44 protein-coding genes, 1 tRNA gene, 1 rRNA gene and 1 other annotated feature are annotated in these 42,904 nt (G+C 45.8%); of the genes, 45 read left to right on the top strand and 1 reads right to left on the bottom strand.

Features of this window, described 5'->3' with window-relative positions; genetic code table 11:
* The 10 genes from rrf to rsmI all read left to right on the top strand — a co-directional run.
* Positions 1-111: ribosomal RNA gene (rrf, locus tag AC5W2J_RS16900) — 5S ribosomal RNA — on the top strand; the annotation flags it as partial.
* Between the two features lie 94 nt (positions 112-205).
* Complete coding sequence (locus AC5W2J_RS16905; protein ID WP_496060633.1) at positions 206-1,666, top strand: aminotransferase class I/II-fold pyridoxal phosphate-dependent enzyme; 1,461 nt, start codon at positions 206-208, stop codon at positions 1,664-1,666.
* Positions 1,656-2,297: a dTMP kinase gene (gene tmk, locus AC5W2J_RS16910; protein ID WP_496060634.1), complete on the top strand. Its 642-nt coding sequence runs from the start codon at positions 1,656-1,658 to the stop codon at positions 2,295-2,297. Before AC5W2J_RS16905 ends, tmk begins: the two co-directional genes overlap by 11 nt.
* Before the next feature lie 92 nt (positions 2,298-2,389).
* Entirely contained in the window at positions 2,390-2,719 is a 330-nt protein-coding gene (darA, locus tag AC5W2J_RS16915; RefSeq protein ID WP_496060635.1) for a cyclic di-AMP receptor DarA, read from the top strand.
* 15 nt (positions 2,720-2,734) lie between these two features.
* On the top strand, positions 2,735-3,721 hold the full coding sequence (holB, locus tag AC5W2J_RS16920) for a DNA polymerase III subunit delta' (protein ID WP_496060636.1): 987 nt from the start codon (positions 2,735-2,737) through the stop codon (positions 3,719-3,721).
* Between the two features lie 2 nt (positions 3,722-3,723).
* Positions 3,724-4,539, top strand: coding sequence for a PSP1 domain-containing protein (locus AC5W2J_RS16925; protein WP_496060637.1), 816 nt, complete (start codon positions 3,724-3,726; stop codon positions 4,537-4,539).
* A gap of 31 nt (positions 4,540-4,570) precedes the next feature.
* Positions 4,571-4,924, top strand: coding sequence for a DNA replication initiation control protein YabA (gene yabA / locus AC5W2J_RS16930; RefSeq protein WP_252313691.1), 354 nt, complete (start codon positions 4,571-4,573; stop codon positions 4,922-4,924).
* A 96-nt stretch (positions 4,925-5,020) separates the two neighbouring features.
* Positions 5,021-5,749, top strand: a complete 729-nt coding sequence (locus AC5W2J_RS16935; RefSeq protein ID WP_496060638.1) for a tRNA1(Val) (adenine(37)-N6)-methyltransferase — start codon at positions 5,021-5,023, stop codon at positions 5,747-5,749.
* On the top strand, positions 5,733-6,020 hold the full coding sequence (locus AC5W2J_RS16940) for a GIY-YIG nuclease family protein (RefSeq protein WP_496060639.1): 288 nt from the start codon (positions 5,733-5,735) through the stop codon (positions 6,018-6,020). The genes AC5W2J_RS16935 and AC5W2J_RS16940 overlap by 17 nt, the downstream gene beginning before the upstream one ends.
* Complete coding sequence (gene rsmI, locus AC5W2J_RS16945; protein ID WP_496060640.1) at positions 6,004-6,876, top strand: 16S rRNA (cytidine(1402)-2'-O)-methyltransferase; 873 nt, start codon at positions 6,004-6,006, stop codon at positions 6,874-6,876. The genes AC5W2J_RS16940 and rsmI overlap by 17 nt, the downstream gene beginning before the upstream one ends.
* Before the next feature lie 56 nt (positions 6,877-6,932).
* Here the strand turns inward: rsmI and abrB are convergent, their stop codons facing one another.
* Positions 6,933-7,226 (bottom strand): transition state genes transcriptional regulator AbrB, encoded by a 294-nt coding sequence (gene abrB / locus AC5W2J_RS16950; protein WP_496060641.1) that lies wholly within the window; start codon positions 7,224-7,226, stop codon positions 6,933-6,935.
* 367 nt (positions 7,227-7,593) lie between these two features.
* Positions 7,594-7,855, top strand: a binding site (T-box leader).
* Between the two features lie 59 nt (positions 7,856-7,914).
* On the opposite strand from abrB, the gene metG reads away from it, so the two are divergent.
* The 35 genes from metG (at position 7,915) to lysS (ending at position 42,799) form a co-directional block, all read left to right on the top strand.
* The gene (metG, locus tag AC5W2J_RS16955) at positions 7,915-9,912 is read left to right on the top strand and encodes a methionine--tRNA ligase (protein ID WP_496060642.1); all 1,998 of its coding nucleotides are present in this window, start codon (positions 7,915-7,917) and stop codon (positions 9,910-9,912) included.
* 54 nt (positions 9,913-9,966) lie between these two features.
* Entirely contained in the window at positions 9,967-10,740 is a 774-nt protein-coding gene (locus AC5W2J_RS16960) for a TatD family hydrolase (protein ID WP_496060643.1), read from the top strand.
* A gap of 3 nt (positions 10,741-10,743) precedes the next feature.
* Positions 10,744-11,313 carry a ribonuclease M5 gene (gene rnmV, locus AC5W2J_RS16965; RefSeq protein ID WP_496060672.1) on the top strand — a complete coding sequence of 190 codons (570 nt, stop codon included), beginning with the start codon at positions 10,744-10,746 and terminating at the stop codon, positions 11,311-11,313.
* A complete protein-coding gene (gene rsmA / locus AC5W2J_RS16970) occupies positions 11,306-12,199 on the top strand; it encodes a 16S rRNA (adenine(1518)-N(6)/adenine(1519)-N(6))-dimethyltransferase RsmA (RefSeq protein ID WP_496060644.1) in 894 nt (297 codons plus the stop codon). The genes rnmV and rsmA overlap by 8 nt, the downstream gene beginning before the upstream one ends.
* A gap of 170 nt (positions 12,200-12,369) precedes the next feature.
* Positions 12,370-12,630, top strand: a complete 261-nt coding sequence (locus AC5W2J_RS16975; RefSeq protein WP_252313686.1) for a Veg family protein — start codon at positions 12,370-12,372, stop codon at positions 12,628-12,630.
* A 262-nt stretch (positions 12,631-12,892) separates the two neighbouring features.
* Positions 12,893-13,753 carry a 4-(cytidine 5'-diphospho)-2-C-methyl-D-erythritol kinase gene (gene ispE, locus AC5W2J_RS16980; RefSeq protein WP_496060645.1) on the top strand — a complete coding sequence of 287 codons (861 nt, stop codon included), beginning with the start codon at positions 12,893-12,895 and terminating at the stop codon, positions 13,751-13,753.
* Between the two features lie 68 nt (positions 13,754-13,821).
* The gene (gene purR, locus AC5W2J_RS16985) at positions 13,822-14,658 is read left to right on the top strand and encodes a pur operon repressor (protein WP_496060646.1); all 837 of its coding nucleotides are present in this window, start codon (positions 13,822-13,824) and stop codon (positions 14,656-14,658) included.
* A gap of 3 nt (positions 14,659-14,661) precedes the next feature.
* Entirely contained in the window at positions 14,662-15,039 is a 378-nt protein-coding gene (locus AC5W2J_RS16990) for a RidA family protein (protein WP_496060647.1), read from the top strand.
* Positions 15,040-15,193: 154 nt separating this feature from the next.
* Complete coding sequence (spoVG, locus tag AC5W2J_RS16995) at positions 15,194-15,493, top strand: septation regulator SpoVG (protein ID WP_496060648.1); 300 nt, start codon at positions 15,194-15,196, stop codon at positions 15,491-15,493.
* A gap of 185 nt (positions 15,494-15,678) precedes the next feature.
* The gene (gene glmU, locus AC5W2J_RS17000; protein ID WP_496060649.1) at positions 15,679-17,037 is read left to right on the top strand and encodes a bifunctional UDP-N-acetylglucosamine diphosphorylase/glucosamine-1-phosphate N-acetyltransferase GlmU; all 1,359 of its coding nucleotides are present in this window, start codon (positions 15,679-15,681) and stop codon (positions 17,035-17,037) included.
* Between the two features lie 54 nt (positions 17,038-17,091).
* On the top strand, positions 17,092-18,042 hold the full coding sequence (locus AC5W2J_RS17005) for a ribose-phosphate diphosphokinase (protein ID WP_496060650.1): 951 nt from the start codon (positions 17,092-17,094) through the stop codon (positions 18,040-18,042).
* 112 nt (positions 18,043-18,154) lie between these two features.
* Positions 18,155-18,808, top strand: coding sequence for a 50S ribosomal protein L25/general stress protein Ctc (locus AC5W2J_RS17010; protein ID WP_496060651.1), 654 nt, complete (start codon positions 18,155-18,157; stop codon positions 18,806-18,808).
* Positions 18,809-18,951: 143 nt separating this feature from the next.
* Positions 18,952-19,518: an aminoacyl-tRNA hydrolase gene (pth, locus tag AC5W2J_RS17015; protein WP_496060652.1), complete on the top strand. Its 567-nt coding sequence runs from the start codon at positions 18,952-18,954 to the stop codon at positions 19,516-19,518.
* Positions 19,519-19,626: 108 nt separating this feature from the next.
* On the top strand, positions 19,627-23,163 hold the full coding sequence (mfd, locus tag AC5W2J_RS17020; RefSeq protein ID WP_496060653.1) for a transcription-repair coupling factor: 3,537 nt from the start codon (positions 19,627-19,629) through the stop codon (positions 23,161-23,163).
* Between the two features lie 101 nt (positions 23,164-23,264).
* A complete protein-coding gene (locus tag AC5W2J_RS17025) occupies positions 23,265-24,872 on the top strand; it encodes a putative polysaccharide biosynthesis protein (RefSeq protein ID WP_496060654.1) in 1,608 nt (535 codons plus the stop codon).
* Between the two features lies 1 nt (position 24,873).
* Positions 24,874-26,247, top strand: a complete 1,374-nt coding sequence (gene yabN / locus AC5W2J_RS17030) for a bifunctional methyltransferase/pyrophosphohydrolase YabN (protein ID WP_496060655.1) — start codon at positions 24,874-24,876, stop codon at positions 26,245-26,247.
* A gap of 13 nt (positions 26,248-26,260) precedes the next feature.
* Positions 26,261-26,524, top strand: a complete 264-nt coding sequence (locus AC5W2J_RS17035; RefSeq protein ID WP_252313673.1) for an RNA-binding S4 domain-containing protein — start codon at positions 26,261-26,263, stop codon at positions 26,522-26,524.
* Positions 26,525-26,803: 279 nt separating this feature from the next.
* Entirely contained in the window at positions 26,804-27,193 is a 390-nt protein-coding gene (locus AC5W2J_RS17040) for an FtsB family cell division protein (protein ID WP_496060656.1), read from the top strand.
* Positions 27,194-27,309: 116 nt separating this feature from the next.
* Positions 27,310-27,753 (top strand): S1 RNA-binding domain-containing protein, encoded by a 444-nt coding sequence (locus AC5W2J_RS17045; RefSeq protein WP_496060657.1) that lies wholly within the window; start codon positions 27,310-27,312, stop codon positions 27,751-27,753.
* A 134-nt stretch (positions 27,754-27,887) separates the two neighbouring features.
* A tRNA-Met gene (locus AC5W2J_RS17050) sits at positions 27,888-27,964 on the top strand.
* A 170-nt stretch (positions 27,965-28,134) separates the two neighbouring features.
* Complete coding sequence (locus AC5W2J_RS17055) at positions 28,135-28,893, top strand: threonine/serine exporter family protein (RefSeq protein ID WP_496060658.1); 759 nt, start codon at positions 28,135-28,137, stop codon at positions 28,891-28,893.
* Positions 28,894-28,923: 30 nt separating this feature from the next.
* Complete coding sequence (locus tag AC5W2J_RS17060) at positions 28,924-29,370, top strand: threonine/serine exporter family protein (protein ID WP_496060659.1); 447 nt, start codon at positions 28,924-28,926, stop codon at positions 29,368-29,370.
* Positions 29,354-30,745, top strand: coding sequence for a tRNA lysidine(34) synthetase TilS (gene tilS, locus AC5W2J_RS17065; RefSeq protein ID WP_496060660.1), 1,392 nt, complete (start codon positions 29,354-29,356; stop codon positions 30,743-30,745). The genes AC5W2J_RS17060 and tilS overlap by 17 nt, the downstream gene beginning before the upstream one ends.
* A 164-nt stretch (positions 30,746-30,909) precedes the next feature.
* The gene (hpt, locus tag AC5W2J_RS17070; RefSeq protein WP_496060661.1) at positions 30,910-31,473 is read left to right on the top strand and encodes a hypoxanthine phosphoribosyltransferase; all 564 of its coding nucleotides are present in this window, start codon (positions 30,910-30,912) and stop codon (positions 31,471-31,473) included.
* Positions 31,474-31,506: 33 nt separating this feature from the next.
* On the top strand, positions 31,507-33,606 hold the full coding sequence (gene ftsH, locus AC5W2J_RS17075) for an ATP-dependent zinc metalloprotease FtsH (RefSeq protein WP_496060662.1): 2,100 nt from the start codon (positions 31,507-31,509) through the stop codon (positions 33,604-33,606).
* 75 nt (positions 33,607-33,681) lie between these two features.
* Positions 33,682-34,452, top strand: a complete 771-nt coding sequence (locus tag AC5W2J_RS17080) for a type III pantothenate kinase (RefSeq protein WP_496060663.1) — start codon at positions 33,682-33,684, stop codon at positions 34,450-34,452.
* Positions 34,453-34,473: 21 nt separating this feature from the next.
* Positions 34,474-35,370, top strand: coding sequence for an Hsp33 family molecular chaperone HslO (gene hslO / locus AC5W2J_RS17085; RefSeq protein ID WP_496060664.1), 897 nt, complete (start codon positions 34,474-34,476; stop codon positions 35,368-35,370).
* Between the two features lie 163 nt (positions 35,371-35,533).
* Complete coding sequence (gene cysK, locus AC5W2J_RS17090) at positions 35,534-36,463, top strand: cysteine synthase A (RefSeq protein WP_496060665.1); 930 nt, start codon at positions 35,534-35,536, stop codon at positions 36,461-36,463.
* A 66-nt stretch (positions 36,464-36,529) separates the two neighbouring features.
* Positions 36,530-37,990 (top strand): anthranilate synthase component I family protein, encoded by a 1,461-nt coding sequence (locus AC5W2J_RS17095; RefSeq protein WP_496060666.1) that lies wholly within the window; start codon positions 36,530-36,532, stop codon positions 37,988-37,990.
* A complete protein-coding gene (pabA, locus tag AC5W2J_RS17100) occupies positions 37,987-38,571 on the top strand; it encodes an aminodeoxychorismate/anthranilate synthase component II (RefSeq protein WP_496060667.1) in 585 nt (194 codons plus the stop codon). Before AC5W2J_RS17095 ends, pabA begins: the two co-directional genes overlap by 4 nt.
* 3 nt (positions 38,572-38,574) lie before the next feature.
* The gene (gene pabC / locus AC5W2J_RS17105; RefSeq protein WP_496060668.1) at positions 38,575-39,438 is read left to right on the top strand and encodes an aminodeoxychorismate lyase; all 864 of its coding nucleotides are present in this window, start codon (positions 38,575-38,577) and stop codon (positions 39,436-39,438) included.
* 17 nt (positions 39,439-39,455) lie between these two features.
* Entirely contained in the window at positions 39,456-40,301 is an 846-nt protein-coding gene (gene folP / locus AC5W2J_RS17110) for a dihydropteroate synthase (RefSeq protein ID WP_496060669.1), read from the top strand.
* Positions 40,294-40,653 (top strand): dihydroneopterin aldolase, encoded by a 360-nt coding sequence (folB, locus tag AC5W2J_RS17115; RefSeq protein ID WP_496060670.1) that lies wholly within the window; start codon positions 40,294-40,296, stop codon positions 40,651-40,653. The genes folP and folB overlap by 8 nt, the downstream gene beginning before the upstream one ends.
* Positions 40,654-41,157 carry a 2-amino-4-hydroxy-6-hydroxymethyldihydropteridine diphosphokinase gene (gene folK, locus AC5W2J_RS17120; RefSeq protein ID WP_496060671.1) on the top strand — a complete coding sequence of 168 codons (504 nt, stop codon included), beginning with the start codon at positions 40,654-40,656 and terminating at the stop codon, positions 41,155-41,157.
* 142 nt (positions 41,158-41,299) lie between these two features.
* A complete protein-coding gene (gene lysS / locus AC5W2J_RS17125; protein ID WP_496060673.1) occupies positions 41,300-42,799 on the top strand; it encodes a lysine--tRNA ligase in 1,500 nt (499 codons plus the stop codon).
* The last annotated feature ends 105 nt before the right edge of the window (positions 42,800-42,904 follow it).

Consider the following 42,904-nt stretch of genomic DNA (forward strand, 5'->3'; position numbering starts at 1 on the left):
GACGATAGCCAAGAGGTCCCACCCGTTCCCATGCCGAACACGGAAGTTAAGCTCTTGTGCGCTGATGATAATTGGGGGGCGACCCCCTGTGAAAGTAGGACGTTGCCGGGCCAATGCAAGCACCTTTTCCTCTATGGAAAAGGTGCTTTTTCTATTATTTTTCTGTTTCACGTGAAACATTTTAAAGGAAAAGAGGATGTTTACTATGGCTGCCTATACCCCTTTACTGGATGCGCTGCTCGCTCACCAGCACAAAGAGACTGTTTCGTTTCATGTGCCGGGTCATAAAAATGGTCGTATTGTTCCCTACGGGAAAGAAACGGTGTTTGCTTCGATACTGAGCTATGATTTCACGGAACTTCCCGGTCTGGATGATCTGCATGCACCGGAAGGAATAATCGAAGAAGCGCAGATTCTGGCCTCTTCCTTCTATCAATCCAGCCATACGTTTTTTTTAACCGGGGGATCGACTTCTGGAAATCATGCAATGATATTTGGGGCGTTTGAAAAAGGTGCTGTTGTTTTTGTGCAGCGGGATGCGCATGTGTCTGTTATAAATGCTATCCGTCTGGCCGGCCTAAAGCCTATTTTTTTAATGCCGGCTGTCGATGAACTAACAGGCCTTACTTTAGGTTTGGACGTGCAGACCGTGCAGTGGGCGTATGAGCAATATCCAGAAGCCGAGGGTGTCATTTTAACGTCCCCTTCCTACTTTGGTATTGTCTCTTCTCTTCGCGATATTATTTCTCTGGTTCATTATAAGGAGGGGGTAGTGTTAGTTGATGAAGCTCATGGTGCCCATTTTGCTGTGAGTGAATACTTTCCAACCTCGAGTCTTGCGCAAGGAGCAGATGCTGTAGTGCACTCTGCGCACAAAACGCTTCCTGCTATGACAATGGGTGCTTATTTACATATTGGTTCCAGCAGCCGTCTTTCCTTTGAGGCGGTTCAGACCGCTTGTGCTGTGTTTCAGTCCAGCAGCCCTTCTTATCCTATTATGGCATCTCTGGATGCAGCCAGGCAGTTTGCAGTGGATCAAAAGCGGGTTCCTGCAGAACTGTGGCATGAACATTTTACCGAAACAGAGCAGGTACTGCAGAATATTGGTTTTAACCTGTACGTTCCACCAGCGCCCTACCAGAAGGATCCATTAAAGTGTATTGTTAAAACGCCAACAGGCTATACCGGCTGGCAGCTTGCTTCTTTATTGGAAGAGGAAGGATTGTATCCCGAACTTTCCACTATGGACACGGTTCTTCTTATTCTTCCGTTAGAGCGGAAGGTATGGACGGAAAAAACGAAGGGCAGGGCTTCACGAGCTCTGCAAAAATTAAAGCAAATGAGTCCTGCGAAAGATCTTCATGTTAAAATGCCTTTGTCGCCTTTTGTAGATACGCCTATTATAGAAGGACGAGTGATCCCCGCTGTTTTTCATGGAGAGCGGAGGGAAAAACTATTGGCAGAAGCGAAATTATGTAAGACTGCAGCTGATATTATTCCTTATCCTCCAGGCATTCCTTTGTTTTTTAAAGGAGAGGTACTGGAAGGAGAACGATGGGAATTTCTAAATAAATGGCTTTATCAGGGAGGCCGGGTGCAGGGAGTATATCCCCACCAGGGCACCTGGAAGGTTAAAACAATGACGGAGGACACATATGACTTATAAAGGCTGGTTTATCACGTTAGAAGGCGGCGAAGGCTCCGGGAAAACAACCGCAATGCACGAGCTGGAACAATTTTTAAAAAAGGCAGGCAAAGAAGTAGTGGTAACGAGAGAACCGGGCGGCATCGCTATCGCTGAAAAAATCAGAGCGGTGATTTTAGATCCCGATCATCAGGAGATGGATGCCAGAACAGAAGCTCTTTTGTATGCAGCGGCCAGACGGCAGCATTTGGTAGAGAAAGTTCTTCCTGCTTTAAAACAAGGGAGTGTCGTCTTGTGCGACCGGTTTGTAGACAGCAGTCTTGCTTATCAGGGAGCCGCCCGCGGTCTTGGAATAGACGCTGTGTACCGGATTAACGCTTTTGCTATTGAGGATTGTCTGCCGGACCTAACCTTGTTTTTTGATATATCTCCGGAAAATGGAATGGCCCGCATTTTGGAGAACCAGGATAGAGAGTTTAACCGCCTGGATGGCGAAACTATGTCGTTTCATCATTCCGTATATCAGGCCTATCACCAGCTGCTGGAAAAATTTCCGGAACGAATCGCACGGGTGGATGCTGATCAGCCCAGAGAAGAGGTTATAGCAGAGGCTGTGCAGATTATTCAAGCCAGGCTGCTTGGCAAAGCATAACAGCTTGGGATTTCCTGCTTGCGATTTTTAGGATTTCCAGTAATATTAAAGAAAACATACTCATATTATCCTATAGAAAGAGGGGATCAGCCGTGAAGTTAATCGTAGCCGTAGTTCAGGACAAAGACAGCAATAGACTCTCCAACGCCTTAGTAGAACGCGATTTTCAAGCGACAAAACTTGCCAGCACCGGTGGATTTTTAAAAGCAGGCAGTACGACATTCCTCATAGGCATAAAAGATGAAGAGACAGATGCTGTCCTTGAAATAATAAAGAATCACTGCAAGTCACGGGAGCAGCTTGTGGCTCCTGTTTCTCCTATGGGAGGAAATGCCGATTCCTACGTTCCTTACCCGGTTGAGGTGCAGGTAGGCGGAGCTACTGTGTTTATTATGGATGTGGAACGATTTGAGAAGTTTTAAGGCGGGCGTTAATTAATGAAATGGACGGATATGGAAGTAGAGCAGCCCACAGTAATGACCATGCTGCGGCAGGCTATCAAAAAAGATAGGCTGTCGCATGCTTATATTTTTGAAGGCATGCACGGCAGCAAAAAAGAAGACGTAGCCCTGTTGATGGCCCAGAGCATTTTCTGTGCCAGGCAGACAGAAGGCAGGCCATGCGAAACCTGCGTGGAATGCAAACGCATTGCCCACGGCAATCACCCCGACGTGATGCTTCTGCATCCGGACGGGGATTCCATTAAAAAAGCCCAGGTGGAAGCCCTCCAAAAAGAATTCACTTATAAAGGAATGGAAGCAGGCACGAAGGTGTACCTTGTCCATAAAGCGGATACGATGACAGCCAGTGCCGGAAACAGCCTCCTGAAGTTTTTAGAAGAACCTGCCAGCCCGACCATGGCGGTACTGCTTACAGAAAATGCCCATTTTCTGCTTCCGACTATTCAATCAAGAGCGCAGCGAATCAGCTTTGCGCCGCCGCTTCTTTCCACAAGAACGGCTTATTTTCAAGAGCAGGGGATGAGTCCGGCCAGTGCCGGCCTGCTGGCACGGCTGCCTGATGAAACCCTTGACAACTATGAGGAAGAGAGCAAAGAGTGGATTGTACAGGGGCGGGCTCTAGTGATACAATTAGTAAACGAGGTGAACCAAAGACCTCAGCAGGCATTATTGACGTTACAGGAAAAGTGGCTCGTTCATTTTAAAGATAGAAAAGAGCTGGACATTGGCTTGGATCTGCTGCTCTTTTGGTACCGTGATCTACTCTCTGTTCAGAAAGCAGGCGGAGAATTTGCTTATCCTGATCAAATGGAAAAGCTTGAATCACAGGCCCTTTCCATAACAGAACAAGAGATTGCTGCATCGATGCAGTTTATCCTGGACGCGAAACGACGTCTTCGCGCTAATGTAAATAACCAGCTTCTGATGGAGCAGTTAGTGCTCCATTTACAGGAGGGATCGTAGCCTTGCATGACGTAGTAGGAGTCAGATTTAAGAAAGCAGGCAAGATATATTACTTTTCACCAGGTGAGTTGACCATTCCCGCTGAGGAATGGATTGTTGTAGAAACCGCCCGCGGTGTAGAATACGGAAAAGTAGTCATTGGCAACAAACAGGTAAATGAAGATGATGTAGTCCTGCCTTTAAAAAAAGTGCTGCGTATTGCAGACAGTAAAGATAAAAAAGCCATGGAAGAAAACAAAACGTTGTCGGAAAAAGCATTTGCTACCTGTGCTGCAAAAATTTCCGAACACAGCTTAGATATGAAGCTGGTCAATGTAGAATATACTTTTGACCGCAATAAAGTGCTTTTTTACTTTACGGCGGACGGACGCATCGACTTCAGGAATTTAGTAAAAGATTTAGCTTCAGTATTCCGGACACGTATTGAACTTCGCCAGATCGGTGTAAGAGACGAAGCCAAAATGCTTGGCGGGATCGGCCCCTGCGGCCGTGTCCTCTGCTGTTCCACCTTTTTGGGCGATTTTGAGCCGGTTTCTATTAAGATGGCCAAAGACCAGAATCTCTCGTTAAATCCGGCTAAGATTTCCGGGCTGTGCGGACGGTTGATGTGCTGTCTTAAATATGAAAACGATCATTATGAGCAGGCGAAAAAAGACCTGCCTGATATCGGCCAGAAAATCGAAACACCGGAAGGCCGGGGAAAAGTAGCAGGAATCAATATACTCGAACGGCTGGTTCAAGTTCATATTGCAGAGCGTGAAAATGTGCTGGAATACAGTCTTGACGAATTAATGGAGCAGGGATTCATTACTCGCTGATAGCATACGGATAGTTGGGGTGGGGAGGAACGTGGAGAAACGAGAAATATTTTCGCAGGTCATTCATATGGAAGAACGAATCGGTGCTTTGCATGATGAACTGGGAGAATTAAAAGAACAGCTGGCTATGCTGATTGAAGAAAATCAGGCTCTTTCTCTGGAAAACAAGCATCTGCGTAAACGGTTGGATGTAAAAGAAGAGGCCAGGCTGGAAATGGAAAAACTTCAGGTAAACAAAAAACCGAAGCGTACAAGTGTAGGCGAAGGGTATGATAACCTGGCGCGCCTTTATCATGAAGGCTTTCACATTTGCAACATGCATTATGGAAGTCTTCGTACAGATGGCGATTGTTTATTCTGCTTATCCTTCCTCCAGCAAAAATAAAAAACAGGCTGTCTAAAAGTGATATTCACTCTTTGGGCAGTCTTTTTATGTGTAAAATGGAATAAGCCGTTTATCGAAATAAAGGAGTGGCAGCACGTGACAGATTCAAAAGAACGTATTGATTACATAACAAAAACCCTGCAGATTATTCAAAGCGAGGACGTATTCTCGTTTTCTATGGATGCAGTGCTTTTGGCAAGGTTTGCCTGGGTGCCTATTACAAAGGGTACTATCATCGATCTGTGCAGCGGAAACGGTGTTATACCGCTGGTGTTGTCCACAAGAAGCCAAGTTTCCATGACCGGGGTGGAAATTCAGCCCCGTTTGAAAGAGATGGCCGACCGCAGTATTCACCTGAATGATCTCTCTGACCGGATCCAATGCATAGAAGGAGATGTGAGAGAAGTACCATTCTCTCTGGAACAGGCAGATCTGGTAACGTGCAATCCTCCATATTTCGCGGCAGCCGGCGAAGCGGAATATCATAACAATCCCCACTTTGCCGCAGCGAGGCATGAGCAAAACGGCACCTTGCAGGATATCGTGAAGGCTGCTTCCCGTATGGTAAAGCAGAAGGGGAAAGTAGCGATGGTGCTTCGTCCGGAACGTTTTCTGGAGCTGGTGCAGCTTTATCAGCAGTACGGTATTGAACCGAAACGGGCAAAATGGATTCATCCGCTGGCCGACCGCCCAGCGAATATTCTGCTGCTGGAAGGTATAAAAAACGGCCGACCTGGTCTGACGATAGAACCGCCTTTGATTGTATATGATGAAAACAGGCAATATACAAAGGAGTTTCAGAATTATTATGAAGGAAGCGACTAAACGGTACTATGTATATATTCTCTGCTGTGCCGACAACACCTTATATACCGGGTATACTGACAATGTGGAAAGAAGAGTCGCAGTCCATGAAGCGGGAAAAGGTGCAAAGTATACGAGAGGGCGCGGCCCTTTTGTGTTAATGCATCAAGAAATGTTTTCCACTAAATGGGAAGCAATGCAGCGGGAGCGGGAGATTAAATCCTGGAATCGGGAGAAAAAAGAAATGTTGATTCAACACAACAGAGGAGGCAGGCATGAAACAACAACATAGTTATGCCGAGGAAGGCGGAAGCCTGTATTTGGTTGCAACGCCGATAGGGAATTTAGAAGATATGACATGGCGGGCCGTCCGGATTTTAAAAGAAGCAGATATCATTTTTGCAGAAGATACCAGACAAACTAAAAAACTTTGCTCACACTTTGATATTCATACGCCCATGAACAGTTATCATGAGCACAATAAGCAGTATAAAGGAGAAGCTATTCTACAGGCGCTGCAGGACCAAAAAACCGTGGCGCTTGTAAGTGATGCCGGCATGCCGCTTGTGTCGGACCCAGGTCTTGAAATTGTGAAACAGTGTGTCGACCTGGATATCCCCGTAATTCCCCTTCCGGGAGCGAATGCGGTTCTTCCCGCTCTCGCTGCGTCCGGGCTGGCCGCCCAGGGTTTCTATTTTTACGGATTTCTTCCAAGAAAGAAAAAAGACCGGCTCGAGGAACTGGCGCGGCTTTCTGAAATCGGCGTACCAATGATTTTCTATGAAGCTCCCCATCGGTTGAAAGATATGCTCAAAGATATGAGCAGCGTGTGGGGGGACCGGCAGGCATCTCTTGGCAGAGAACTGACCAAACGTTTTGAGGAGTTTACGCGCGGTCGTATATCAGAGCTGGCCGATTACGCAGGCTCTCACCAAATAAAAGGGGAATGTTCTCTTGTAGTGGAAGCAGGAAGCGGCGATCTGGCGCAAAAAAACGACTGGTGGGAAGAATACAGCCTTCAGGATCATGTTCATTATTATATAAATGAAGAAATGACATCAAAAGATGCAATTAAACAGGCCGCCGTGGACCGGAATATTCCTAAAAGGGAAGTTTACGCGGCTTATCACGAGATTAAAGGTGAATAAACTACGCTGTACCCAAAAAAAGGCGGCATCCAAAAGGATGCCGCTTACTTATTTGATTAGGCGTTCGTCTTGTGCTTGCTTGTGTAGCTTTGAAGATCTTTCAAGATTTCCTCTGCGCCTTCTGGGGAAAGAATAATTTTGCCGCCGGCAAGAGAAACGTTATCGTCCGATACTTCACCAGTAACCTGGCAGGTCATGTTCGGCTTGTATTTTTTCAAAATAATGCGGTCGTGATCCACATAAATTTCCAATGCATCCTTTTCAGCGATTTCCAATGTGCGGCGAAGTTCGATAGGAATAACTACCCGGCCCAGTTCATCTACCTTACGTACAATACCTGTTGATTTCATAATATTCGTCCTCCTAGGATTTAAATCATTTATGTCATCTTTCGACATTTTTCTCTATTTGTAACCTAAGAATACCAATGTTTCCAAACCAAGTCAAATATTTTTAACTCCATACCATTGTAATATATAGAAATTTTTTCATATTAATAAAACCCTTTTATATCAGCATTTAAATAAGTATATAGAAAGTATATTATGTTTTAGCCTCTGGTGTAATTTCCATTTGCCGATCCAATAAATAAACGAATAAGAAAAAATAAAGGTGTTTTTGTCGAAAAAAGTCGAACTATTAGACAGTGACTAATACATTGACAGTGAAGGCTTTCCCGGATATATTTACTATTGATGTCTAATATAAAATGAATACTGTTTTCCTATGAAAGGATAAGTACAAAAGGACGCTGTAACAGAGAGCCGGGAACTGCTGAAAACCGGTACAGCTGGAATTTTCGAAAATGGTCCGGGAGGAACTTTCTCTTGAGTTTAAAAAAATAAAAGAGAAACGTATTTCTGCGTTAAAGATAAGCGTTGTTTTCTGATGGAGCTTTCAGAAGAAGCGCACCGAGCCCCCGCCGTTTACCGGGGGAAATTTGGGTGGTACCGCGTGAGTAGAAACTCTCGTCCCTTTGCAGGACGAGGGTTTATTTTATTTTATATAAGAAGTTTTTTCTATTAAGGAGGCCCCATTATGACAAAGAATGATAAGACGTTTTACCTGACAACGCCCATATACTATCCAAGCGCCAAGCTTCATATCGGCCACGCCTACACGACTGTAGCCGGTGACGCTATGGCCCGCTATAAGCGCCTGCGTGGATACGATGTGCGCTATTTAACGGGCACAGACGAACACGGCCAGAAAATTGAGCGAAAGGCCGAAGAAAAAGGTGTGTCTCCACAGGAGTTTGTTGATGAGGTGGTTACAGGCATTAAAGACCTCTGGGAAAAGCTTGATATTTCCTATGATGATTTTATCCGCACGACAGAATCACGGCATAAAGAAGTAGTCCAGAAGATTTTTGAAACCTTAAAGAAAAACGGCGATATTTATTTAGATGAATATGAAGGCTGGTATTCGGTGCCGGATGAAACATTTTATACCGAAAGGCAGCTCGATGACCCTATTTACGAAAACGAAAAAATAGTCGGCGGCAAAAGCCCGGACAGCGGCCATGCGGTCGAGTGGGTAAGAGAGCGCTCGTACTTTTTCCGGATGAGCAGGTATGCCGACCGCCTGTTAAAATATTACGAGGAAAATCCTGAGTTTATCCAGCCGGAATCCCGCAAAAATGAAATGATCAATAACTTTATTAAACCAGGGCTCGAAGACCTTGCTGTCTCCCGTACCGCATTTAAATGGGGCATTCCGGTAGAAAGCGATCCGGAGCACGTCGTTTACGTTTGGATAGATGCATTGTCCAATTACATCACGGCACTTGGGTACAGTACGGACCAGGATGGAGATTACCAGAAATTCTGGCCGGCGGACGTGCATATTGTTGGAAAAGAAATTGTTCGTTTCCACACAATATACTGGCCGATCATGCTGATGGCTCTTGATCTGCCACTGCCAAAGAAAGTATTCGGCCACGGCTGGCTTCTGATGAAAGATGGAAAAATGTCGAAATCAAAAGGCAATGTGGTCGATCCGATTCCGCTCATAGAGCGCTATGGATTAGATGCCCTCCGCTACTACCTGCTTCGGGAAGTACCATTCGGCTCCGACGGTGTCTTTACGCCGGAAGGTTTTGTGGACCGTATCAACTACGACCTGGCCAATGACCTGGGAAACCTGCTTAACCGTACGGTAGCAATGGTGAATAAATACAAAGGCGGAACGCTTCCGGCTTACTTGAAAGACGGAACGCCGTTTGATGATTCCCTGGTAGAGCTTGTAGAAGTTACGGTGGCAAAGGTTGAAGACGCGATGGAGGATATGGAATTTTCTGTAGCCCTGTCAGCTATTTGGCAGCTGGTAAGCCGCACGAATAAATACATCGATGAAACACAGCCGTGGGTGCTCGCGAAAAGCGATGAGCATGCTGAGCAGCTGGGATCGGTGCTTTATCATCTGGCGGAAGCCCTGCGTCATATATCCATCATGATTCAGCCTTTTATGACCAAAACCCCGCAGAAAATGTGGGAACAGCTCGGTATTCAACAAGAAGATACAGTCTGGGATTCCCTGCATACGTTTGGGGTACTTCCAGCAGGAACGACGGTTGTGAAAAAAGGGACGCCGGTGTTTCCGAGACTCGATTATAAAGAAGAAGTGACCCATATTATCGAAGATATGGGAGGAGAGGCGAAAAAAGAAGAAACGGAACCGGCACAGCAGGAAGAGGTGCAGGAAAGCGAAAGTAATGAAATTACGATAGATGAATTTCATAAAGTGGAGCTGAAAGTAGCAGAAGTGACAGCTGCCGAACCGGTAAAAAAAGCCGATAAACTCCTGAAAATCCAGCTGGAACTGGGTGGAGAGTCAAGGCAGGTTGTCTCTGGCATTGCTCAGCACTATTCACCTGAAGAGCTTGTAGGACGAAAAGTGATTTGTGTTACCAACCTAAAGCCTGTGAAACTCCGCGGCGAATGGTCTCAAGGGATGATTCTTGCTGCATCCAAAGGAAAAGAACTAACGCTTGCCACGGTAGCGGATTCTCTGCCCAATGGCTCGATTGTTAATTAAATAGAAAGAAAAGGGCAGGCTCCGGCCTGCCTTTTTCGTAAGGAGGATACATGTATGCTGTTTGATACTCATGTTCATTTGAACGTAGAGCAATTTGATGAAGATGTAGAAGAAGTAATAGAACGGGCAAAAAAGGCCGGCGTAGAATGGATGAATGTGATTGGGTTTGACCGCCCCACTATTAAAAGGGCGATCGAACTGGCAGAAAGCTATGAGTTTATTTATGCGACCGTCGGCTGGCACCCAGTAGACGCGATAGACATGACTGAAGAAGATCTGCGCTGGATTGAAAAGCTAGCTTCGCATCCGAAAGTAGTTGCTCTTGGAGAAATGGGACTTGATTACCACTGGGATAAATCACCGGCGGAGGTTCAAAAAGAAGTATTTCGAAAGCAGATTCGACTGGCTCAAAAAGTAAATCTTCCGATCGTTATTCATGACCGGGAAGCCCATGAAGACGTTGTAGCTGTGCTGCAGGAAGAGGAAGCAGAAAAAACCGGCGGTATCATGCACTGTTTCGGCGGCGATTCGGAAATGGCTGCGAAGTGTCTGGAGATGAACTTTTATATTTCCTTTGGAGGGCCGGTGACGTTCAAAAACGCCAAACTGCCAAAGGAAGTGGCGGCAGGCGTTCCAATGGACCGGATTCTAGTAGAAACCGACAGTCCGTTTCTAGCGCCTCATCCTTACCGCGGCAAACGAAATGAACCATCCTACGTAACGCTTGTCGCGGATAAAATCGCTGAACTCAAAGGGATGAAGCCTGAATCGTTTTATGCCCAGACTACAGCTAATGCCAAGCGCTTGTTTCAATTGGAAGATAACTAAATGCTGCGTATTAAAGAATGCATTGTCGTAGAAGGAAAAGATGATACAGCTGCAGTGAAACGAGCAGTAGACGCGGATACGATCGAAACGAACGGCTCGGCGATTGGGGAGTCTGTTCTGCAGCGGATTGAGCTGGCCAATGAACGGCGCGGCATTATTATTTTTACGGATCCGGATACGCCGGGGGAAAGAATCCGTCGTATTGTCAGCGAGCGTGTGCCCGGGTGCAAACATGCGTTTATTACCAAAACAATGGCAGCATCCAAGTTCAAAGGAAGCCTTGGCATTGAGCACGCCTCTCCGGAACACATTCAGGCAGCACTTGCAGCAGTGCGGGAGGAATATGGAAGCAGCAGGCCGGGCTCTGATATTCCCCGTGGAGATCTCATTGCTGCCGGGCTCCTTGCCGGCCCCCATGCGAAAAAGCGGCGGGAAAAGATGGGCGAAAAATTAAAAATAGGCTATGCAAATGGAAAACAGTTTCAAAAGAGACTGGATATTTTTCAGATCCAAAAAGAAGAATTTGCCAAGGCAATGAAGGAAGTATTAGAGGAGGAAGATCGAGGTGTCTAAAGATATTGCCACACCGACGCGCACAAAAGAAATACTGGAAAAGTACGGCTTTTCATTTAAAAAGAGTCTCGGCCAGAATTTCCTTATAGATACAAATATTCTGCAGCATATCGTAAAAGCGGCGGGAATGGGCGAAAACGACTCAGTCATAGAAATAGGCCCTGGCATTGGTGCGCTCACAGAGCAGCTCGCAAAAGCGGCGGGAAGAGTGGAGGCATTTGAAATTGACCGCCGTCTGCTGCCGATTTTAGCAGAGACACTGAAAGATTATCCGCACGTAACGGTGCATCACCAGGATATTCTGCAGGCTGATCTGCGTCCGCTGCTGGAAGAGCTCCGTAGTTCCGGAAAAACTGCGGTAGTCGGTAACCTGCCGTATTATGTCACTACGCCGATTTTGATGGGGCTGCTGGAACAAAAGCTGCCGGTGGACCGAATTGTCATTATGATCCAAAAAGAAGTGGCAGAAAGGATTGCAGCGGCTCCCGGTTCAAAAGCGTACGGGTCCCTTTCTATTGCAGCTCAGTATTATGCAGAGGTGACGCAGGAGCTTGTTGTGCCAAGGACGGTATTTATGCCAAAACCTAACGTAGACTCAGCTATTCTCCGTCTGGACGTACGAAGTGGTCCACCGGTGGAAGTGAGAGACGAAGCTTTCTTTTTTACCCTGGTGCGGGGTGCATTTACCCAGCGCCGGAAAACGCTCTGGAATAATGTACAGAATAGTGTCATGAATAAAACGTACAAAGAAGAGCTGCAGAATCTTTTTTCTGAAACTGATATTGATCCTGTCAGACGGGCAGAAACACTCTCTATAGAAGAGTTCGCCCTATTGAGCAACCGAATGTATCCAATGTGGAAAGAGATGCGGGAAAAAGCAGAATAGAGGGCATGAGCCCTGCTTTACCCGGCGGAATGAAGCTTTTTTTTCCTCTTTCCGATTTCCTGAATTAAATCGTTGACATGCTCTGTTCATACTTGATATAATCATAAATTTACTTGACATCATCGTTCACTGGTGGTATACTATTGTATGAGTGAGGTGGATCTTAGACAATGGGAAAAACACTGGTAGAAATTAAAGAGTCGCTAGATGCAAAGGTCGGTAAAAAAGTCACGGTTATTGCTAATGGAGGAAGAAAGAAAACGATTGAACGATCCGGTTTTCTGGAAGAAACATATCCTTCTGTTTTTATTGTGAAGCTTGACAAAGAAAAGCATCACGTGGAAAGAATTTCTTACAGTTACACAGATGTACTCACGAAAACCGTACAGCTTTTTCTTCCGGAAGAAGAAGCATTAGTTGAAAAAATGTAATTGCAGCCTTAACCACATATGAACGATGAGTGCGCCCTCCATAAAAGCAGGGTGCACCATAAAGCCCCGGCAGAAGAGAATTCTCTGCTGGAGCTTTTTTTGTGCAGAAAATGATGCTGCGGCAAAAATAAAACTCATTCCTGACTGTCTATAAGCGTAAACTGTACATACTGGAAGTTTTCAACTAAAATATACAGAGATAATGAGGCGGCATATGCGAAGGCTGCTATCAGCGGCTGAAGATAGAGAAGGAGAATGTTAGGTGAAACGATCAATTAAAGCACCTGCGAAAATTAACTTGAGCCTGGACGTACTTCATAAGCGCGAAGACGGGTTTCATGAAGTAGAAATGGTTATGGCCCAGGTCGATTTAGCAGATCGTCTGGATTTTACGCTGCGTGCCGACGGTAGGATTACCGTAGAAATGTCCGAAGGCTTTCTTCCCGTGGACCACCGGAATTTTGCTTATCAGGCGGCGCGCCTGCTGCAGAAGAAGTATCAGGTGAAAAGCGGCCTTCATATTTATATACATAAGTATATCCCTGTAGCGGCAGGATTGGCAGGAGGAAGCAGTGATGCAGCTGCGGCGCTGAAAGGCGCTAATGAAATGTGGGGGCTCGGCCTCTCGATAGAAGAGCTTGCAGTATACGCTGCAGAAATTGGGTCTGATGTGGCATTCTGTGTTTACGGCGGAACAGCACTTGCTACAGGACGCGGTGAAAAAATCAAACGCCTGCCGGCGCCTCCGCCGTGCTGGGTGATTTTAGCAAAACCTCCAATTGGTGTATCAACGGGAGATATTTACAAAAAAGTAGACGCGGGAAAGCGAAGAAAGCCAGCCAGTCCTTCCATTGTAAAAGCGCTCGAAGCTGGAAGTTTCCCCGACATGTGTGCCAATTTATACAATGTACTGGAAGAGGTCACGCTGCCGATGTATCCGGAAGTAACCCGCATTAAAGAACGGATGCTGGATTCGGGGGCAGACGCTGCGCTGATGAGCGGCAGCGGTCCGACTGTATTCGGTCTGATTGAACGAGAAGCCAAGGTGCACCGGGTATACAACGCCCTCCGGGGATTCTGTGATCAGGTTTATGCTGTGCGGATGATTCGGCATGAGGAATAGGCTTGATTAAATCCGTATATTAATGATATATTTTGGATATAATATTCGGATTTAATACGGAGGTTTACATGAAGAAATGGAAACGAAGCGGACGGCTTGTAGATATGACGCATTATTTAAAAGAACACCCTCATCAGCTCGTATCGTTGAGCTATTTTTCAGAGCGGTATGATTCGGCCAAGTCTTCTATCAGTGAAGACTTAACGATTGTAAAAGAAGTGTTTGAAGAACAGGGCATCGGTTCTCTGTTGACGGTAGCCGGAGCGAGCGGCGGAGTGAAATACATACCGAAAATACAAGGTAAAGAAGCAGCGGAGCTGGTACAGGATATCTGTGAAAAACTGGAAGATAAAGAGCGTCTTCTGCCGGGCGGGTATTTGTATATGATGGATATTCTCGGAAAGCCCCAGCTTATGAAAGAAATTGGGCGCCTGTTTGCTACTGTATTTGCAGGACAGAAAATTGATTCTGTGATGACTGTAGCGATGAAAGGAATCCCTTTGGCATACGCGATAGCTTCGCACTTAAATGTGCCTGTAAGTGTCGTAAGGCGCGATCACCGGGTCACGGAAGGTTCTATGGTAAGTATTAACTATGTATCTGGTTCGGCTAAACGTATACAAACGATGTCTCTTGCGAGAAGAAGCCTGCAGGAGGGCGCCCGCGTCTTGATCGTAGATGATTTCATGAAAGCAGGCGGAACCGCCCGGGGCATGATGGACCTTTTAAGTGAATTCAAAGCCGAGGTTGTCGGCATTGGCGTGTTAGTAGAAGCCGAAGACGTAGAAGAGCGTCTTGTCGATGATTACGTCTCCATTGCAAGGCTTGCGGATGTGAATAACCAGCAGAAGCAGGTAAAAGCGGAGCCCGGCAATATTATAAATAAATTAACAGCGGAGGAATAATACATGAAAAAAGTATTTACTAAAAACGCTCCCAAAGCTATCGGGCCATATTCACAGGGAATTATTGTAAATAATTTATTTTACAGCTCCGGCCAGATTCCCCTGAAGGCAGACGGTGAACTGCTGGAAGGGAATGTGCAGGAGCAGACTCATCAGGTTTTTAAAAACCTCCAGGCGGTTCTTGCTGAAGCTGGTGCTTCTTTAGATACGGTCGTCAAAGCTACAGTATTCATTAAGAATATGGATGAGTTTCCTTTGATTAATGAAGTGTACGGAGAATATTTCAGCGCTCACCAGCCTGCACGCTCCTGTGTAGAAGTGGCAAGGCTTCCAAAAGACGTCCTGATCGAAATTGAAGTCATTGCTTTAGTGAACGCCTAAATAACATTTAAGCACATATCAGCCTTCTCTCTTTGAAAAAAGAAAGAAGGTTTTTTACCATCATTTTCTAAAAATTTAAATTTTTTAGAAGGACTCTCTCTTTTTTTGTTGAATGTAGCTGATATACATCTTAAACAAAAAGGGGGTAGAGCAAATGGAAGTAACTGATGTAAGACTTCGCTGTGTGAAAACAGAAGGGCGCATGCGCGCTATTGCATCTATAACACTGGACGGGGAATTTGTGATCCATGATATACGGGTCATCGACGGCAATAACGGCTATTTTGTAGCGATGCCGAGTAAGCGTACTCCCGATGGAGAATTTAGAGATATTGCCCATCCTATTTCTACCGGGGCAAGAGAAAAAATTCAGCACGCGGTTCTGCAGGAGTACAGCCGACAGAAAGAAATCGATTCAACGGAGTGGGAAAAAGAAGCGCAGACCCCGCTGTAACATGGTATACTTAAAGATGGAATGTACGGCTCTGCAGCAGGCAGGGTCGTTTTTTGTACGTTATCCATAAGACAGCAGGAAAGAGAATGCATTGCAGAATAATGTGACTTTCTCCGCCTGTCTTGAAATAAAGTGCCTTTTAGGATATATTCGTTATGGAAAATCGGATACTTGGAGGATGAGTAATGAATAAACGCTATGCTGTGATTTTAGCTGCTGGAAAAGGTACACGGATGAAGTCGGAATTATATAAAGTGCTGCACCCTGTGTGCGGGAAACCGATGGTCGAGCATGTAGTAGACCAGGTCGCCCAAACAGGTACAGAAAGTATTGTCACGGTAACAGGTCACGGAGCCGAAATGGTAAAAGAACATCTTGGAAGCCGTTCTTCTTATGTGCTTCAGGAAAAGCAGCTTGGTACAGGCCATGCTGTCATGCAGGCGGAGGAGCTTTTAGGAGACAAAGAAGGCGTAACGATCGTCCTTTGTGGAGACACGCCATTAATCAGTTCGGAAACAATGGAGGCGTTGTTTACCCATCATCAGGAAACCGGAGCAAAAGCGACCGTATTAACAGCAGGAGCAGAAGATCCTTCCGGGTACGGGCGTGTTGTACGTGAACAGGAAACAGGAAATGTGCTGCGTGTCGTGGAACAAAAAGATGCTTCCAAAGCAGAGCTTGCGATTGGAGAAATTAATACCGGCACGTACTGCTTTGATAACGAAACGCTGTTCCGCGTTCTAAAGCAGGTTGGCAATGATAATTCCCAGGGTGAATACTACCTCCCCGATGTTATCGGCATCTTAAAAGATGAAGGAGAAACAGTTTCCGCCTGGAAGACACCGGACTTTTCGGAAACGATCGGTGTTAATGACAGAGTCGCCCTTGCAGAAGCAGAACAGACAATGAAGCGTCGAATTAATACCTATTGGATGCGTCAGGGTGTGACGTTTATTGATGATGCGCAGACGTATATTTCGGCAGATGCGGTTATTGGAAGTGACACCGTGCTGTATCCGGGAACGATACTAAACGGAAATGTAACGATTGGAAGCAAATGTAAAATCGGCCCTCATACGGAGATTTCCGATAGTGCGGTTGGCAGTGAAACGGTAATCAGGCATTCTGTCGTGTCCGAAAGTGAAGTAGGCAGCAATGTCAATATCGGCCCGTTTGCCCATATTCGTCCAGCCTCTGTTCTTGAGGATGAAGTGAAAGTAGGCAATTTTGTGGAAGTGAAAAAAGCTTCTTTCGGCAAAGGAAGCAAAGCTTCCCACTTAAGCTATATTGGGGATGCGGAAATAGGAAGCAATGTAAACCTTGGCTGCGGATCGATCACGGTCAATTATGATGGAAAGCAGAAATACTTGACTAAAGTAAAAGATGGAGCGTTTGTAGGTTGCAACGCCAACTTGATTGCCCCTGTTACAATCGGTGAAAATGCTGTAATAGCAGCAGGTTCCACTATTACAGAAGACGTACCGAGCCAGTCTCTTTCCATTGCCCGTTCGCGTCAGACAAACAAAGAAAATTATATAAAATAAATAAAGCCGGTTACAGGCCTGGATTTTAAAATGTTAACGGAGGGAAATTTACTAATGCCAACCTATGAGGATCCATATTTAAAGCTTTTTACCTTGAATTCCAACCCTGCTCTTGCTGAAGAGATCAGTAATAAAATAGGGGTGCCGATGGGGAAAAGCTCTGTTAAGCGCTTCAGTGATGGAGAAGTACAGATGAATATTGAAGAGAGCATTCGCGGCTGCGATGTTTTCCTTGTTCAATCTACTTCCGACCCGGCCAATGAACATCTTATGGAACTGTTGATTATGATTGATGCCATGAAACGGGCTTCTGCGCATACGATAAATGTGGTTATTCCCTATTATGGATATGCACGCCAGGACCGAAAAGCCCGCTCAAGAGAGCCAATCACATCAAAACTTGTAGCAAACCTACTTGAAACAGCCGGCGCGACGCGCGTATTAAGTGTGGATCTTCACGCGACCCAAATTCAGGGTTTCTTTGATATCCCGGTCGATCAACTGCTTGGAGAACCAATTCTCTCCAATCATTTTGAACAAAAAAACCTTGAGGATGTTGTCATTGTTTCTCCCGATCATGGCGGCGTAGTCCGCGCCAGAAAAATGGCGGACCGTATGAAAGCACCGATTGCGATTATTGATAAGAGGCGTCCGAAACCAAACGTCTCTGAAGTAATGAATATTGTAGGGGAAGTTCAGGGAAAAACAGCGATTATTATTGACGATATTATTGATACAGCCGGCACCATGACGCTTGCTGCAGATGCATTAATTGAAGCAGGAGCTAAAGAAGTATACGCATGCAGCACACACCCGGTACTATCCGGCCCGGCTATTGAGCGGATTGAAAACTCCCAGATAAAAGAACTTGTGGTCACAAATACCATTGTTCTTCCGGAAGAAAAGAAAATTGCTAAAATTACACAGCTTTCTGTTGCCCCGTTACTGGGTGAAGCCATTATCCGTGTGCACGAACACGCATCTGTCAGCACACTGTTTGAATAAGCTTCCTTTGGGAAGGACTTGCTTTTTATAAAAAAGACTGGTATAATCTCGTCTCAAGTGGGTAAAAAAATATTAACCCCTGCGAAGACAATCTAAATGAGGTGAAAGAAGCATGGCTACAGTACTAAAAGCCGAGAAGCGCACAGATCTCAGAACTTCTGAGAACAAATCATTGCGCCGCAACGGGCAGGTACCGGCCGTTCTTTACGGAAAGACAACCGAAAGCACAGCAGTTTCAGTGCATAGTGTTGGTTTTATAAAAACTATTCGTGAAGTAGGACGTAACGGTATCATCGATCTAGAAGTAGAAGGCGGAAAGAAATATCAGGTTATTGCACATGACGTGCAAATAGACCGCATCAAGGATCAGGTTCTTCACATCGACTTCTTTGCAGTTGATATGAAATCTGAAATGGAAGCAGAAGTTTCCGTTAACCTTGTTGGAGAAGCACCTGGAGAAAAAGACGGCGGCGTTGTATCAAACCTATTGTTTACTTTGACAGTAAGTGCATTGCCAGCTGACATTCCTGAGGAAATCACTGTTGATATTTCCGAGCTTAATATCGGTGACTCTATATCTGTAGAAGATGTGAAAGCATCCGGCAATTTTGAGATTACGAATGAGCCGACAGAAACAGTAGTTACAGTAGTAACTCCGGATATCGAAGAAGAGCCTGAGGAAGACGATGAAGAGCAGGAGCCGGAAGTAATCGGTGAAGAGAGCGACGATTCCGAAGAAACAGACGAAGAGAACAAATCAGAATAATAAGCAGTAATAAAAAGGTATAACCGTTACAGGTTATGCCTTTTTACCACTTGCTTGGATAAGAAAGGTGCAGACAGCGTTTAAGAGAACTTAGCCGCTGTCTGCGCTTTTCTGGACGCAGAGATGAAAGGAAGAAACCAAAGATGAAGATTATAGCCGGCTTGGGAAACCCGGGCAAAACATATGACCAGACAAGGCACAATATTGGATTTGATGCAGTAGATAAACTGGCCGCGCGTCTTGGTCTGCAGTGGGTGAAAAACAAAAAAATATTTCTTTCCTGTGAAACGATCATCCATGGGGAAAAAATTATTCTTATAAAGCCTTTAACATATATGAATTTATCAGGAGAAGCGATAGCGCCGATTATGAACTATTTCGACGTATCGCCGGACGAGCTGGTCGTGCTTTACGACGATCTTGACCTGGAGCCGGGAACTCTCCGCCTTCGTCAACAGGGGGGCCACGGAGGCCATAACGGCATTCGGTCCATTATTGATCATTTAGGTACCAAAGAATTCAACCGCATCCGTATCGGCGTAGGAAGGCCGGAACCGGGGGTCTCCGTCGTGAATCATGTGCTCGGGCGCTTTGCCCCGGATGAAAAGGATAAAGTCCAGGAGGCCGCCGAGCAGGCCGCTAAAGCAGCAGAAGCATGGACCTCCCACAGTTTTAAAGAAGTAATGAATACATTTAATCAAAAAGCCTGAAGCCAACTATCTGTTAACGTTCCGGGAAACATTGTAAACTATACATGATAAAGTCGATGCATCAGCTGATACAGAACCAGGGTTCGAAACAAGGAGGATAAACATGTTATGAAGGGATTAATTAATGCCCTCGCAGGAAATGAGGAAATACAAAAGGTCGTAAAAGGAATTAAAGACAGGGCCGGCGAACAGCTGGTAGCCGGGCTGAGTGGTTCAGCGCGGGCTTTTGCTATGTCTTATATTAAACAGTCCATTGATTATCCGCAGCTGATTATTACCCATACCCTGCTGCAGGCACAAAAGATATATGATGACTTGCTGGAGCTGATGAATGCCGATGTTTATTTGTACCCCGTAAACGAACTGATTTCCTCTGAGATCGCTACGGCCAGTCCTGAAATGCGTGCCCAGCGGATTGACATACTCAATAAGCTTGCTTCCAGCACCTTTACCGGCGTAGTTATTGTACCGGTTTCAGGAGCCAAGCGGCTGCTTCCGCCGGTGGATGTATGGCAGGAAGCGAGCATTTCGCTTCGTCCTGGAGAGGAAATAGACATAGATTCCTTTGTGGCAAGACTTATTTCTCTCGGTTATCAGCGGACGACGATGGTATCGGCTCCGGGAGAATTCAGCGTACGGGGCGGTATTATAGACACCTATTCGTTAACGGAAGAATATCCGGTACGTATTGAGTTGTTTGATACAGAAGTAGATTCCCTGCGCTATTTCCATGCAGAAGACCAGCGTTCTCTGCATCAGATTGAGGAAATTACGATAGGTCCTGCTGAAGAAACCATTCTTTACGCCCACCATTTTGAAAAAGCAGCCTCCCGTCTGGAAACGGGCATGCAAAAAGCCATTCAAACGGTACAAAGCAACGATGTCAAAGACAAGCTTTATGAACACCTTTCCTACGAAAAAGAACAGCTGGAGCAGGGCAGCCGTTTTCAGGGTATTTATAAATATACGGAATATTTTTACGATAATCCGGCGACACTGCTTTCTTATTTCCCGGAAAACACGGTCGTCTTTCTGGATGAAATCAGCCGGGTTCAGGAAATGGCGGAACGGTTGGATCAGGAGGAGGCGGAATGGAAAACAGCGGTGCTCGAGCAGGGGGAGCTTCCGCTGGACCTTTCTTTATCGCTGCCTTTTCACCAACTGTTTGCAGAAAAAACCTGGCCCCGCATTCACTTTTCTTTATTCTTACGATCGCTGCCTTCTTCCCAGCCAAGCTCCACCAGCAGCATCTCCTGTAAACCGATGCAGCCATTTCATGGCCAGATGCCGGCGTTGAAAACAGAGGTGGACCGCTGGGTTAAAGCAGATTATCAAGTTGTTTTTATGGCAAGCGACGAAGACCGGGCACAGCGCCTTCAGAATATTTTATCCGACTACGACGTCGATACAGACAGAAGCGGGTTTGACGGTCCGTTTTCGACAGAGCGGGCCTCTGTCGTCATCGGTCAGCTGAGCAGCGGGTTTGAACTGCCTGCCGAAAAAATAGCTATTATCACAGAACAGGAAACCTTCACTAAAAAAGTAAACCGCCACAAAAAAAGACAGAAGCTTTCCAACGCGGAAAGAATCAAAAGCTATTCCGATTTAAAAATCGGTGATCTTGTCGTGCACGTAAACCACGGGATCGGGAAGTACCTTGGAATTGAAACGCTGGAAGTAGGGGGCATTCATAAGGACTACCTGAATGTATCGTACGCCGGCAACGACAAATTATACGTTCCTGTCGAACAGATTGACCAGGTGCAGAAGTATGTAGGCGCCGAAGACAAAAACCCAAAAATATATGCGCTCGGCGGCAGTGACTGGAAGAAAGTAAAGCGTAAAGTCCAGTCCTCCGTTGAAGACATCGCGGATGACCTGATCAAGCTGTATGCTGAAAGAGAAGCTTCCAAAGGGCATGCTTTTTCTCCGAGCGAAAAGGAAGAAACGCTGTTTGCTTCTTCGTTCCCTTATCAGGAAACCGAAGATCAGGTAAAAGCCATTCAGGAAATTAAAGAAGATATGGAACGCGAACGGCCGATGGACCGGCTGCTGTGCGGAGACGTTGGCTATGGTAAAACGGAAGTAGCCATCCGGGCCGCGTTTAAAGCGATTGCCGATGGCAAGCAGGTGGCGCTCTTAGTGCCGACGACGATTCTGGCGCAGCAGCACTATGAAACCATTTCGGAGCGGTTTGCGGAACATCCAATAAATATAGGTCTCTTAAGCCGCTTCCGGACAAGAAAACAGCAGGCCGAAGCCCTGAAGTCGCTGAAAGAAGGCGGCGTCGATATGATCATCGGAACGCACCGGGTGCTGTCCAAAGATGTTGTTTTCAAAGATCTAGGTCTGTTGATCGTCGATGAGGAGCAGCGTTTTGGCGTAACCCATAAAGAAAAAATCAAGCAGCTGAAAGCTAACGTAGATGTGCTCACGCTGACCGCGACGCCTATCCCAAGAACGCTGCATATGTCGATGCTTGGCGTACGGGACCTTTCTCTTATCGAAACACCGCCGGAAAACCGCTTCCCTGTGCAGACATATGTACTGGAATATAACGCAGGACTGGTAAAAGAAGCTGTGGAGCGGGAATTGAGCCGGGGCGGCCAGATCTACTTTCTGCACAATCGGGTGGAAAATATCAGCCGGGTGGCAGAGCAGATTTCGATGCTTGTGCCGGAAGCAGAAGTCGCTTACGCGCACGGGCAGATGAATGAGCAGGAGCTGGAGTCGGTCATGATCGACTTTTTGGAAGGCAATAAAGATGTGCTGGTGACGACGACGATTATTGAAACAGGTGTAGACATTCCAAACGTTAACACACTGATTATTTCAGACGCTGACCGGATGGGACTCTCCCAGCTCTATCAAATCAGGGGCCGGGTCGGGCGCTCCAACCGGGTCGCCTATGCCTACTTTACGTATCAGCGGGATAAAGTGCTCACAGAAGTGGCCGAAAAGCGGCTGCAGTCGATTAAAGAATTTACCGAGCTTGGCTCGGGATTCAAAATTGCGATGCGTGACCTTTCTATCCGCGGTGCCGGAAACCTTCTTGGTTCCCAGCAGCACGGGTATATTGAATCAGTAGGGTTTGATCTGTACTCGCAGATGCTTAAAGAAGCAATTGATGAGCGGAGATCCGGTACGCCGAAACCAAAGCCTCCGGAAATTGAAATGGACGTAAAAGTAGATGCCTACATTCCGGAAAGCTATATTGGCGACTCCAAGCAGAAAATTGAAATGTACAAACGTTTCAAAGGCATAGAAACACCAGAAGACCTGCAGGACCTGCAGGACGAAATGATCGACCGATTTGGCGAGTATCCAAGGGAAACAGAAGATTTGTTTGCCATCTCCCGTATTAAGCTTCTTGCAGCAAAAGAAGGAGCAGAAGCGATTACGCAGGAAGGTAAAAAAATCAATCTGCTCGTTACAGAAGAGATCAGCCGGCAGATTGATGGAGCCAAGCTGTTCGCAGTCGTAAACGAATACGGCAAAGCGATTGGTATCGGCACAAGCGGAGCCAAAATAAAGCTGGCCGTTTATCTGGACCGCCTTGGCGGGAAATCTTTCCTGCATGTGCTTGAAGCGTTGTTAAAACAGCTTCCCTATACGAAAAAAGAAGACGAAGCGATAGTCAAATAATAGAAGGCCCTCTGTTGGAAAGCAGGGGTCTTTTTTCATGCAGCAGCAGAAGGAATAGGAACGCTGTGTGCTATACTGGGGACGGAAAAGGAGCGAATGCCATGGAAGAAAAAAGCCCGGGCCGAAAAATATGGGCAGGCGCTTTATTTATATCAGGAGCCACGATTATAGGGAAAGTACTGAGTTCATTATATAGAGTGCCTTATCAAAACATGACAGGAGACCTCGGGTATTATGTGTATCAGCAGGTTTATCCTTTGTACGGGGCGGCAATGGTTATCGCCATGTATGGCTTTCCCGTTATTATCTCTAAAATGATTGTAGATGCCAAAATAGATAAAGGGATTCAGGAAGCAAAAGAAACAGCATGGTCGGCTTTTTTTATTTTGTCACTGCTGTTCACTATTCTTTTTGTATTGTTTTATGCCGGCGCTGGGACGGTTGCTTTGTTTATGGGAGATGCTGAACTTACCGGCGCAATCCGGACGATGTCCTACGTTCTTCTAACTGTGCCGATTTTGTCTGTAGTGAGAGGATATTTTCAGGGAATGAACCAAATGGAACCTACCGCGTATTCCCACGTAGCCGAGAAGTTCATTAGAGTAGCAGGGATTCTATTGTTTGCCTGGCTGGCTGTAACACTGGGCAATGGAGCGTATGATGCCGGTGAAGGCGCTTCGGCAGGCTCCGTGCTTGGAAGTGCCATGAGCGTACTGGTGCTGGTCTGGTTCCTGCAGAAAAACAGGAAAAAAGCACTGCTGCAGTCAATGTCATATAGAAACGCAGTACATAGAATGCCGGGTCACTCCAAAGTGCTGCTTACGCAGGGACTTGTTGTGTGCCTCGGAGCGCTTTTGTTTATTTTGTATCAAATGATTGATGCATTTACCGTCGTACGGTTTCTGCAGATGAACGGTGCTGTGGGAGAAGAAGCGATGATTGCTAAAGGGGTGTTTGACCGGGGGCAGCCGCTGCTTCAATTTGGTACGGTGATCGCGTCTTCTTTCGCGATGGTGCTCGTTCCGCTTTTGCAGGAGGAACGAATGAAAGGAAGGCTTGCGGCCTCCAGGTATTACGCTGCCCTTATGATGAAAGTCAGCTTTTTATTGGGGGTGGCGGCTGCGGCGGGCATGGTTATTTTAACGGAGCCGATTAATATTATGCTGTTTACAAATGACAGCGGCACCGATGTCCTCCGCACACTGTCGACAGCCCTTGTGATGAGCGGAACGGTAATGATTTCAGCGGCTGTCCTGCAGGGAAACGGTTCTTTTAGAGTACCGGCGATTTCCCTGGCAGCCGGTTTTGCCGTGAAGCTTGTCTGTAATGTACTGTTAATTCCTGTGCTGGACACACACGGCGCAGCCATCGGGACGGTTGCTGGATTAGGGGTAACAGCAGCTGTTAACATTTACTGGATTTACCGAAAAGACATGATGGAAGCTTTCACTATAGGCTGGCTGGGAAAAGCTTCAGCCGCGCTTGCCGGCATGAGTCTGCTTCTTTTAGTGATGATGGCAGCTGGAGAAGATCTGATGCACGGAGAAAACCGGCTGCTTGCCGCTGGCTTTACATTAATGACCTGTGCTGCAGGAGGTATGTTGTTTTTATATCTTACAGCGGTTCTGCAGGTAATTACGAAAGAAGAACAAAAAATGCTTCCCGGCATAAAAAAACTACAGTCATTACGAAAGAGGAGGAACAAGTAGCATGAAACAAATAACAATAATCGGCCTTGGCGCCGGGGAAGCGGATCAAATGAGCTTTGGCGTATATAAACAGCTGCGCCAGGCAGATTATGTATACCTGCGCACAAGAGAGCATCCAGCCGTTTCCATGCTCGAAGAAGAGGGTATTTCTTTTCGGAGTTTTGATCATATTTACGAAGCCCACGACCAGTTTGGTGAGGTATATGCCCAAATTGTCGAAGCGCTGCTGGAAGCTGCAGAAGGGGCGTTAATTTATGCTGTGCCCGGTCATCCGCTTGTGGCGGAAGAAACGGTGCAGCGTTTAATAGAGGAAGAAAAAAAAGGAGTGGTGCAGCTGCATATTCAAGGAGGCCAAAGCTTTCTGGATCCTGCTTTTTCCGCTCTGCGGATAGATCCGAATGACGGGTTTCAACTGCTTGATGCGACCTCTCTTGTGCCCGGGCAGCTTATGATGACCCAGCATATAATCATTTCGCAGGTGTACGATCAGATGAGCGCCTCCAATACAAAACTCACTCTAATGGAAAAGTATCCGGACGACTATGAAGTGACGCTCGTTACGGCTGCCGGAACGTCCGCAGAAAAGCTGGAGACCTTTCCGCTTTTTGAACTGGACCGGCGTGCGGCTCTCAGCAATTTAACGGCGCTGTATGTACCCCCGGTAAAAGAAGAGGCCCTTTTATATCGTGAATTTGGAAAGTTAAAAGAAATTATCGGTACGCTTCGTGCACCGGGCGGATGTCCGTGGGACCAAAAGCAGACACACGATTCATTGAAACGGTATCTGATTGAAGAAGCGTATGAAGTGATTGACGCGGTAAACGAAAAGGATGACGAGCATCTCCAGGAAGAGCTGGGCGATGTGCTTTTGCAGGTAATGCTTCATGCCCGGATCGCAGAAGAGGAAGGATTTTTTGCGATAGAAGATATTGTAGGGACACTCAATGAGAAAATGATCCGCCGCCATCCTCATGTGTTTGGAGATACAAAAGCGGAAACGAGTGAGGAAGTAAACTATAATTGGGAAAAGATTAAACAGGCAGAGCGCGCGGATTCGGGCGGGGAAACAGACAGTCTGGACGTTCCTGCTTCTTTCCCCTCCCTAATGAGAGCGGCCGAGCTTCAAAAGCAGGCAGTCAAGCAGGGTATGCCGGTTAAAGAGGAACCGCTGCTCTGGGGAATCTTTGAAAAAGAATTACAGGAGTGGAAAACGGTACTACAGGGAACGGATAAAGAACGGCAGAAAAAGGCGTTTGGCAGCGTGCTTTTTGTTCTTGTAACTATAGCCGGCCGCTATAAGCTTCATCCGGAAGAATCGCTTCATACCGCTAATCGGAATTTTGAGAAGCAGTACAAGGCGAAGAACGGCCAATAAAGGAGAGTAAACGATGAGAATAGACAAATTTTTAAAAGTATCCCGCTTGATAAAGCGTAGAACCCTGGCTAAAGAAGTAGCTGCCCAGGGAAGAATTAAAGTAAACGGCCACCAGGCCAAGGCAGGAACAGAGGTAAAACCCGGGGACGAAGTGTCTATCCGTTTTGCTAGCAAAACGATTACGTTTTCGGTGGATGAAATTAAAGATACAACCAAAAAAGAAGCCGCAGAAAGCATGTACACTATTCTAAAAGAAGAGACGCCGGAGAGTAAATAAAAGAAAATTGCATAATTTATACAATTTTATATTGAAAGACCCTTCCTCCTTCGTTATGATATTAGTAATTGGTTATTGTATAACAGTTCTGAAAATATATAGCTCATGGCTAATATAATATATAAATNAAAATTGCATAATTTATACAATTTTATATTGAAAGACCCTTCCTCCTTCGTTATGATATTAGTAATTGGTTATTGTATAACAGTTCTGAAAATATATAGCTCATGGCTAATATAATATATAAATATAGTAACAGAAGGAGGGACGAAGGTCTTGGGTTCTAATAGTAGAAAAGTAACAGAAATTAACAAGTCTTATGTCCGTCAGCAGGAACGCGAACAACAGCTTCAGGATGCCATTCAATCGAAGCGTAAAAAAGGACTCCGCCGCCGCTTAACGGCAATGGCTGTCACGGGATCCATTATTGCTGTAGTATTGGCTGTTATTCTTATTACACAGTGGCAGACGCTTCATGCCAAGGAAACAGAAAGAACCAATTTAGAAACACAGTACACGGAAATGCAGGCTGAAGAAGAACAGTTGAGGCAGGACATAGAAAATTATCACGATTTAGATTACATTGCCGAAGTAGCGAGAAGTGACTATTACTTCACAAAGCAAAACGAAACGCTGTACAAAATGCCGGAAGAGTCTGCTGAATAACAAACACATTCAAAGTGGTGTCCCTTTGTTCAATTAAGTAAATACATGATGCTGTTATAAACGTAATCAGGCAGCTTTACTGTTTTTATTAACATTTGAAGAGGAGCAATTTCTACATGGCAATAAAAGCTGGCGATAAGGTAAAGGGCAGAATATCAGGTATTACCCATTTTGGTGCGTTTATTGAACTGGCTGACGGGAAAACCGGCCTGGTTCATATTAGTGAAATAGCAGATAAGTATGTCGACAACATTAAAGACTTTGTGAATGTTGGCGATGACGTTACTGTAAAAGTCATAAAGGTAGAAGCAGGCGGAAAAATCAGCCTGTCTATTCGAAAAGCGATAGATCGCCCCGCCGATGAACGACCAAAGCCGACCCGCCCTGCACCCGCCCGGCCGAGAGACAGCAGCCGTCGGAACGGATCTCCCGGTACTAGCAGGCCAAAACCTCTTTCATTTGAAGATAAAATGAATAACTTTATGAAAGATAGTGAAGAGCGTCTGTCCGCATTAAGAAAGCAGACAGATAATAAACGAGGAAAACAATCCCGGAAATAAAGGCTTCTGCTGAAACCGTGCGGGCTTCATTTGTTAAAGAAGCCTGCGCGGTTTTTATGCTTTTAAGAATCAGTAAAAAGAAAAGTGTTGACGGGGCCTGGTGCATTGTTTATAATTACGGATGTTGCTAATTTGGCGGTGTAGCTCAGCTGGCTAGAGCGTACGGTTCATACCCGTGAGGTCGGGGGTTCGACTCCCTCCGCCGCTACCAAAAACAAAACAAATGGTATTCTTAAAAAAGAGTATCTATTTAATACCGAAACTGTGCCCATTAAAGGTGCAGTTTTTTTTGTATCCAACGTCGTTTAAATGTATATTCATCAGCTGGTATATAGGGTATAGTGTATTTCAAGAAAATAAGGAATAACTGGAGGGAACGACGTGGTTCGTGGAAAGAAAACAATGGACATCTGCCTGTTAAGCGGCAGGCTGCTCCTTCGGTATGGAGCAGAAACATATCGAGTAGAAGATACAATGGTACGAATGGCGAAGGCCGCAGGAATGAATAATGTCCACAGCTTTGTCACCACGACCGGTATATTTCTTTCGTTCAAAACTGAAGAAGATTACGATAGTATGCAGATGATTCGGATTAAAGAACGGTACCAGGACCTTGGAAAAGTAACGGAAGTAAACCAGCTGGCCCGGGAATTCACATACGGAGATATTACCCTGGATGAAACGCAGGAACGTTTAAAAGCGATAAAAGATGCACCGATGCATTATCCACTTTGGTTTATTTACTTAGCTTCCGGTATTGGCGGCGGCGCTTTTTCCTATTTAATTGGAGGCAGTTATTTTGATATGATTCCAGCGTTTATTGGAGGAACCGTTACTACCATTACTCTGGTTCTGATACAAAAAGTGTTGAAAGTAAAGTTTTTTGCTGAATTTGCGGCGGCGTTAACCGGCGGGATATTGGCTCTCATAATGGTAAACGGAGGATTTGGAACAGAATTAAACCAGGTCATCATCGGCTCGTTGATTCCTCTCGTACCCGGCGTGCCCCTGACAAACGCTGTCCGGGATTTAATGTCGGGAGACCTTGTAGCAGGTGTGGCGAGAGGCTCAGAAGCCCTAGTTACGTCTTTATCTATTGCAGCGGGAGTAGCCCTGTCGCTGTCCATCTTTTATATGTAGCAGGGCACATGGTGTCGGAAGGAGGAGGAAATGATTTTGCTTGAATGGTTGATATGTTTCATCGCCACCGTGGCGTTTGGCGTAATTTTTAATATTCCTCTTCGGCTGCTTTGGTGGGGCGGCACTGCCGGGGTAGCTGCCTGGATTGTTTACAGTACCCTGCCGGAGCTGGGAATGAGCATGGTGTTTGCTGCAGCAGCTGCAGCTTTCACTGCGGCTTTTATCGCACACTGGCTTGCCATATGGAAAAAGGTGCCGGTTACAATGTTTACGATTCCGGGAATTATTCCACTCGTACCCGGCGGCCGTGCTTACTCGACGATGCTTGCTTTTGTAGAAGAAAATCATATAAGAGGGCTCGAGCAGGGGGTTCAGACCTTTATGCAGGCTGGTGCAATAGCGGCCGGGCTAGTATTTGCCCTTTCTTTATTTTCTATCGGAAAAGGAGTAGGACAGCGGTATGAAACAGAAAATTGAAGCGTTTATCAAAAAGTATTCACTGCTTCAAAAAGGTGACCATGTAATAGCAGCTGTATCAGGAGGGGCAGACTCTATGGCGCTTGTTCATGTACTTAGTGAACTGGCAGACCCCCTGCAGATTTCTGTATCAGCGGCGCATGCTGATCACGGCCTGCGTCCCGAAGATTCAAAAGAAGAAAAGGATATGGTGGAAGCCTATTGCCGAAGCCGCTCTATTGCTTTCTATACAGAGGTGCTTCCCGTGCGGGCTTATTTATCTGAACAGGGAAAAGGAGTGCAGGAGCAGGCCCGGCTGCTTCGTTATCAATTTTTAGAAAAAGTGATGAAAGAATGTGGAGCAGCAGTTCTGGCCACCGGTCATCACGGAGACGATCAAGTAGAGACAATGCTCCTTAGAATGGCAGCAGGCCGCGCTTTATGGGAAGAAATGGGCATCGCCGCTTCCCGTTATCAGCAGGCAGGAAAGATTATCCGGCCGATGCTCGGTGTAAGCAAAGAGGCTGTCTATGCCTATTGTGCAGAACACGCTGTTCCTTTTAAAGAAGACCAGACCAATCGTTCAGATACGTACGCAAGAAATCGAATCAGACATCATGCCCTGCCGGCCGTTCTTCACGAAAACAGGGAGGCCCGGGAACATTTCCAGACACTAAACGAATGGACATCAACCGAAAGGCAGTTTATTAAAGAAGCCGCAGAGAAAGAAGCTTCCCAGCTGATTCTGCACCAAGATGAACATTCTTTGACGTTTTCCATAAGCGGCTGGAAAGCCCTTCATTTGGCTTTACAAAGAAGGGTTATTCCTCTACTATTAACTTATCTTTGCAAAAATCAACACACGGCCGTTTCTACTATACATATAGAACAGCTGCTGCTGCTTCTCTATAAACCCGATCCGTCCTTTACTATTGATTGGGCGGACGGGGTGTTGGTAAGGCGGACATATGATACATGCACGTTTCATATTCAAAACAGCATGGAGCCGCCTGCAGTCGAAGCACCCAAACGCCTCGATGTGCCGGGGACCGTCACGTTTAACGAGTGGACTATTACGGCGAGCTGGCACGATGGTTCGATCAGCCCTGAGCCGGCTGATGTGTTTTGCATAAAAGAAGCAGATGCAAAGCTCCCTGTGCTGGTCCGTTCGAGAAAGCAGGGAGAAAAACTTCATGTAGCAGGAATGACAGGCCGAAAGAAATTAAATCGTTTATTTATCGATGAAAAGGTACCTAAAACCCAAAGGGACAGCTGGCCTGTCTTGGCAGCCTCTGATGAAATGATCTTATGGGTGCCAATGCTCGCCAAAACAAAAGCCGTGCAAAGAGCGCCTGAAGGAACCAGGACTATTTTATTTAAGTGCCAAAAGAACTAGATTCAACGGGCAAATACGGTATTATGAAACAATCGGCCAGACAGTTTTCAAGACGTGAAGGATGAAATTCATGCTTTATTCATGATATGATTAAAGCCGGGTATTCACCCTATTTTTTAATGTATACTGAGATAATGAATTTTTGGGAGGCTTAAGCGATTCTGATGCATGACGATATTGAGAACATACTAATTAGCGAAGAAGAGATCCAAACCAAGATTAAAGAGATGGGAAAAGCTATCTCAGCAGAATACGATAACCGTTTTCCGCTGGTTGTAGGAGTTTTAAAAGGGGCTCTTCCTTTTATGGCTGATATAATTAAAAGAGTAGAAACGCATCTGGAAATTGATTTTATGGATGTTTCCAGCTACGGTAAAAGCACTGTATCTTCAGGGGAAGTTAAAATTATTAAAGACCTTGATACAACAGTGGAAGGTAGAGACGTTATCATTTTGGAAGATATTATCGACAGCGGCATTACGCTTAACTATTTGATCAAGCTGATAAAGCACCGCGGTGCAAAGTCGGTAAAGATCATTACGCTGCTTGACAAGCCGGATGGCCGAAAAGTCGATCTTGTACCGGATGTAGCAGGCTTTATCGTGCCGGATGCGTTCGTGGTGGGGTATGGTCTTGATTACGCAGAACGGTATAGAAATCTTCCATATATAGGGGTACTAAAACCGAAAATTTACAACAATGAGGCAGCGGCATCAGAAGTTTTATAGAACACCGCCAGTGCTTACAGAAGGAGGTCAGGAATGAATCGAATGTTTAGAAACGTCGTGGTGTATTTGCTTTTGTTTTTGGTCATTATCGGTATTTTCAGCTTTTTGAGTGGGGATCAGACCACTACAGAAGAAATGAGCACCACCGAATTGATAACCAAGCTTGAAAATAATGAAATTGAGTCAGCCACCCTCCAGCCTGAAGGAGAAGTGTATTTAGTAGAAGGCCAGGAACAGGGCATGGAAGAAGAGGAAGCATTTGAAGCCTACCTTCCAATGACCGATGAGAATACCCAGCTGATACTAAACGCTCAGGGCCCGGATGGAAATGAGCTGACGATCAATACACAGCCGGCAGATGAACCAAGTATCTGGTCCAACCTGCTTGTTACCGCTATTCCGTTTGTGATTATTATTCTATTATTCCTATTCCTCTTCAGCCGTGCTCAAGGCGGCGGAGGCGGCGGAAACAAAGTGATGAACTTTGGTAAGAGTAAAGCCAAGCTGTACCAGGAAGATAAGAAAAAATCCCGCTTTAAAGACGTAGCTGGTGCAGATGAAGAGAAACAGGAATTAATTGAAGTAGTAGACTTCCTGAAAGACCCACGCAAGTTCGCCAATATGGGAGCACGTATTCCAAAAGGTGTTCTTCTTGTAGGACCTCCAGGTACTGGTAAAACACTTATTGCACGTGCAGTAGCAGGTGAAGCAGGCGTACCATTCTTCACAGTCAGTGGTTCAGACTTTGTTGAGATGTTTGTCGGTGTCGGTGCTTCCCGTGTACGTGATTTGTTTGAAAACGCGAAGAAAAACGCTCCATGTATCATTTTCATTGATGAAATTGACGCAGTAGGGCGTCAGCGTGGAGCCGGTGTCGGCGGCGGCCATGATGAACGTGAGCAGACGCTGAACCAGCTTCTTGTTGAAATGGATGGTTTCAGTGCAAACGAAGGTATCATCATGATTGCTGCAACAAACCGTTCCGATGTACTTGACCCTGCCCTTCTTCGTCCAGGACGCTTTGACCGCCAGATTATGGTAGGTCTTCCTGACGTAAGAGGACGCGAAGAAGTGCTTCAGGTTCACGCCCGCAACAAACCGCTTGCAAATGACGTTAACTTAAAAGCGATTGCCCAGAGAACACCAGGATTTTCCGGTGCGGATCTGGAAAACCTGTTAAACGAAGCAGCGCTTATTACTGCCCGCGGTGACATGGACAAAATTAGAATGAGCCATGTAGACGAAGCTATTGACCGGGTTATTGCCGGTCCAGCTAAGAAAAGCCGTGTTATTTCGAAAAAAGAAAGACAAATCGTTGCTCATCACGAAGCAGGCCACACGGTGGTCGGCGTGAAGCTTAGAAACGCGGATATGGTTCATAAAGTGACGATCGTTCCACGTGGACAAGCCGGCGGTTATGCCGTTATGCTTCCACGAGAAGACCGTTACTTTATGACAAAACCTGAACTGCTGGATAAGATTGTCGGCCTTCTCGGTGGACGGGTAGCAGAAGAAGTAATGTTTAACGAAGTAAGTACAGGCGCCCATAACGACTTTCAGCGCGCCACTGCGATTGCCCGGAAGATGGTAACGGAATACGGTATGAGTGATAAGCTCGGGCCGCTTCAATTCGGTTCCGGTTCCAGCGGCCAGGTGTTCCTCGGCCGTGATATGCAGAATGAACAAAATTACAGCGATGCAATTGCTTATGAAATCGACCAGGAAGTTCAGCGCTTTATTAAAGAATCCTATGAGCGCTGCAGACAGATTCTAACAGAGCACAAAGACAAGCTTGAGCTTGTTGCACAGCAGCTGTTGGAACTGGAAACTCTCGATGCAGAGCAGATTGAATCGCTCGTAGAAGAAGGCAAGCTTCCAGACAATCACCATTTAAACAAAAGTGATGATGAAGTGGAAGTAGTCAAACAGCCTGAACAAGAAGATTCTGCAGAAGAAGATGAAACAAAAGAGACGTCTTCTTCAGACAATGAAGATGACAACGGATCCTCTTCGGAGGAGGCTGCTGATGCTCAAAATAAGGATGAGCAGAAAGAAGCCAATCCCGAAAATCCAAAGGAAAATGCAACCCCTTGGACAAACGAACCGCCGTCTGATGAAGACCGAAAATCATAACAGATCGAAAAGAGATGCCCTTCGAGGCATCTCTTTTAACGTAAGGCAGATTATTTGAAATGACAGGGGACTAATATGATACTGGGAATGGATATTGGAAACACAACCATTACGTTCGGCGTATTTAAAAACGGCACCCGGCTTGATACGTGGCACCTTTCTTCCGATCAAACAAGGACGGTCGATGAATATGGTCTTCAACTTGTTTCTTTCTTTCAGTTCAAAAGCTGGAAAACAGAAGAAATAAGCGGTATTATCATTTCATCTGTTGTTCCGTCTTTAATGAATACAATGAGCCGGCTTTGCAGAGAGTATTTTAACCTCGCTCCTTTAGTCGTTGGCCCGGGAGTGAAAACGGGGTTGAATATACGTTACGAAAATCCGAAAGAAGTTGGGGCAGACCGTATTGTTAACGCGGTAGCAGCTCTTCAGAAAACACAGCCTCCTTTGATTGTGGTCGACTTTGGAACCGCCACAACATTCTGCTATATCGATAAAAACAGCCAGTACCAGGGAGGCGTTATTCTTCCAGGACTCGACCTTGCCACACAGGCTTTATATGAAAAAGCGGCCAAGCTGCCAAAAATTGAATGGAAACAGCCTGCCCGCGTGATTGGAAAAACTACCGTAGAAGCGATGCAGGCGGGCATGTATTACGGATATGCTTCCCAAGTAGATGGCGTTATCCGGAAAATAAAAGAAGAACAGCAGTCAGAAGCGTATACGATTGCTACAGGATCAACGGCCAAATGGCTTCAGCAGGAAACAAACGAAATAGATGAAATAGATGAAGATCTAACTCTTGCCGGCCTCTATGCCATCTATCAAAAGAATATAAAAGAATGAGACGAAAGGATGTTACAACACATGAGTGATTATCTAGTAAAAGCAACGGCATTTGATAATAAAATCAGGGCTTATGCGGTTAATACCACCGATATGGTAAATGAAGCTGTCCAGCGCCATCAGGCATGGCCGACAGCAGCTGCTGCCCTGGGACGTGCCATGACTGCAGGCTCGATGATGGGGGCCATGCTTAAAGGAGAAGACAAGCTGACGATAAAGATTGAAGGCGGAGGCCCAATGGGACCCATTATTGTAGATAGCACCTCGGACGGCAATACGCGGGGCTATGCTCATAATATGCAGGTTCATTTTGATTTGAATCCACACGGCAAGCTCGATGTAGCCCAGGCGGTTGGTACCGGAGGTCATATGGCTGTGGTAAAGGATCTTGGGATGAAAGACCATTTTACCGGAACCGTGCCAATTGTTTCCGGGGAACTCGGAGAAGATTTCACCTATTATTTTGCAGCTTCCGAACAGGTCCCTTCTTCTGTCGGCCTGGGGGTTCTCGTTAACCCTGACAACAGCATTAAAGCGGCCGGCGGGTTTATTATTCAGCTGATGCCGGGTGCGGAAGAAGAGACGATTGAGGCGTTGGAAAAACAAATTGAAAACATGCCTCCAGTTTCAAAGCTGATCGAAAAGGGTAAAACACCTGAAGAAATGCTTCAAACTATTTTTGGGCAAGATATCAACTTCCTGGAAAAGCATGATGTTTCCTTTTCCTGTCATTGTTCAAAAGAGCGCATTACAAATGCCCTCGTTTCTCTGGGAAGTGATGAAATTAAAGATATGATCACAGAAGACGGCGGGGCCGAAACCCAGTGCCACTTCTGTAATGAAATATATAACTTTGATGTGCCGGAGCTCGAAGAAATCCGCGGCGAAGCAGAAAAAAAAGAAAATCGTGTGCAATAAATGCATAAAGGACCTGGTCATTTGGTGATCAGGTTCTTTTTTTAAAAGGGAAGGAATACTCAGAAAATAGAAAACGCCTGTATTGACACCGTTTTAAAAGACTGATAATATATAATCAATAAAACCAATGAAATTACTTGGTATTGTCGAGGAGGATATTTACATGAGAGTAGCAAATAACGTTTTAGAACTAATAGGCCAAACACCGATGGTGAAGCTTAACCGCCTTACGGGGGAAAATGATGCTGATGTGTATCTGAAGCTTGAATTTATGAACCCGGGAAGCAGTGTAAAAGACCGTATCGGTATGGCTATGATTGAAGCTGCAGAGAAAGACGGCAGACTTAAAGAAGGCGATACGATTGTAGAGCCTACAAGTGGAAATACAGGCGTCGGCCTTGCTATGGTAGCCGCAGCAAAAGGTTATAAATCTATTCTGGTTATGCCGGAAACAATGAGCATGGAGCGCCGCAACCTGCTTCGTGCCTATGGTGCTACGCTGGTACTGACACCAGGACCTGCAGGAATGGGCGGAGCAATCAGCAAAGCGCACGAGCTGGCAGAGGAAAACGGTTATTTCATGCCGCAGCAGTTCGAAAATGAAGCCAACCCGGCTATTCACCGTGAGACAACAGGTAAGGAACTTCTGGAGCAGGTAGACGGCCAGATTGATTCTTTCGTTTCCGGTATTGGTACAGGCGGGACAATTACAGGGGCAGGCGGACTGCTTAAAGAGCACTATCCCGATATGCGTATCGTAGCTATTGAGCCGGCGGATTCTCCAGTATTGAGCGGAGGACAGAAAGGCCCTCACAAGATTCAGGGTATTGGAGCAGGCTTTATTCCTGAAATTCTTAATACTGATATTTATGATGAAGTTGTACAGGTAACAACAGAGCAGTCATTTGAGTATGCACGCCGTGCAGCAAGAGAAGAAGGGATTCTCGGCGGTATTTCTTCCGGCTCTGCGATCTATGTGGCGCTTCAAGAAGCGAAAAAGCTTGGCAAAGGCAAAAAAGTAGTTGCCATTATTGCAAGTAATGGGGAACGGTACCTCAGCACGCCGCTTTACAACTTTGAAGACGAGCAATAAAATAAAAGAAACGGGAGCAGGGCTAAACGGTCCTGCTCTTTTTATTTTGACCAAAGGGGGAGGACGATGAGACCTCAATTAGCACCACTTCCGGCTGCAAGCGATGCATACCGGGTGTCCGGACGGGCTTTGGATTTTCCGGAACACCGTTTTTTTTCAGCGTACGCGTCTTTAAGCAGCACCTGCGAGTATCACGTGATTTTAGAAAGTGGGCAGAGAGGCCGCTATAGTATTGCCGCCCTGCACCCTTTTGCTTTATTTACAGGAAAAGATAATCAGCTAACGATTGAGACAGCAGAAGAAACCATTCTAAAACATGGAGACCCGCTTCTGCAGATGAAAGAATGGATGAAAGGATACGCCACGGAGACCCTACCGGACTTTCCGGATTTCCAGGGTGGACTCTTTGGATTCATCAGCTACGACTATGTGAGGTATATTGAACAGCTGGAGGAGACGACAGCAGATGATTTGGATACGCCGGACTGCTTTTTTCAAGCGTTTCAAGAAGCGGCCGTGTACGATCACGAAGAAAAAAAGCTTTGGGTGCTCCGTCTGACAGGTGCCGAAGAAAACGATAAGGATCAACTCGATTACATGATGAGCAGCTGGCTGGCTGCGACGAAAAAAGACCCGACTGTAGAGCCGGCTTATACTGTAACGGATGACGTAATGACAGAAGAGGCTTCCTGGAAAGAGACTGAATTTGCTGAAGCGGTGGAAGAGGTGAAAGAATACATTGCCCAGGGGGATGTATTCCAAGTGAACCTTTCCCTTCGGCAGGGAAAGCCGCTTCGAAGCGATCCGTTTCATATTTACAAGAAGCTGAGGGAAATTAACCCTTCTCCTTATATGGGGTATTTTCATACGCCGGATTTCCAGCTTGTAAACGGCTCTCCTGAGCTGCTTATCAAAAAGCGCGGAGAGGAAGCTTCCACCCGGCCGATTGCAGGCACCAGATCCAGAGGGGCGGATGAAAAGGCCGATCAGGAACTGGGAATAGAACTACTTACTACAGAAAAAGAGCGTGCTGAACATATTATGCTGGTCGATTTAGAGCGTAATGACCTGGGAAGAGTCTGCCGTTTCGGCTCCGTGGAGGTAGACGAACTAATGGTGATTGAACGGTATTCCCACGTGATGCACATTGTTTCCAATGTTAAAGGTATACTGGCTGATCACATGGACGTCTATGACATGATCCGGGCGGCTTTCCCCGGGGGGACGATTACCGGTGCTCCTAAAGTGAGGACAATGGAAATAATTGAGGAACTTGAACAAGTCCGTCGAGGCGTTTATACTGGCTCTATTGGATGGATTGGGTATAATGGAGACACTGAATTAAATATTGCCATACGCACGATGATTACAAAAAACGGCATGGCCTACGTGCAGGCGGGAGCAGGAATCGTTATTGATTCCCATGCTGAAGCAGAGTATAAAGAATGCCTGAAAAAAGCAAAAGCACTATGGACCGCAAAAGAGCTGAGTGAAGAAGAGATGAGCAGAGGAGGAAGTGTACGATGATTTTAATGATTGATAATTATGATTCTTTTACCTATAACCTTGTGCAGTATCTTGGAGAAATGGGAGAAGAACTTGTTGTAAAACGAAACGATCAAATAACAATTGAAGAAATTGAAGCCATGGCACCTGATTTTCTAATGATTTCCCCGGGACCTTGTTCGCCGGACGAAGCGGGAATCAGCATGCAGGCCGTGGAACATTTTGCTGGTATCATCCCTATATTTGGTGTCTGCCTGGGTCACCAATCGATTGCCCAGGTATTCGGTGGAGATGTAGTCCGGGCAGACCGTCTCATGCACGGAAAAACGTCCGAAATGCATCACAATGAGGAAACCGTGTATAAAGGACTCAACAATCCATTTACGGCGACAAGGTATCATTCGCTGATTGTTAAAAAAGAAACGCTTCCCGACTGCCTGGAAATTACCTCGTGGACCGAAGAGGGAGAAATTATGGGCCTTCGCCATAAAGAGCTCGCAGTAGAAGGTGTTCAGTTTCATCCTGAATCTATCATGACCGATGTAGGAAAAACCATTTTAAAAAATTTCATTTCTACTCACAGCCTTCCACAGGGAGTTTAAAAAATGTTTGTATTGCAAAATGGAACAATTCAGGAGGCGGGCGAAGCCCGTCTTTCTGTATTTGAACACGGGTTTATGTATGGGCTGGGCCAGTTTGAAACATTTCGGGTGTACGACGGCCACCCTTTTTTATTGGATGAACATATGCTCCGGCTCGAACGCGGCCTCCGTGAGATGAATATTAAATGGACGTACGAGCGGGCGGCCGTCACAGCGCAGATCGAGAAGGTCTTATCAGCAAACAAGTGGGAGAATGCATATATACGGTTTAATGTATCAGCCGGTCCGGGCCCATTAGGACTGGAGCAGTCATGCTATGAGCACCCGGAAGTGATTATTTACGGGAAACCACTGGAGAAAAGAACTGGAGTCCAGCTGTCGCCGAAAAGGGCTCAGATGCTGCAGACAAGAAGAAATACCCCGGAGTCAGACGTGCGCTTGAAATCCCATCATTACTTTAACAGCATTCTCGGTAAAAACGAGATACGGGGACTCCCAGATACAGAGGGGCTGTTTCTTACTCGGGAAGGGTATGTAGCTGAAGGGGTAGTATCCAATGTGTTTTGGCGGAAGGGAACGACCCTTTATACTCCCGCTGTTCAAACTGGTATTCTGCCGGGCATTACAAGAAAAGCTGTTATGATGCTGGCGGAAAAACGGGATTATTATATTCGGCAGGGTTGTTTTCCTCAAAGTATGCTGTTGGAAGCTGAAGAAGCCTTTGTCACAAATTCGATTCAGGAGATCAGCCCGCTGCTGGGGATTAATAAATACAACTACCCATGTCATTCAGAGCTGTCATATACACTGGCTGAAGATTATGCAGAAATCAGGCGGTCTGCCTGGTCGTTTAAGGATTTACTATAGAAAATAAGCAAGGAGCAATGATAATGAGCGGTATTATCCAATGGGGAAAGCACTCTCTCGATCTTTCACAACGAACCTATATAATGGGCATACTTAACATTACACCGGATTCTTTTTCGGACGGCGGCCGGTACAATCAAATTGAGAACGCCATCGACCGGTCCCGTCAAATGATTGAAAACGGAGCGGACATTATAGATGTAGGCGGGGAGTCCACGAGACCGGGCTATGAACCGGTCTCTGCTGAAGAAGAGCTTTCCCGTGTGCTGCCGGTTATTGAGGCGCTTACTGCCCGTTTTGATGTTCCTGTTTCCATCGATACGTATAAAGCGGAAACGGCAAAGCAGGCAGTGGCTGCAGGAGCTGGAATCATCAATGATATCTGGGGCGCAAAAGCGGACCCTGATATGGCGGCGGTTGCGGCATCGTGCAACGTGCCAATCATTTTGATGCATAACCGACATAACAAGGAATATACTGACTTAATGGATGATATGAAAAAAGATATTTTTGAAAGTGTGAATATATGTAAAAAAGCTGGGGTAAAGGAAGAGTATATTATCTTAGACCCTGGAATTGGATTTGCTAAAACATATGAACAGAATTTAGAGGCAATGCGCCGGATGCGGGAATTTACAGAACTGGGTTACCCGGTTCTGCTTGGAAGCTCACGAAAGTCCCTTATTGCTAAAACATTGAACCTGCCTTCTGCCGAAAGGGTGGAGGGGACTGCTGCAACAGTAAGCCTCGGCATTGAGCGGGGGTGCAGTATTGTCCGCGTCCATGATGTGCTGGAAATGAAGAGGACAGCTCTTATGATGGATGCAATGCTGAGAAATGAAAGGATGAGCGAGCATGGATAAAATTTATATTAAAGGAATGGAGTTCTACGCTTACCACGGAGTATTTCCTGAAGAGAATAAACTCGGCCAGCGCTTTCGTGTTGACTTAGTAATGGAAACCGATTTAAGAGAAGCGGCCCAGGAAGATAACATCGATAAAAGTGTAAACTATGGGGAAGCATTTGAAACGGTAAAACGAGCGGTCGAAGAGAACACATACGATTTAGTGGAAACTATAGCAGAACAAATTGCATCCAGCCTGTTTGCTTCCTTTTCAATTATTGAGCGCGTAACAGTAAAGGTAATTAAGCCTGATCCGCCGATTCCGGGCCATTATGAGCATGTAGCTATTGAGATTACGAGGACTAGATAAGTGCCTAAAGATATTTATCTAGGTGTGGGTTCTAATATCGGTGACCGCATGGAGGCGCTGAAAAAAGCAATAGAGCTTTTGCAGAAAGCAGAAACGATAACCGTACTGGAGTGTTCTGATGTTTATGAAACAAAGCCGGTAGGTGTTACAGATCAGGCTGATTTTTTGAACATAGCGCTGCGCGGCACGACGTCGAGTTCTCCGAAAGAACTGCTGCATATTACGCAGAGCATTGAAAAAGAAATGGGCCGAACAAAGGATATACGCTGGGGACCCCGTAATATAGACCTTGACATTTTGCTTTATAATGATGAAAATATTATGATGGAAGAGTTAGTTATTCCTCACCCAAGAATGGAAGAAAGGGCGTTTGTCCTGATCCCTCTATTGGATATTACATCGAACTCAAGAACAGCGGAAGTAAAGAAATGGCTAAACCGTCTGCCGCCGGAAGAAAAAGCGGGAGTAAGCCTGTATAAAGAAACGGGCGGCTGGCTGACATAGTGCACTGCTAGATGGATCCCTTAGAAACCAGGGGAAATAAAGAGTGTCTTGTTCTATAGAACAAAGCAGCAACGGGGGCTGGCCCTAGAAAGGTTCAGCTCCCTTAAATATGATTAAAAACGTAAGCCGGGGAGAGATAGCTGTGAGTGAAGAAATAGAATACAATGATCAAATGATGGTTCGAAGAGAAAAGGTAGCACGAATGCAGGAAGAAGGAAAAGACCCTTTTGGAGAACGATTTGACCGCAGCCATACCGCGGAATTGGTTCAAAAGGAATTTGGGGAGTTTTCAAAAGAAGAACTTGAAACAAAAGATACGGTATTAACATTAGCTGGACGTGTAATGACAAAACGAGGTAAAGGAAAGGCCGGGTTTGCTCATATACAGGACTTAAGCGGCCAGGTACAGATATATGTAAGAAAAGATGCAGTAGGAGACGAAATGTATGAGCTGTTCGAGGATCTTGATATCGGCGATATTATCGGAGTAGCCGGTACGGCTTTCAAAACAAAAGTAGGAGAGCTTTCAGTGAAACTTTCTTCTATTAAACTTCTCTCGAAGTCGCTGCGTCCGCTTCCTGATAAATTCCACGGACTTAAAGATGTAGAGCAGCGCTACCGTCAGCGCTACCTGGACTTAATCGCCAATCCTGAAGTAAGAGATACTTTTGTTCTCCGAAGCAGAATTATGCAGTCGATGAGAAGGTATCTTGATAATAAAGGATACCTGGAAGTGGAAACGCCTATGCTTCATTCTATTCCCGGTGGAGCTTCCGCCAAACCGTTTGTGACTCATCACAATGCGCTTGATATGGAGCTTTATATACGAATAGCGATCGAGCTGCATTTAAAGCGTTTGATTGTCGGAGGCCTCGAAAAAGTATATGAAGTAGGCCGTGTGTTTAGAAACGAAGGGATATCCACTCGTCACAACCCCGAGTTTACGATGATGGAACTTTATGCCGCATATACAGATTACAATGATATTATGGATTTAACAGAAAGTTTAATTGCACATATTGCTCAGGACGTTCTAGGCAAAACAAAGGTTGCTTACGGAGAACTGGAAGTGGATCTGACACCGAAATGGCGCAGGCTTCATATAGTAGAGGCAGTAAAAGAAGAAACCGGTGTGGATTTCTGGAAAGACATGAGTGATGAAGATGCCCGTGCACTTGCTAAAGAACACAACGTTCCTATTAAAGACAGCATGTCCTTTGGTCATGTGGTAAACGAGTTCTTCGAATACTTTGTGGAAGAGAAGCTCATTCAGCCTACTTTTATTTATGGTCATCCTGTAGAAATTTCTCCATTGGCTAAGAAAAATCCGGAGGATGGAAGATTTACAGACAGATTTGAGCTTTTCATTGTAGGGCGCGAGCATGCCAACGCGTTTACAGAATTAAATGACCCTATCGATCAGCGTGAGCGTTTCGAAGCTCAAGTGCAGGAAAGAGAGCAGGGAGACGATGAAGCCCATATGATGGATACGGATTATTTGGAGTCAATGGAATACGGGCTTCCTCCAACCGGCGGTCTTGGTATCGGAATGGACCGGCTTGTAATGCTTCTGACAGACTCTCCTTCTATTAGAGATGTATTATTGTTTCCGCAGATGAGAAACCAGCAGCATAATGAATAGATAGAAGCGGGAAAGAGCCGGTGTGCAGGCCGGCCTTTCTTTTTTTATATTTTTTTAGAAAATGTAGAAAAAACACTTGTCAGTTAAGACGTACGATGATATATT

This window comes from Sinobaca sp. SA16-1 (assembly GCF_059510515.1).

Excerpts from the sequence above, each read along its gene's own strand:
- AC5W2J_RS17005 (WP_496060650.1), top strand. The coding sequence starts at position 17,092 with ATGCCAACCTATGAGGATCCATATTTAAAGCTTTTTACCTTGAATTCC.
- tilS (WP_496060660.1), top strand. The coding sequence starts at position 29,354 with ATGAAACAGAAAATTGAAGCGTTTATCAAAAAGTATTCACTGCTTCAA.
- AC5W2J_RS17080 (WP_496060663.1), top strand. The coding sequence starts at position 33,682 with ATGATACTGGGAATGGATATTGGAAACACAACCATTACGTTCGGCGTA.
- tmk (WP_496060634.1), top strand. The coding sequence starts at position 1,656 with ATGACTTATAAAGGCTGGTTTATCACGTTAGAAGGCGGCGAAGGCTCC.
- holB (WP_496060636.1), top strand. The coding sequence starts at position 2,735 with ATGAAATGGACGGATATGGAAGTAGAGCAGCCCACAGTAATGACCATG.
- AC5W2J_RS17025 (WP_496060654.1), top strand. The coding sequence starts at position 23,265 with ATGGAAGAAAAAAGCCCGGGCCGAAAAATATGGGCAGGCGCTTTATTT.
- rsmI (WP_496060640.1), top strand. The coding sequence starts at position 6,004 with ATGAAACAACAACATAGTTATGCCGAGGAAGGCGGAAGCCTGTATTTG.
- folP (WP_496060669.1), top strand. The coding sequence starts at position 39,456 with ATGATAATGAGCGGTATTATCCAATGGGGAAAGCACTCTCTCGATCTT.
- purR (WP_496060646.1), top strand. The coding sequence starts at position 13,822 with ATGAAGAAATGGAAACGAAGCGGACGGCTTGTAGATATGACGCATTAT.
- hpt (WP_496060661.1), top strand. The coding sequence starts at position 30,910 with ATGCATGACGATATTGAGAACATACTAATTAGCGAAGAAGAGATCCAA.
- AC5W2J_RS16905 (WP_496060633.1), top strand. The coding sequence starts at position 206 with ATGGCTGCCTATACCCCTTTACTGGATGCGCTGCTCGCTCACCAGCAC.
- glmU (WP_496060649.1), top strand. The coding sequence starts at position 15,679 with ATGAATAAACGCTATGCTGTGATTTTAGCTGCTGGAAAAGGTACACGG.
- pabA (WP_496060667.1), top strand. The coding sequence starts at position 37,987 with ATGATTTTAATGATTGATAATTATGATTCTTTTACCTATAACCTTGTG.
- pabC (WP_496060668.1), top strand. The coding sequence starts at position 38,575 with ATGTTTGTATTGCAAAATGGAACAATTCAGGAGGCGGGCGAAGCCCGT.
- AC5W2J_RS16960 (WP_496060643.1), top strand. The coding sequence starts at position 9,967 with ATGCTGTTTGATACTCATGTTCATTTGAACGTAGAGCAATTTGATGAA.
- AC5W2J_RS16990 (WP_496060647.1), top strand. The coding sequence starts at position 14,662 with ATGAAAAAAGTATTTACTAAAAACGCTCCCAAAGCTATCGGGCCATAT.
- AC5W2J_RS17060 (WP_496060659.1), top strand. The coding sequence starts at position 28,924 with ATGATTTTGCTTGAATGGTTGATATGTTTCATCGCCACCGTGGCGTTT.
- pth (WP_496060652.1), top strand. The coding sequence starts at position 18,952 with ATGAAGATTATAGCCGGCTTGGGAAACCCGGGCAAAACATATGACCAG.
- metG (WP_496060642.1), top strand. The coding sequence starts at position 7,915 with ATGACAAAGAATGATAAGACGTTTTACCTGACAACGCCCATATACTAT.
- mfd (WP_496060653.1), top strand. The coding sequence starts at position 19,627 with ATGAAGGGATTAATTAATGCCCTCGCAGGAAATGAGGAAATACAAAAG.
- hslO (WP_496060664.1), top strand. The coding sequence starts at position 34,474 with ATGAGTGATTATCTAGTAAAAGCAACGGCATTTGATAATAAAATCAGG.
- yabN (WP_496060655.1), top strand. The coding sequence starts at position 24,874 with ATGAAACAAATAACAATAATCGGCCTTGGCGCCGGGGAAGCGGATCAA.
- AC5W2J_RS17035 (WP_252313673.1), top strand. The coding sequence starts at position 26,261 with ATGAGAATAGACAAATTTTTAAAAGTATCCCGCTTGATAAAGCGTAGA.
- cysK (WP_496060665.1), top strand. The coding sequence starts at position 35,534 with ATGAGAGTAGCAAATAACGTTTTAGAACTAATAGGCCAAACACCGATG.
- folB (WP_496060670.1), top strand. The coding sequence starts at position 40,294 with ATGGATAAAATTTATATTAAAGGAATGGAGTTCTACGCTTACCACGGA.
- AC5W2J_RS17010 (WP_496060651.1), top strand. The coding sequence starts at position 18,155 with ATGGCTACAGTACTAAAAGCCGAGAAGCGCACAGATCTCAGAACTTCT.
- AC5W2J_RS17095 (WP_496060666.1), top strand. The coding sequence starts at position 36,530 with ATGAGACCTCAATTAGCACCACTTCCGGCTGCAAGCGATGCATACCGG.
- AC5W2J_RS16940 (WP_496060639.1), top strand. The coding sequence starts at position 5,733 with ATGAAGGAAGCGACTAAACGGTACTATGTATATATTCTCTGCTGTGCC.
- ftsH (WP_496060662.1), top strand. The coding sequence starts at position 31,507 with ATGAATCGAATGTTTAGAAACGTCGTGGTGTATTTGCTTTTGTTTTTG.
- AC5W2J_RS16975 (WP_252313686.1), top strand. The coding sequence starts at position 12,370 with ATGGGAAAAACACTGGTAGAAATTAAAGAGTCGCTAGATGCAAAGGTC.
- AC5W2J_RS17045 (WP_496060657.1), top strand. The coding sequence starts at position 27,310 with ATGGCAATAAAAGCTGGCGATAAGGTAAAGGGCAGAATATCAGGTATT.
- spoVG (WP_496060648.1), top strand. The coding sequence starts at position 15,194 with ATGGAAGTAACTGATGTAAGACTTCGCTGTGTGAAAACAGAAGGGCGC.
- abrB (WP_496060641.1), bottom strand. The coding sequence starts at position 7,226 with ATGAAATCAACAGGTATTGTACGTAAGGTAGATGAACTGGGCCGGGTA.